The organism is Kitasatospora sp. NPDC001159 (assembly GCF_053598235.1).
In genome coordinates this window covers 1-57671 of sequence record NZ_JBSFJV010000012.1, presented here as the reverse complement: position 1 = coordinate 57671, position 57671 = coordinate 1, and the positions used below count along the sequence as shown (strand labels likewise).

Here is a 57671-nt window from a genome sequence, read left to right as displayed (position 1 = left end):
CCGCGAGTTCGCCCTGCCGCTGCCGTCCCTGGTCATCTGCCTGCTGCTCGGCGTCCCCTACCAGGACCACGACTTCTTCCAGGAGTGCAGCCGCGTCCTGCTGCGCCGCGACTCCTCGGCCGAGGACGTCACCGCCGCCCAGGCCCGCCTGTCCGACTACCTGGTCAAGCTCACCGACGCCAAGCGCGCCCAGCCCGACGACGGCATCCTCAGCCGCCTGGTGGCCCGCGGCGAACTGAGCACCGAGGAGATCGGTGCGATGGGCCGGCTGCTGCTGGTCGCCGGCCACGAGACCACGGCGAACATGACCGCGCTCTCCGTCCTCGCCCTACTGCGCAACCCCGACCAGCTCACCCACCTGCGCCGGCACCCCGAGACCGCCCCCGCGGCGATCGAGGAGCTGCTGCGCTACCTGACCATCGTGCACTCCGGCCTGACCCGGGTCGCCGTCGAGGACGTCGACCTGGCCGGTGTGCGGATCCGGGCGGGCGAGGGCGTCGTCTGCATGATCAGCACCGCTAACCGGGACGAGCAGCAGTTCCCGGACGGCGACCAGCTCGACCTGTCCCGCGACGCGCGCCTCCACCTGGCCTTCGGCTTCGGCGTCCACCAGTGCCTGGGCCAGCCGCTCGCCCGACTGGAACTGCAGATCGCCCTCAACACCATCCTGCGGCGACTGCCCGAACTGCGCCTGGCCGTACCGTTCGAGGAGATCCGCTTCCGCGGCGAGATGCTCGTCTACGGCGTCCACGAGCTGCCGGTCGCCTGGTGACCCGGCCCTACCGGGCCGCGACCGAGCGCCGAGTGGCAAGCACCCCAACACGCCTAACATCCACCGGAGTCAGCCCCCACCAGGGCCCCGACCGGCCATGTCCCGAAGGGAAGACCATGCTCATCCACATCGACCAGGAGAAGTGCTGCGGCGCCGGGCACTGCGTACTCGCCGCCCCCGACGTCTTCGACCAGCGCGACGAGGACGGCATAGTCGTCGTGCTCGACGCCGAGCCGCCCGCCGAACTCCACCAGGCCGTCCAGGACGCCGCCGCGGCCTGCCCGGCCGCGGCGATCCGCCTGGAGCAGGTGTGACCGCTCTGCGGGACGTGGCCGTCGTCGGCGCCGGCGCGGCCGGTCTGCACGCCGCCGAAGCGCTGCGCCGGTCCGGCTACGACGGCCGACTCACCCTGATCGGGGCCGAGGACGAACTCCCGTACGACCGCCCGCCGCTGTCCAAGGACCTGCTCGGCGGCGAGTGGCAGCCCGACCGCCTCACCCTGCGTGGCCCCCAGGCACTGGAGGAGCTCCGGCTCGACCTGCGCCTGGGGGTGCGGGCCGAAGGACTGGACCGCCGGGAGCGCACCGTGCAGTTGTCCGACGGCCGACGGGTGCGCTGCGGAGCCGTCGTCGTGGCCACCGGGGTCCGCCCGCGCCGCCTCCCCGGCGCCGACGCGCCGCTGCCCGGGGCGCACGTGCTACGCACCCTCGCCGACGCCATCGCCCTGCGCGATGAACTGCGGTCGGGCGTACGGCTGTTGGTGGTCGGCGGCGGGCTGCTCGGCGCCGAGGCGGCGGCCACCGCCGTCGGACTCGGCGCCGAGGTGACCTGGCTGACCTCCACCACCACACCGCTGGCCGCCGTCCTGGGCACCGAGACGGCCGCGCTGCTGGCGGACCTGCACCGCGAGCACGGGGTACGGATCCACCGGGGCGTGGCCACGGCACTGCTCGAACGACACGGCCGGGCGGCCGGCGTGCGGCTGGCCGACGGCTCCGAACTGGCCGCCGACGCCGTGCTGATGGCCATCGGATCCGAGCCGGCCACCGAGTGGCTCGCCGACAGCGGCGTCCCGCTGGACGACGGCGTGGTCTGCGACGCCTACTGCGCCGCGGGCCCCGGCGTCTGGGCGGCCGGCGACGCCGCCTCCTGGCCCGACCCGCGCACCGGCCGCCGCCGACGCCTCGAACAGCGCACCAACGCCACCGAGCAGGCGATGCACGCCGCCCGGAACCTGCTGGCCGGCCCGGACGGCGCCCGGCAGGCCTACGAACCGGTCCCCTACCTGTGGACCGACCAGTACGGGCTGCGGGTCCAGGTGTTCGGCCGACCCGGCGGCGCCGAGCGCTTCGAGGTGGTCGACGGCAGCCCCGCCGAACACCGCTTCGCCGCCGTGTGCGTACGGGACGGCCGGGTCAGCGGCGCGGTCGGCATCGCCTCCGCCCGGGCGCTGCGCGGGCTGCGCGCCCAGGTCGCGGCGCACAGTCCGTGGCCGCCCGAGGCGGAGTGAACCGGGGCTGCTGAGGTGCCCGCCGCCCCACCGCCGGCCGGGCGGGGCGGCGGGCTCCTCCGCGTCCGCGGTCTGGCGCCGTGCGCCGCCGGGTGCTGGCAGCCGCGGCGGAGCACAACCGGCGCGGGGCCGAGCTGGCTGTCGCGCACCCGTGGGGGCTGGGAGACCACGTAAGACCTCACTCCCCGGAGTTGGCTGCGGTCGATGAAGCAGGAAGAGACTCAGCGAGAGAACCGCTGAGAATCACGCAACGGTCATGTGCTCAGCCGAGCGGGCGGCAGAGCAGGACGTCCGGGACGCCGTAGTGGAGCCAGCGCCAGGTGTAGCCGACGCCCGCCACGTACTCGTCGGAGGCGCACTGGCCCTTGTGGTAGCCCGGCGCCCAGTCGCTCGCCGCGGAGTCGGAGCCGGTGGGGGCCGACGGGCGGTTGTCGGCGTGGTCGAACCAGACGTTGCGGCCGGCCAGCGGCAGCTTCGCGGCGGCCGGGGCGCACAGCAGAGCGGACATGGCGTTGCCGTGCACCGAGTATCCGACGGCGAAGGTGTTGTCCGGGCACTGCAGCTTGTTGTAGCCGGACGCCCAGTCGCCCTCGGTGACGTACCGCTCGTCGGTGACGGTCACCCAGTCCCCGGCGCCCGTGGCCGGTTCGCCGGCGTCGGTGCACAGGCCCCGGCTGTCGCTGCGGCCGAGGCCGATCAGGCGCTCACCGTCGGGGCAGTTGCCCTTGCGGTTGCCGCCGCTCCAGTCGGGCAGCGCCATCATGCGCGTCGACACGTTGTAGTCGCCGTGGTCCAGGTTGAGCTGGTTCCAGTGCGCGGACCGCGCCACCTGGCCGGTGTACGAGGGCGCGTTCACCAGCTTGTTCCAGTCGGCGGCCCGCCAGTCGCCCTGGTCCTCCAACGACAGCTGCCCGCCGTTCGCGTCGTACGAGAGTAGAGCCCAACTATCCTGCGGAACACCGCCGTTCTGCCAGCCGACCAACGGCCAGACGGCGAAGTCGGTGTCGTTGGCGACCAGGATGTCGGTGAAGTTGCGGAACCAGGCCTGCTCCTTGGCGTCGGTCGAGCCGCGCCCGCCCGCGCCGAACTCGCTCACCCACACCGGTGCCGTGAAGTGCTGGCCGGCCTGCGTGACGAACAGCGCCTCCTGGTTGACCACCGAGGCCAGCTGGTCCGGCGTGAAGTCCTCGTAACGCGGGTCGCTGGTCGAGCCCGGGCCGCTGCCGGCGCCGGTGTTGGCCGGGCCGGTGTAGGCGTAGAAGTGGGCGGCGTAGACCAACTTGCCGGAGTTGATCAGGGTGTTGGAGAGCGTGGCGACCGGGGTGAGCATCGGGCGGCCGTGGGAGAAGAGAGCCGATGGGATGCCGTACCAGTTGATGCCCTCCATGATGATCAGCATGTCGGGGTCGGCCTGGAGGATCCTGTTGCCGGCCTCCTCGAAGGCGGCGTTCTCGTCATGGCTGTCGCCCATGCCCCAGTTGGGGTCGTCCCAGGTGTCGCGGCGGACCTCGTTGCGCAGGTCGGCGCCGACGACGCGCTTGTTGGCCTTGTAGCGGTTGGCCATGAACACCCAGTCGTCCTCCCACTGCTGGGTGCTCTGACCGCTGTTCCAGCGTTCGTTGCCGTCCAGGCCGCAGCAGAAGCGGTAGCTGGTGGTGTGGTTGTTGAGGATCACCGCGAAGCCGTCGGCGGTGAGCGCCGCCACGACGGCGTCGTAGACCTGCAGCGGGGTCTTGCCCTTGAGCTGCGGGTTGGCCGCCACCGCCACGTCCGGCACCGTCGAGGTGTCGTGGATCAGCGCGTTCGCGAACGGCAGCCGGATGCTGTTGATCCCCAACTGGTGGAACCCGTTCAGGATTTCACCCATCGGCGCGCGGTCCAGCCCGAGCGGGAGGTTGTACGAGACCTGGCCGGCCTGGTTGTTCGCCGGGTCGGTGGTCGAGCCGCTGCCCTCCCACGTGCCCTGCGCGCCGGCCCAGTTGCCCGCCTTCAGCTTGAAGCGGTTTCCGGAGGCGTCGACGATGTACCGGCCCCGGGTGCTGAGTGGGCCGTCCCAGGAGGCCGCCAGCTGGGCGCCGGTCAGGACAGTGGGCGCGGCGGCGGCGGCCGTGGTGTCGGCCGATGCCGTCGTGGCACCCCCGGCGGTTGTCATGGCGAACGCGAACAGGGCTGTTCCCGCCGCCAGGGCGCGGATCACAGGTCGTCTCATGGTCATTCCCGGACGTGGTGGTGAGGGTGGGGTGCGCGCATGCGCGGGCCTGTCGTCGGACCACCGAGGGCGCGGTCCGACAACAGGCCTGAGGTGTGCATGGTAAGGGCGGGGCCTACGCCCTGTCAGGAGGGCAGGTGCCAGAGCTGGTTGGCGCTGGCCTTGCAGTCCCAGGTGCTGGTCGGTGGTCCCACACGGCCCCGCCGGGGAAGCCCACAGCCCGCCTGCGCCGCGCCGGCGCCCCCGCTCAGCCGAAGCCGAGCCGGCGGGGCGCCAGCACGTCGAGGGTGTCCCGCAGCATCGCGAGCGCCGCGCCGAGCGGGCTGGAACGGCCACCGCTCACGGTGATGTCCCCGGCGTCGGGGCAGCCGTAGACGACCGCCTTCTCCGGACCGGTCAGCGCGTGCAGCGGGTCGCCGGGGACGGTCCGTTCCAGCCGGACCTCGACCACCAGCGGGTGGTCCGCGCTCGCAGTCGCCACGGCGCGCAGTCGCTTCCCGCGGGCGGCCGCGGCCACCGCCTCCCGGGCGGCCCGCGCGTCCACCGCCTCCGCGCTGACGCGCACGGCCGCCGGGTCCCAGCCCCAGAGCAGGGCCGCGAGCAGCCGGGCCTTCGTCGCCGCGTCGCCGCCGGAGAGGTCGGCCGTGGGGTCGGCTTCGGCGATGCCGCGGCGCTGCGCCTCAAGGACCGCCTCGTCCAGGGAGTCGCCGGCCGCCAGGCGGTCGAGGACGAAGGTGGCGGTCCCGTTGGGGCAGGCCCGGATCGACCGGCAGCCGAGACCGCGCACGCCGGTTCGCGCCAGGTCCGCCGCCGGGAGGGCGGCACCGGTGGCGCCGGAGATCCTGATCAGGCTGCCGCCCGCCCGCGCGGCGTCGCCGAGCTCCCGCCAGTGGCTGAGCAGATGGCTCTTGGTCGCCGTGACCACGTGGACGCCCCGGCGCAGTGCCAGGGCGGCCTCCTCGGCGGCCTGCCGCTGCGCCTGCGGCGACGAGGGCAGCGCCTGGACCAGCGCGTGCGCGCCGGTCCGTTCGAGGGTGTGCTCCAACGCGGTCAGCGGGGCCCACGCCGCTCGCGGCGGTACCGGCTCACCCTCGCGCACCAGGACCTGCGCGGATCCCACGCGCACGGCCGCGAGCCTCGGCCGGACGCCGTGGTCGCGCGCGATCTCGTCGCCCCTCGTCAGCAGCCGCTCGGCGTAGGCCCGGCCGACGGGACCGAAGCCCGACAGCACGACCGCCGGATCATCCACCGGTTCGGGCGGCGCGCTGGTCCTACCGTGCGATGAAGGCATCCCGGCAGACTACCGAGCGACCCCGGGATTTCGCGCGCGGGGGCGCACGCCGGCGCATTGAACGTGTACACCGCACTGTTGCCAAGAGATGTCCGAATCGTGTCCAAAATCGGCCCAAGCCTGCTGCAAACCCTCCCCTGACCTGTGACTTCATCGTTCAGTCAGACGCCCGACGGGCAATTGTGAAGACGCCCCACAGGTCTCGTGTGCCCCTCCAGCACCACATCACTTTCGTTGTGAGAAATCTGGCCAAAATCCGCTTCCAGCGGGTCTACGATCTCCCAACGTCAGACCGGATCAGGGCCGTTGGTGATCACCAGGGGGTGGCATGGGCCTGCTCGGCGGCAACCTGCCGTTCGCCCGAACACTCACGGCCCACGATCTCGAAGCCCTCACCTCGCTCGGGGCCGCGCGGACCTTCGCACCGGAGGAGCACCTGCTCTCCGAGGGGGACCGCTCGACGCACGTCCTGCTGGTCCTGACCGGCTGGTCCACGGTCTTCACGGCCATCGACCGGGGAGCCACCCGGCTCGTCCTCGGGCTCCGCGGGCCGGGTGAACTCATCGGTGAGCTGGCCGCGCTGGACCAGCGTCCGCGCAGCGCGACGGTCCAGGCGCTGGGCCCGGTCGAGGCCCTGGTGATCCCCGGAGACGGGTTCCGCCGGTTCCTGGCCGAAAGTCCCCGGGTCGGCAGTCAGGTGATGACCCAACTGGCCTCCCGGCTCCGGGACTCCGACCGGGAGCGGTCGGCGCTGGCCTCGCTCACCGTGGTGCAGCGGCTCGCCCGCCGCCTGGTCGAGCTCTCCGGCGCCGACGCCACCTCCCGGCCGGGCCGGGACGGCGCCGACGCGGTGGTGCACCTGGCCCAGGACGACCTCGCCGCCACCGTGGGCGCCACCCGGGAGGCCGTGGCCAAGGCGCTCCGGCTCCTGCGCGACCAGGGCCTGGTGCGCACCGGCACCCGGAAGGTGGAGATCCTCGCCCCCGCACCGCTGTTGTTGCTCGCGCGTGGGCCGTACGACCAACGGCCTTACGACCAACGGCCGGAGGCGCGACGGCGCGCGGGAGGCGCGCCCGGACCCACCACCCGGCGCGTGTAAACCGCCACAGACAACCCGGCGTGCGGAGCCGGATCCTGACGACGTGTCGAAGACAACCATGGGGGTGAACGTGGACGACCAGGCAGTCGACGCGGTGTACGAGCTGGTGGTGGGCGTGGACGTGCGGAGATCCGGCGCCTACGACGATCCGGGCAAGACCCGGATGCGCCGACAGCTCTACACCGTCCTGGACCGGGCGTTCGCCCGCGCCGGGGTGCCGACCCGGGTCGTCCACCGGGAGGACCGCGGCGACGGCGTCCTGGCGACCATCGCCTCGACCGTACCGCCGGCGCGGATCATCGGCGTCTGGGTGACCGAGGTGCACGAGCAACTGCGCCAGGAGAACCGCGACCTTCGGATGCCGCTCGGGCTCCGGATCGGCCTGCACGTCGGCCCGGTCACCCACGACGCCCAGGGGGTCAGCGGCCACGCCGTGGACCTCGCCTGCCGACTCACGGACGCGGACGCCGCACGCCGGTTGCTCGAACGCGACCGCGCCGACCTGGTGGTGGTGGTCTCCGACTCCCTGTACCGGGAGGTGGTCCGCCACGGCGGCCGCTTCGTCGATCCCGAGCACTACGCGCCCGCCCGGCTGCGGCTCAAGGACGGCGAGGTGCCCGCCTGGGTCCGGCTGCCGGGCCGACCGCGGCCCGCCTCGGTGCCCGAACACGAGGAACCGCACACCGACGGGCCGGCCGCGGCAGAGCCGACCACCGGTGGGACGTCCGACGGTCGCGGCGCCGACGGCGGGGCGCCCGGCGCGATCAGCGTCGGCGGCGACTTCTCGGTGCACCGCGACAACACCTACCAGGCGCCGGTGCACATCGGCCGTACCACCGGGGGAGTCCGCCGTGCCTGAACTGCGCAAAGCGCTCGACGCGCCCCCCGAGCGCCGGACGGAGGAGCCGCGCGAGCGGGCCAACCGGTGGTCGGAGGGCCGCCCGGAGCTCCCGGCCGGCGCCCCAGAGCAGCGCGGACGCGATGAGCGGTCCCGCGACGACCGCGGGCGGGACCCCGGCGAGCGGGACCGCCGCGGCGAACGCGGCGACGACCGGGCCCGCGACGACCGCGACCACGCCGACCGCGACCACGCGCCGCGTCGGCCGGCCGACGAGGAGCCGGGGCGCGCCGGGGACGAGCCGAAGCGCCCCGAGCACGACCAGGACGAACCGGGGCGCCCCGAGCACGACCGCGAGGAGCAGGAGCGCTCCGAGCGCGAGCGCGCCGCCGGCCGCTTCCGCGAGCGCAGCCGCGACCGTCTGCTGGACGAGCAGGAGGAGGAGGGCGGCGGCGCCACCGGAATGGCCGCCACCTCCCGCGCCCACCGTTCGGCCCGCTCCTCCTACCAGGTCGGCGGCGACCACAACCTCTTCGACCGCTCGGTGTTCCACCGCGCCCACATCGGCGACGTGCACCTGCGCCTGGACAGCCGGCAGGCGGTCGGCGCGGTCAGCGGCCCGGTGCCGGAGGCGGAGCTGCGCCGGGTCCGCCGGATCTACCGCGAACCGGAGGGGTACGTCGGTCTCCAGCGGGCGCTGCGCCGCCAGCACGTGCTGGTGCTCGCCGCCGCCCCGGGCACCGGCCGGACCTGCACCGCGCTGGCACTGCTCGACGAGCTGACCGAGGTCGAGCCGGTCGACGACGGGGCGGCGGACGGGCCCGCCGCGGAGGGTGAGAAGGAGCCGTCCGCCCGGGTCTCCCGGCTCGCGCCGGACACCCCGGTGAGCCGGCTGGTCTCCATGGTGCGCGACGGCGAGGACCGGCGGCGCGGCTACCTGCTCGAACTCCCGTCCGGCGGCGGCCGTCCGGTGTTGCCGCCCGAGGAGCTCGAACTCGACGCGCTCGCCGCGTCCCTGGCCGCCCGGGACTCCTACGCCATGCTGGTGGTCGCCGCCGGCCCCACCGCGGCGCCGCTGCTCTCCGGGCGGTACGGACTGATCTGCCCGCCCGCGCCCACCGAGGAGCTACTGCGCGCCCGGCTGGCCGAACGGCTGGCGGAGGAGACCGGCCGGGCGTCCGGGGACGACCCGGATCCGGAGCCCTGGGAGGCGTTCGGGCGGGGCCCGAGCGCCCGGACGTCCGGACGCGCCGAGGAGTTGGTCGACGACCCGGAGGTGCGCGCCGCCGTCGGCCTGGAGGACCTCCGACCCGCCGAGGCCGAACTGCTCGCCGACCTGATCGCGGCCCACGTGCTGGGCCGGCTCACCCGCGCGGACCTGCTGGACGGCTGCGCCAGCTTCGCCCCGCAGCAGGCCCAGGAGTGGTTCGCCGGCGCCGACCGGGAAATCGCCGACACCGCCGAGACCAACGAACGCTCGGCCGCCACGGTGCTGCACCCGACCGCGTCGCGGATCGCCCTCGCCGTCCTCAACGGTTCGGCGCACAGCACCGTCGCGGAGGCCGCGCACCTGCTCACCTGGGAGCTCGCGGTCACCCGCGACCCGGCCAACGCGCCCGCCCGGCCACTGTTCTGCGACGACCCGACCTCCGACCTCGCCTTCCTGCGGGCCGAGTTGACCACCGGCGAGGTGGAGACGGCAGGCATCGGCGCCCCCGCCCGGATCGTCCGCTATCGGGGCGCGGCGCTGCCCGCCGCCGTCCTCGCCGAGGTCTGGGACCGCCACCACCCGGCCCGCGAGCCGGTGGTCCGCTGGATGCGGCAGCTCGCCGACGACCCGCGGCCCGAGGTCTGGGTGCGGGCGGCGCTGGCCTCCGGCGAGCTGTGCGCCCGGGACTTCGCCACCGGCTACGAGAAGCTGGTCCGCCCGATGGCCACCGCGCCCGCCACCCAGCGCCGCGCGTTCGCCGCCACCGTCCTCGATCAGACCGCCCGGCACGAGAGCCACCGGCCCACCGTCCGGGCCCTCGTCCGGGGCTGGGCGGGCTCCGACTCGATCCGGCTGCGCTGGACCGCCGCCATGGCGCTCGGGTTCGGCCACATCTCCCCGGTGGAGGAGGCGCTCGACCGGCTGGCCCGGATCGGCGCCGACGAGGACGACGACCAGGCGCCGCTCGCCTCGCACAGCGTCGTACGGCTGCTGTCCGGCCCGGACGACCGGGCGGTGCTGCGCCGGATCACCGTGTGGACGGCCGACCGCCGAGTGCCGTACCAGGACCTCGGCCTGCTCACCACCGTCCGGCTGGCGCTGACCACGGTCGGCGAGGTGTGGGACGGCGAGGCCTCGCCGGACCTCGCGGACCTCCTGGACTGGCCGCTGCCGTTGGCCCTCGCGGCGACCCGCCCGGACCGGGTCAAAGCCCTGGCCGACCTGATGTGGACGGCGCTGCGCACCCCGCGCTCGCACGAGGCCGCCGTCGACTGCCTGGAGTACTGGCTGCGCGGGGCCGTCCCCGAGGAGGACGGCGGGCTGGAGGACGGCCCGGACACCCGGCGCGGTCTGGCCGCGCTGCTGCCCTCCCTGCTCGCCGAGGACCGCGAACGGCAGCTCCTGGACTGGCTGTTGCGCCGGATGATGAACGACCCCGACGACCCGCTGGAGAAGGCGGCGGCCCGCCGGCTCTGGCACCTCGCCACCAGCGGCCGGCCCGATTCCGGCCGCAGCCAGCGGGACCGGAGCCAGCGGGACCGGAGCCGCCAGGCCACGGAGGAGGACGAACGATGACGGACGACCCGAAGCCCGCCCGGAAGTCCCCCGGCAAGGCCGGGCCGGCGACGGCGCACCCCGCGGGCCCGCTGCTGCGAGAGTACCCGCGCCCGGAGAGCGGCATCCGGCGGCCCGGCGCCGGCGTCGCGCTGGTGGTCTTCTACCGCAACGGCGGTCACAGCGTCGTCACCGCGATGGGCGACGAGCACGTCGGCCGCCCCTTCATGGCCCGCCCGGTGACGGTGTGCGAGGTGGCGCGGGGCACCCACGTCACCCGGCTGTCGCTCCAGGTGCCGGCGGCCGGCGGCACCACGTTCTTCGAGGTCGAGGTGGACGTCCAGTGGACGGTCACCGACTACCTCAAGGTGGTGGACGAGCAGGTCACCAACGTCGCCGTCCGGCTGCGGGCCCCGCTCACCGAGCGCCTGCGCGGCGTCTGCGCCGGCTACCCGGTGTCGGCCGCGGCCGAGGCCGACCGCGCCGTCAAGTCCGCCTGCCGCAACGGCCAGTGGGACGACCTGGGCTACGACCTCGGGCTGCGCGCGGAGCTGTACGTCCGCTTCACCGTGGACCGCAAGACCATCACGCAGGCCGAGGAGGTCCGGGACGACGACCACCGGGGGACGATGGCCGAGCGGGAGCACGTGCACACGCTGACGGGCGAGCACCGTACCGGCGAGCTGCTGCAGCTGAGGATGCAGAAGTTCCGGGTGATGCTCGACGGCGGCGAGTGGAGCCGGATCTGCTTCATGCTCGCCGACAACCCGGGCGAGGCCCGCGCCTTCATGGAGCTGCTGCGCCAGGAAGCCCGCGCGGACAGGCGCGAGCTGCTCGAACACACCCTGGACCTGGTCGAGAAGGGGGTGATCCAGTCCGCGGAGCTGGAGAGCCAGGTCCGGGAGCTGCTGGGCACCGGGGTGTACCGGGTCGAGGGCAGCTTCGGCCGGCCGCCGGTGCGGTCCGCGCCCCGGCGCGGCGAACTCCCGGCCGGCGGGCGCCCCGACGACCCGGACGACCGCTGGGACGACCGGAGTGGGCGGTACGACCGGGACGCGCGGTACGACGCGGACGACCGCGGTGACCAGCGCCGCGCGGACTGGAACGACCCCTGGGACGACGGCGGGAACGCCGGGCCCGACCACGCCGACGCGACCGTCCGCACCCGGCGCACCGAGCGGAACGGCGGCGAGCGGTGGGACGACCCCTGGTCCGAGCCCCGGACGGACCGCGGGGACGACGGACCGCGGGCCCGCCGCGACCAGCCGGGCCGAGACTCCGCCGGCGACCTCGACGACGGTCAACGCCCGTACACCCCCTCCTGGTTGGACGCCGAACCGGAGGCACCCCGACACGCCGCGGCCGACGCCGGGCCGCGCCGCCGGCCCAGCGAGGCGTTCGACGACTGGGAGCCCCGCACCGCCCGGGAAGACGACCGGTCCTGGTCACCGGACGGCGGCCGGTGACGCCATGACCGAGACCCGTGCCACGCCCGCCGCCCCCACGGCCCCCGCCGTCACCGAAGCCCCGACGACCCCGGACGCCTCCGACGAGACCCGCTTCGTCGCGGACCGCCTGCTGGCCGCGGTCCGTGAGGACATCGGCCGGGCCGACACCAAGGCCTCGATCCTGCTCACCGCCGCCCTCGGCCTGCCGGCCCTGCTGCTAGGCCGCAGCTGGCCGGACGGCCGCCCGGCCGGGCTCGCCGCCGCCCTGCTCGCGCTCGGCGGAGCGCTCTGGGCGGTCGGCGCCGTGGCACTGGTGCGGGCGATCCTGCCCCGCACCGGCACCCAGCGCGACCACGAGGGCGTCACCTACTTCGGTGACCTGTTGCCCACCGGGGGCCGGACGGCACTGGCCGACCGGGTCACGGCGGCCGGTCGCGACCCGGTCGGCTGGCTGCTCGTCCAGGCCGTCGACGTCAGCGCCATCCTGGCCGCCAAGTACCGCTGGATCCGCTGGGGCGTCGGCTGCCTGGCGCCCGGCGCCGTCCTCACCACCGCCGGAATGCTGCTCGCCTGAGCGCACCCGGCCTGCCCCCACCCGCCGACTTCCCTGCCGGCCACGCCGGTCGGCCGGGAGCACGCACCCTGATCCGGAGGAGATGACGGTGCTCCACCTGTCCCTCGCGCCCACCCGCAAGCGCGCCGCGACGGCCGCGACCCGGCCCCGGCGACCGCGGCGCGGCCTCGGGCGAGCCGCGGCCGTCATCGCGGCCGCCCTACTCACCACCGGCCTGCCCGCCGGTCCGGCCGCCGCCGACGACCCGTCGCCCGCGCCCGGCACACCAACGGCCACCATAGGCCCGGTCAACTACGCCGTCGCCGTCGACGAGTCCGGCAGCCTCACACCCGCCGACCTCGAACGCGAGCGCGCCGCCGCCGTCCGGATCGCCCTCGGCGAGGTCCACCACGCCTCGACGGTCGGCATCTTGGGCTTCGCCAGCGCGGACCAGCCGGGTCAGCACCCGGTGGACGAGGTCTGCCCGCCGACCGTCCTGGACGCCGCCGGCCGCGACCAGATCGGCGTCTGCGTCGCCAAGCTGCACAACCGCACCGCCGCCGAGGGCCAGGGCACCGACTTCCCGAACGCGATCCTCCAGGGCGTCAGCCGGCTCACCACCACCACCGACCCCGCCGTCCCCCGGGTGCTGTTCATCCTCACCGACGGCAAACTGGACGTCACGGACAGCCCCGCGTACGGCGGCGACCCGGCCCACCGGATGGCCGCCGGCGAGGAGGCACTGGCCGGGGCACTGGCCGCCGCCAAGGCCGCCCACATCCAGGTCTGGCCGCTCGGCTTCGGCGCGGAACCCGACCAGGCCGCCCTGGACCGGATGGCCTCCGGCGGGTTCCAGGAGGGCTGCGTCAGCCTCCCCGGCGCCAAGCCCCGGGCCTCGGTGGTGAAGGACGCGGGCGAAGTCGGCGCCGCACTGGAGGCGGCCTTCGCCGCCGCCCACTGCCTGCGGACCGAGGGCGTGCAGACCGGTCGCCCGCCGGCCGACCTGTCGGTGCGGATCTCCCCGCTGGCCACCGTCGGCAGCATCGTGGTCGACAAGGGCGACCCGCTGGTGACCGCGACCTACTTCGACCCCAGCGGGCGCCAGATCACCGGTCCCGGGTCCGACCCGGACTCGACCTTCGAGTTCTCCGGGCGGGACAAGGCCGTCGAGTCGCTGCGCATCACCGACCCGATGCCGGGCTCGTGGCGAGTCCACCTGGACGCCCCCGAGGGCCACCGGTCCCAGCTGGCCAGCGTCAGCGTGCTCTGGCGCGGCGCCCTGAACAGCTCGATCACGCTGACCCCGCCGTCGCCGCGGGTCGGCGAGAAGGCCGTGGTGACGGTCAAGTTGCAGACCCGCAAGGGCCTGGAGATCACCGATCAGCAGGACCTCAAGGACCTCGGCGTCACCTCCGTCCTGGAGGGCGAGGGCTTCCCGTCCGTCCCGATCAAGCTGGCCGACGACGGCGTGGCCCCGGACGCCAAGGCCGGCGACGCCACGTTCACCGGTACCGTCACCATTCCCGCCGGCGCCACCGGTCGGATCACGGCCTCCAGCACGCTGACCGCCTCCGGCCTCGCCGCCGACCAGAACCGCCCGTTCAACTCGGTGGTCTCCCCCGCGGTGCCACTGGTCACCGCGGCCTTCTCACTGGACGGCGACCACCGCGTCCACCCCGGGGACGCGCTCAAGGGCACCCTGACCCTGCGCAACGACGACACGGCGCCGCACACCCTGCGCCCGACGGTCACCGACGTCGCCCCCGGCCTGCTGACGCTGTCCCCGGACTCGATCACGCTGGCGTCCAAGGAGTCCCGCACCGTCGACGTCACGCTGACCGCCGGCAACGGCAAGGCGTTCAGCCGGCTACTCGGCCGCGACGGCGTCACCGTGGGCGGCAAGGTCTCCGTCGTCGACACCTCCGACCGCGACCGGGTCGTCGTCGACAGCCCGCTGTCCGTCACCGTCACCCGTCCGCCGACCTTCCTGCAGAAGTGGTGGTGGGCGCTCCTGCTGCTCGGCGCCCTCGTGGTGGTCGCCGTGATGGCGCTGCTGGTCCGGTTCCGGATCAAGAGCACCGGCCGGTCCCCGGCCGGACTGGAGCTGGTGCTGCTGGACGACCGCGGCCGCGAACTCGGGAAGCTCACCGCCGACGCTGGGTCCCGCGGCTGGTACGAGTTCGAGGTCAGCGGCGTCGGCGGCCCGCACCCGCGGCTCGTCCGCCGGCCCGGCGGGGCGTACCGGGTGCAGCGCAGCCAGGACGGCGGCGCCGTGCTGGAGGTCCGCCGCCAGACCCGGTCCCGACTGGTCGCGGGCACGCCGGTGCCGCTCGCCGAGGGCCTGAGCCTGACGCTCGGCGCGAGCCGCCGCCCCGGTCCGCCCTCGCCGCCACCAGGGCCCGGCAGCCGGCCGTTCCAGAGGGAACAGACCACGCCGCCGTCCGACTTCCTGTGACCCGGGCCGCTGCCCACCCCTTCGACCCACGTCCACCTCGTCCCACCCGACACCCGAGCCGGCCGCGCCGCGCGGCCGGATGGAGGCGGAACCCATGAAGATCTTCCAGCCGATGCTGTTCGTCGGCCTGGGCGGCACCGGCGGCCTCGTCGGCGCGGAACTCGACCGGCGGCTGCGCGCCGAGCTCTGCGGACCGGACGGCACGGCGCTGACCGGCCTCGGCGCCATGGCCCCCTACCAGCTGCCGGACTGCCTGCAGTTCGTCTACGCCGACTTCAGCGAGACCGACCTGGCGAGGCTGCCGCACGCCACCGCCGCCCCGGCGCTGCGCCCCGCGTTCAGCCGCACCTCGCGCTCCACCCACGACCTGCTGCCGAACTTCGACAGCTCGCCGGACGTCACCAAGATGCTCCGGGCCAGCCTGCCCGAGGAGACCGCCGCGTGGCTGCCGCCGCGGCAGAACGAGCCCAGGGTCGTTCCGCTGAAGAACGGCGCCGGCCAGCTGCCGACCGTCGGCCGGGCAGGCCTGTTCGGCACCCTGCGCGGCGGCCTGGACCCGGTCGTGGAACCGCTGATGCAGGCCATCGACGCGCTCGCCCGCTCCGGTGGGACGCTCAGCCAGCTCGGCGGCGGCCCGGTCTCCGGCTGCGACGTCTTCGTGGCGTTCTCCGTCGCCGGCGGCACCGGCGCCGGCATCTTCCTGGACTACCTCTACCTGATCAACCACGCCTTCCGGGAGAAGGGCTTCGACGGCGTCAAGATCTACCCGCTGGTCGTGATGCCCTCGGCTTTCCCGGCGGCGAGCGGCGGCGGCCGGGAGGCGGAACTGAACTCGGCACGCGCCCTGGTCGACCTCTTCCGCCTGGTGGACGAGCAGAACGCGCCGGTCGAGGGAGCCGAACTCGGCGACCTCGACGAGGACCTGACGCTGCGCATCCGCTACCCCCACACCGCCCCGATCCGGCTGCGCACCGGAATCCTGCCGACCGCCTTCCTGTTCAACCGCACCGCCGGCATCCGCCCGGACGACCTGCGCCGCTCCATGGTGTCGCTGGTGATGTCGCTCATCGGCACCGAGCTCGGCGACGGCCGCGCCACCCGCACCCGAGCCGACGACGACTACCAGACCTTCGCCGCGAGCTTCATCAACCGCGGCGTGCAGCGGGCCGCCAACGCGCCCTCCGGCATCGGCCGGCGCGGGGTCTCCACCAGCCTGGTCGCCTCGATGACCGCGCCGGTCGACGAGTTGGCCTCGCTAGTCTCCGGCCGCATCCTGCGCGCCTCCGTCGACCAGCTCGACGACCGCGCGCACCGCCCGGTCCGCGCCGCCGAGGAGCTGGTGAAGCAGATGTTCACCGACTCCGGGCTGGAGGAACTGCTACTGCGGCCCGTCCTGGAGATCCAGCCTCCCGCCCCCGAGCCGCGCGGCAGCTCGGCCATCGAGGCGGGGCTGGCCGCCCGGCTCGTCGACATGCAGTCCGAACTCGCCAACCTGGCCCGGCAGGTGGCGGCCAAGACGGCCGAGATGGCCAAGGACTTCGCGCCGCGCCGCGCGGTCGACCGACTGCTGGCGAGCGTCGACCCGTTCACCGTGCAGCGGATCGTGCGGGGCGAGCCGCAGGACGCCAACGACCTCGCCCGCCTGGGCTTCCTCGGCATGCTCGACCAGCGCACCCACACGCCCCCGCTGCCGCCCGGTACCCACGAGCAGCCGCCGCCGGTCCCCCGGATCCGGCGCCGGATGGGCGGCCTCGCCCAGCCGCGCTGGGGCGACGAGGACGTCCAGGCCGTGCTGCACGCCCAGGACGCCTGGTACCGCTGGCGCAGCCGGCAGCTGTGGCACGAGGGCTGGAAGAGCCAGCAGCAACGCTGGGAGCCGACCGCCCGGGCGCTGGACACCGAGGTCGCCCGGCTCGCCGCGGCCTTCCGCAACCACGCCAAGGACGAGCCGCGGGCGTTCGCCGAGCAGTCCCAGACGCTCTACGAGGACCGCACCGGCGTCTCGTACCTGCTCCCGCCGCAGCGCGACCTGAAGCACTTCTACGACGACCTGGTCGCCCGGCTCACCGCCCGCGAGGGCCTGCCCGACACCGAGGACGAGGCGGCCCTGCTGATGCGGCTGGTCGGCGGCGACGAGTGGCGCTCCGCCAACACGCTCAGCCGGCGCAACCCCGGCAGCGCGGTCGGCGAGGTCAAGGCGGCCGTGGAGGCGGGCGTCAAGCGGCTGTTCGCGGAGAGCGGGGAGCAGTTGGAGGAGCGTCCGCTGCTGCCCGCGATGGGAGTGCTGCTGGCCGCGGCGGCCGGCAGCGCGGAGGACGCCGAGCAGGTCAGCAAGGAGGCGCTGGAGCAGTTCGGCCGCAAGCTGGCCGGGCTGCTGCCAGCCGGGTTCGTGCCGGAGGGCACCGGGCCGCTGAAGGCCCTGGTGACGTACCCGCGGGTGAAGTCCGGGGACGAGGTGGAGGACTTCCTGCGGAAGGCGCTGCGGCTGCCGAAGGACGCCCGGGCGGAGTTCCGGGGAGTCGAGACGCAGTCGATCACGGTCGTGCTGTTCCGCAGCGAGATGAGCCTCACCCAGGTGCCCGAGGCCCGCAAGATGCTGCGCCAGTGGGCGAAGGCGAAGGAACACGAGCAGAGCGAGGACGTGCTGCGCTGGCGCCAGCGCCTCGGTCACCGCGACGACTGGCTGGTCTCCACCGAGGCGGACCGCCGGCTCATCCTGCACCGGCTGCTCAGCCTGGTCTGGAACGGGCAGGTGGACGTGCTGGAAGGGCCCGAGGACTCCCCGGACCTGATCCGGCTGCGGCTGTTCCGGGACCGCGGGGTGGACGTGCCGGGCGTGCGGCTGCGGCTGGGCGAGCAGCAGAACGGGGTCTCCAGCTGGGCCGAACTGCTGCGCGCCTACGAGCGGTGGACGGTGCTGGACGACGAGCGGACGGTGGAGGACTACTGCAGCCGGCTGATGGCGGCCCGTCCGGCCGGACTGACCCGCTCCGCGAGCCGGCCGGACCCGCTGTTCGTCCGGCTGGTCGAGCAGATCGCGCCGCAGCAGCGGCGGATGCTCAAGTCCCGCCGGGAGATCGGCGGGGAGCGGGTCGACGGGTGGTTCCGCCCGCTGTGGCAGTTCTGGGCGGAGACCCTGCCGGCCGCGCTGAAGCTGGAGTTCAACGACCAGCGGGCCGTCCAGCCGAACCTGGAGACGCTGCTGGACGTCATCCAGCGCGGCGAGCTGTCGCCGCGCGCCGCCGAGGACGTCGACGACGACGCGTACGGAGGGTACGGCACCCGCGTCCCCCCGGTGCGGGAGGAGGACGACTTTGGCACCAGCCGCCCGGCCGACCGGCCCGACGGGCGGGGGCCCGGCGGCGCCGGCGGGTACGGCGACGACGCGTACGGCACGGACCGCGGTCACCGGGACGCCACCGACCGCGACGGCGGCCGCCGGTACCGCGACGGCGCGGACCGGGAGTCGTACGGCGGCGGCCGCTCCGGGTACGACGGCGGCTACGGCACCACCGGCCGGAACCGCTCCGGGTACGACGACGGGTACGGCACCACCGGCCGGAACCGCTCCGGGTACGACGACGGGTACGGCACCACCACCGCCGGCCGCCTCGACGACCGGGCCCACCGCGACGACCGCGACGACCGGGCCGGGGCGCCGCGCAACGACGACTGGACGACGGGCTCCGGCCGGTCCACGGACCGGGCCACCGACCGGGCTTCGGACTGGGACTGGGACCGCCCCGCGGGGCCGGTTCCGGAGCCGGCCCCGGAGCCGGCCCCCACCCGGGACTCCGGACGCGGCTCGCACCGGGACGCCGGCCCGGGCTCGACGTGGCACGCCGACCACGGCTCGACGTGGGACGCCGACCGCGACACCGAGCGGGACACGCCCCGGGGCGAACCGCCGCGTCGGGATCCGTTGGACGAGCCGCGCGGCCGGTCCTTCTGGGAGAAGCCGGACCAGCCGGGCTCGGAGCGCCGGGACGGTGAGCCCGCGTGAGCACGCCCCTCCCGCTGTCCGCGCCGGTCGTCCACCTCGACCTGCGCACCGACGAACTCGCCGGCGACGACCCGGCCGTGCTGCGGAGCGCCGTCGCGACCCGGCTCGCGGCCCAGGGCCTGGCCCAACCGCACGACCAGCGCTTCCTGGTGGTGGACACCCCCGCCGGGCTCGACGAGCACCGCACCCGGTTCGAGCAGATCATGGGCTACCGCACGCCCGGCCGGGTGCGGGTGCTCTGCCTCCTGGTGGGCGGGCTGCCCGCGTACCCCGCCGAGGGCTATCCGGCCGAGCGCCGGCTGGTGCGGCCCGCCACCCTGCGCGCGCCCGAGGCCGGCCTGATCTGGGCCGGTGACCTCCAGGCCGGGCACGGCGCCGACGACCCGGCCGGGCCCACCGACCCACGCGCCCTGGGGGTGCTGGTCGACGTCCTCTCTGTTCCCGAACTGTTCGACGAGACACTGCAGTTGCTCGGCTCGCTGCCCGACGGGGTGGCGGCCCCGGCGCTGCGCGTGCTGGAGCACGGCCTCTCCCCGGAGGTCCGCGGCCAGGCTTGGAGCGAGGCGCTGCTGCGCTTCGCCGGCTCGCACACCGCAGCCCCGGCCGGCCCGACCGCCCTCACCGGCGGCGACCTGCCCACCACCCTCGCCGGGCTGGTCACCGGCTCCACCACCGGCACCCCCGGGCGGCGGGTAGACGGCGGCGAGGCGGCCCGGGCGTACCACGAGGTGGTCGGCGCGCTGGCCGACGCCGAGACCGAGCTGGTCACGCTCGGCGGTCCGGCCGGACTGCTCACCGGCGCCGGCCAGCGCGACCTGGAGTCCGCGCTCGTCCGGGGCCGGCAGGCGCTCGACCGGTACGGCGATCTGGTCGGCGGGGTGCTGCGCAGTGACGGCGGCACCGCCGGGACGCAGCCGGCGGCCGAGTCCGCCACCCGGCTGGCCCGCCTGGGCGTCGCCGTGGACCCCCCCACCACCACCGGCGAACGGATCGGCGAGAGTCTTCGCGGCCTCGCCATCGGGCTGCTCCGCGCGGGGCTGCCGCTGCGCTCGGTGGCCCAGCGGTTCGCGCTGCTCGCCGAACAGGTGCAGCCGCTGTCCAACGCCCCACTACTCGCCGAGCTGGACCGGCTGCGGGCGTCCCGCCCGCACGACCGTCCGCTGCCGCCCGACCCGCCGGGCCCCGGTGTGCTGGCCGCGACCGGGCTCGCCGGCGCGCTCGGCGGGCTCTGGACCTGGCCGGCGCTGCCGACCGCGCTCGCCGTCCCGGTGCTGCTCGCCCTGGGCGTCCTGGTCGCCGTGGTCCGGCTGCCCGGCGGCCCGGGCCAGGTCTCCGACGCCGGTCGGTTCGGCCTGGCCGCCCTCCTCGGGGCCGCGGCGGGGGCCGCCGCGGCCGCCGCGACGGGGCTGCCTGTCTGGGCGGGCGCGGTCGGCCTGCTGACCGGGCTCGGCCTCGGCGGCTGGCTGCTGCTGCGCACCTGGCACGACCACGCGCAGCGGTGGGGCCTGGAGCACGGCATCACGCCCTTGCAGGACGAGCTGAACGGCCTCAACGAACTGCTCTCCCGCGCCCTGCGCGAGTTCTGGGCGATCGAGGAGCGCCGGTACTGCGCCGACGCGGCGCTGTCCGTGGTCGGCGTGCTGCGGGCCACCGCGGCCGCCGCCGAGGAGGAGGCCACCCGCGGCCTCACCGCCGAGCAGCCCGAGGCCCCCTCGGAGAGCGAGGACGACTGGCTCGGCCGCACCGCCGACGACGAGTCCGAGGACCCGTCCTGGGGGTACGAGCGGGACGACCGCGATGACCGGGACGACCGCGACGAGGACGACGCCCCGGACGACTACGACTGGACGAGCGTCCCGTCCGAGGCCAGCAGCGACTGGACGGACGTCGCCCCGACGGCCGCCCCCTACGGCTTCGGGGCGACCGCGACTGCGACGGGCAGCACCGGTCGCGGCCCGCGGCCCGCCGCCGGCACCGCCGGCCCGCGCTGGCTGGAGCGCGGGGAGGCGAAGGGCGGCCCCGATCTGGTGCCGACCCTGGCCGGCGACCTGACGGACGCCGCCCTGACCGCCCTGGAGCCGTACTGGGGGGCGGTCGAACGCGGCCACGCCGGTGACGCCGCCCAGGAGCGGATCACCGAGCGGGTGCGCGAGCTGCTCGCGGTGGCCCGCGACCACCTGCGCCGCAACGACGTCCTGCCCGCGCCGCCGTTCGCGGCCCCGCACCGGGTGCGCAGCGGTCCGTCCGGGCTGCTCGGCATCGACATCCGCCGGGCCGCCGACCCGATCGGCCCCGACCAGGACGGCCAGGGCCTGCTGCAACTGAACTCGGCCGAGCAGCTGGACCTGCTCAGCCGCAACCCCGACGCGGTCGCCCTGATCCGCTTCGCCCCCGAGGCCGCCCGCGAGGGCAGCGCCGGGAGCGCGGCGGCCGGCCATCCGGCCGAGGAGGGCCGGGAGGTGCGGACGGCGGCCGGTCGCTACGCCGGGCGGCTGCGGCTGACCGCGCTGCGCGCCGGGGTGGTCGAGACGGTCCGGCAACGGCACGTCTCGCCGTACGACGAGGAGGAACAGTGGTGAGCACCACCGGGTCCGGCCCGCACCCGCGGAGCCCCGACGACCCCGGTCGGCGCAAGGGCGTCGACCTGCCGTACCTGACCCACGCCGGGCGGCGCCGGCTCGCCACCGCGAGGTTCGGCCCCGACCCGTCCGGCCCCGCCCGGGGCGCCCCCCGGATGCGCAACGCGCTGCTCGACGGCACTGTCCGGTGCGTCCAGGTCCGGGCCGCCGCCTCCGACGAGGCCGGCGTCACCGAGGCCGCCCGGGACGCGCTCGACACCGAGGCGGCGACCGCCCTGCGGCTCCACCGCACCTTCGGGGGCACCGAGTTCGCCCGGCTCTTCCCCGTGGTGATCGGCTACGACCTGGACGTGGCCGAGCCGTTCGTCCTCTACCGGCCGCCGCGCGGCAACCCGGCCGAGCGGCTGCACGGCCTCGCCAGCACCCAACTGCGCACCATCGAGCGGGACCTCGTCGACGCCGCCGCCCTGCTCGCCGAACTCGGCCTCGTCCACCAGGGCGTCACCCCTTCGACCGTCCGCTGGGACGGCCGGTCCGTCCAACTGTGGGGCCTGGACGCGGTGGCCCACACCGGCCGGCCTCGCACCCCGCGCGGCCCCGCACCGTACGCCTCGCCCGAACTGCGCGACGGCACCGGACACAGCGACCCGCGCGACGCCCTGTGGAGCACCGCCCAGGTGATGTACCGCCTGGTCACCGGGCGGCCCGGCGACCCCGACCGGGAACCGGCCGACCTGGCCGACCACCGCTCGCTCGCCCACACCATGCGGTCCTCGTTCGCCGCCCGCGCCGTCGACCGGCCCACCCCGGCCGCACTCCTCGGCCTGCTCTCGCCCGACCGCGGGTCGGCCACCGGCCGCGCCGCCGGCGGCGACGGCCTCACGCCGCACCGCGCCGCGTTCGACCACACCGTCTCCCTCAAGCGCGCCGCCGGCGGCGACCCGCCCGGCGGGCCCGGCGCGGACGGCAGGCCGCGCGGGTACGGCGTCCCGGGCGGCGGCGCGGACGCGACGGTCGGCCCGTACGGCGCGCCGGTCGAAACGCCGAACGGGGCGGGGGCCAGCGGCGACCCCGGCGGCGTGCTCTGCCCCTACTGCCTGGAGTACATCCGCTTCGACCCGAACGCGCTCCACGTCCCCGACGCCGTCCAGGAGCTCCAGCCGTACGCGTTCTCCGACCGCCAGAACTCCCGGCTGCTCGCCGACGAGTTGCGCGGCGCCTTCCAACTCTGCGAGGGCAACCAGGCGACGCCGCCGCACCACATCCCGGTGCCCTACCTGACCAACGGGCGCCCGCTGACCGTCGCCATGATCGGCCAGTCGAACACCGGGAAGAGCCACCTGCTGACCCAGATGATCGCCGAGATCGCCGACGACCGGTTGAAGCCGTACGGCGTCAGCTGGCAGTCCGTCAACCCGGAGCAGCACGCCAGCTTCCTCAACGACCGCGTGGTGCCGCTGCGCGACGGCAACGTGATCGCCCACACCGCCGGACTCGGCGACAGCGAGTCCGCCCGCTTCGTCGAGTCCGTGCTGATCACCGACGCCCGCGGCCGGGTCCGTCCGCTGGCCTTCTTCGACCTCGCCGGCGAGGACCTGCTGCGCACCGACGCGCTGCTGCGGTTCCTGCTCGGCATCGACGCCCTGGTCTTCGTCGTCGACCCCACCCTCGCCATGCCCCTGCCCCAGCTCGACGAGATCCGCACCGCCCTCGACCTGCACGTCAACCGGGACGGCGACCCCGCGTTCGCCACCGCCCTGGACCGCATCCCCCGGACCGGCCCGTACCTGACCGTCCCGTCGGCGGTCGTGGTCGCCAAGGCCGACCTGCTGCGCTCCGAGCCCCCCGTGGACCGCTGGCTGACCGAGCCCGGCACCGTCCCCCTGAGCCGCCGACGGCTCTACGAGGAGAGCCGCGACGTGTACGCGCTGCTGCACCGCCACGCCGGGAAGGCCTGGCTGCGCCCCTTCGACACCGCCCTGCACTGCACCATGCACATCGCCTCCGCCACCGGCGGCCGGCAGGAGGACAGCCGCTACCCGCGCGGCGTCCGGGCGCAGCGGGTGCTGGAGCCGCTGATCTCGCTGCTCGCGATGCACGGCATCATCGAGCTGGCCGACGGCCACACCGGCGTGGAGGTGGACCGATGAGCGCCACCGAACCGGACGACACCATCCACCAGATCGTGTTCCGCTGGCAGGGCAACCAGGGGCGGCGCGGCGCGGGCATGGCGGCCGCCGCCTGGTCCTGCTCGCCGGAGCGCGCCGAGGAACTCTCGCGCGAGCTCGCCCCGCTGCTGCGGGTGGACGGCGCGGTGCGCCCCAGCCTGGTCCGCACCCTCACCAAGCGCAAGGAGGTCGCCGTCATCCGGCGCTGGCCGACCGCCGACCCGGGCGGGCGGCCCAACACCGCCTGCCACCTGCTGCTCAGTCAGCAACCGGACCTGCTCGGCCCCCGGCTGTCCCTGGCCCTGAACGGCTGGACGTTCGGCACCCAACGGTTCGCCGAGCAGGCCACCGACCGCTGCGACCCCGTCCCACGCTCCCTGCTCCGGAGCAGCGCCAAGCAGGTCTGGGACGACACGCCGACCCGGATCGCCGAGGTGCGCGAGGCCCTCACCGTCGCCACCGCGGCCCTGCTGCGCCGTCCCGGACACCGGCTGTCCCTGCGTGCCGACGCCCTGCCCGGCTGGCCCGAGTGGAACCGGTCCGCCGCGGTGATCAGCGGTCTGTACGAGATCTTCGGGCACACCTGGCTCCCGCAGCAGTGGACCTTCGCGACCTACGACGTGACGGACCGCCATGACCTGATGGTCACCTGGGTCACCGACTGGGCCACCGACTCCGGGCAGCAGCATCCGCGCTCCCGGGTCGACCCGCGCCGACCGGAGCCCGGCCTCGCCCACGACCTGGCGGGCCACCTGGTCGGGCTCTACCTGGATCGCCCCCAGCAGCAGGAAGCCGGCCTGCCCGAGCTGCACGGGAAGGGCCTCCGTGACGCCGCGGCCTGGACGGCCGACGAGCGCCTGCGCCGACTCGCCCACGTCCTCGGCGTGAACTCGGGCAGCCGCCGGCAGTCCGGACGGGCGGAGCCGCCGCGCCCGGGGCGCTCCTCGGGCAAGCCGACGGAGCACGGGGTGCGGCCCGACGAGTCCCGGGACGACTTCCGGGACGACTTCGGCGTCCTCGGTCCGGACCACCCCGCCGAGCGCCCGGCCGGTCCGGCCTCCTGGCCCGACGACCCGTCCCCCCGGCACCACCAGGACACCGGCGGCGACAGCGGTCCCCGGCACGGACGCGAGCCCGCGGAGCGCCACACCCCGCAGCCCGACCCGGCTCCCACCGTGGACCCCGAGGGCGGCGTCTACACCCGCCCGTCCCGTGCAGAGCTGCGCCGGGAGCTCGAACACCCCGGCGACGTCGCCCTGGCGGATCTCCATCGTTTGACTGCGGGGGCCGACGACCGGTTCCTCCTCGAGATCCTGCGCGAGGAGGACCTTCTCGACGTGGCCACCAAGCGTCTGCTGCGCCTGCTCGAAGGCCGCCGCGCCCAGCGCACCCTTGACGAGGAGCACCTGCTCTGCACCGAGGTTCTGGGGCAGTGCCTCTACCTCTACCGGACCGACCAGGCCCGCCCGGGTCACCACGCCGCCTTCGACGACCACCTCGTCAACCGCGCCGTCTGGTTGTTCGACTGGGCGGTCGCCCCGTACACCCGTGACCCGCGGCACCGAGAGGAACTCCACGCCCTGCTCACCGCACTTCTCCGCAACGGCACTGAGGTCGAACGGGAGCTGCTGCGGCGGCTCATTCCGCCACCCGGGGCGGGGGGCCCGGTACCCGACCTGCCGCCCGAGCTGTGGCGGCACCTGCTCTACGAGCTTCCGGCCGGCGCGCTCACCCCACAACCGCTCCCCCAGCCCTCCGGGGAACCGCACACCGAACCCCCCGCCGACCCACCCGCGCCACCGCGCGAGCAGTCCCGGCGGCAGCTGGAGGAGGCCGCGCCGCCCGACCCCACCCAACGGGCGCGCACACCCCATCCGCCCACGACTCCCCCTGCCCACGACCCGCGCCGCACCGCGCCCAGGCGGCCCGACATCCGGCCCGGGCCACCGCCGTCGGCCGCCCCCGCCTCCAAGCCGCCGCCCGACCCCGCCGAGCCCGACCCGCCGGGGGCCGGCCCGGCGCCCGGCCCCCGACACGCCGCCCCACCGACGGGACCGTCCGCCTCCCCGCGGGTGGTCGGTCCGCCGACCCCGAAGGACCAGCAAGCGCAGAACATCCTCCTCGTCTTCGGCCTCGGGGCCGCGCTGATCGCGGTCCTCATCCTCGCGATCGTCCTGGCCTGACCCACCCGGGCCGGTCCGGCGCCGACGGCCACCGCATCGGCCTTCGGCACGTACTCGGCACCGGAGAAGTAGCGACGTCGTGAGGTCGGCCACCGATGCCCTCGGTGGCCGACCTCACGACGCGCCCGGGTGGGATTACGAGACGACGCTCCAACTCTGGCCCGCGGCAGCGCCGTTCACCGCGTCGGTCGTCACCGTCGAACCCGCCGTGCCGCCGCCGGCGTTGAGGGCGAGCCCGGTGGCGACGTTGGTGATGGTGAGCGCGCCGGTCGCGGTGTTCTGGCCGACCCGCCACTCCTGCCACGAGTTGCCCGGCGAGTAGTTCAGCAGGTAGGCGCTGTCCCCCGCGGACGTGCCTGCCGACAGGACGGTGTGGACCTGGGTGGCCGTGTCGCAGTTGTCGCTGATCCGCACGGTGCCGTCGGGATTGCTCGTGAACGTCCACTGCTCGGAGGTGTGCGTGGGCCACCAGGTGTTGGCGTCGGCAGCCGAGGTGAGCGGCGAGCTGCACGTGCCGGCCACCTCCAGGACCAGGCCTCCCGTACCGCCCGCGCTCAGCGCGTGGTACTTCCCGTCGCCCACGACCGCCGCCGGTGCGGTCGTGGCCTGCGGCGTGAGCCGGAACATCGCGACGCCGTGCGGGGCCACCCAGGTGCCGCCGACCGTGCCGCCGGCCGCAACCGTGCCGGTGGCACCGGTCCACAGCTCCTTGTACGTGAATCCGCCGGTCAGCCCCAGCGAGGCGAGGTCGCTGCCGACCGTCTGCCAGTTGTTCGGATCCTGGTTCACCAACAGCACGGCGGTGTCCCCGTTCGCCAGCTGCCGCTTCAGCACCACCGGTGCGGTGGTGGTTGCCGGCCTGGCCCCGACCAGGGTCGCGGGCTTGGCGAGCGTGTCCTGGTCGACGGCGATGACGTCGGCGTTCTTGAGGACCGCGAGGCTCGACGCGCCGATGCCCGTGGACCACGTGTAGCCGTTCGCGCTGTGCTGCGACTGCCCGGCGGTACGGAGGTCGGCGCCGGAGATCAACGGGGCGGCGAGCATGGACAGGACGGAGGTCTCGGTGCGCGACTCGTCGTCGGTGAACGGCTTGTGGCAGGTACAGGTGTCGCTGGTGCCGTAGAGGCCGTACACGTCGTTCCAGCCGGTGAACATCATGTCGAGGTCGTTCCAGCTGCCCGGGCGCACGTTGCCGGGGTACTGAAGGGCGGTCTGCAGCTGCCCGTTCCACAGCACGCCGTCGAGCTCGCTGTCGCGGTCCCCGCCGATCCGGCACAGGTTGGCCACCTGCCCGCACCACACGCCCGTCGGGGCGTAGCCGGGCGCGGTGAACGGCGCGGTCCCGGCGGCCTGGACGACCGGGTCGGTGCGGGCCGGGTCCGCCGGGTCGAGGAGGTAGGGCACGCCGGTGTGGGCGGGCTGGGCGGAGACACTGAGGGTGACCTTCGGGCGGCCCTGGCTGGCGGAGGCGGCGTCGAGGGCCCGCTGGAAGGCCTGCACGCGGGCGTAGATCGAGCGGGTGAGCTCCCTGCCCTCGCCCTGGGTGTAGTAGTTGTGGCCGTCAGGGCCGGTGATCTGCGGGCCGTAGGGGCAGTCGTCGTACTTGACGAAGTCGACGCCCCAGGAGACGAAGTCGCTGGCGTCGGTGCTCTCGTGGCCGAGGCTTCCGGGGTGCATCTGGCAGGTCTCGTAGGTGTCGGTGGCGTAGAGGCCGAACTTCAGGCCCTTGCTGTGGGCGTACCAGGCCAGGAACTGGATGCCGTTGACCGTCCGACCGTTGACGGTCTGCGACGGGAAGTGGTCGGGGCGCGGGATCAGGTGGCCGGAGGTGGGGTCGTTGCCGGTGCCGTCCGTCCCGGTGACCGGACTCCCGGCGGCGTCGTACAGCTGCATCGAGCCGTCCGGCGTCCGGACGAAGTCGGTGCCCTGGCCGTCCCGGTGCCGGAGCGACCAGCCGTCGTCGATCGTGACGGTGTTGTAGCCCGCCGCCACCAGGCCGTTGACGGCCATGAAGTCGATCGTCTGGACGACCTGGTCCTCGGTGACCTCGGTGCCGAGGGAGTTCCACGAGTTCCACCCCATGGGCGGGGTGAGGGCGTTGCCGTTGCCCAGGGCGGCGGCCGGGGCGGCCGCGCCGAGGCTGAGGGCTCCGAGGCCGGTGGTGGCGAGTGCCAGCGCGAGCAGGGGTGCCGCGAGGCGGTGGGGAAATAGGCGCACGTGCGCTCCTGTGGGGGGGTGGGGGCATGACGTTGTGTCACGTGGTTTGAGGGGGCAGCTGGCCGGCCATGTGGCTGAACCCGGGATTTGAACGTTCAAAGTCGCGGTCGGAAGCTTCGGTTCGAACCTCGATCCATGAGTCCTGTCCATGTGATCGGTGACATGTGTCATTTCACATGCCGCTCCGGGGCGTCGTCAACGGAAAGCGCACGGGCGGTTGCCGCTCCCCGCCTCCGACAGGGAGCCAGGCACCCACCCTGCGCCCACGGGACCGGAACGGCCTCGGGCAGTTCTTGTACGCGCCAGGAAAATGCCCCAACGGGTCGGCGCCGGCGAGACCCGAGGAGTAAATACCGGCTGGGGTATATTGGGGTGTATCAGTCCATTCACCGGGGGCCCAAGGAAGGGAGCACGGCATGTGCCGTCGAGTCGCCTGCCGCACCTGCGGAAAGCCGACCTACGCCGGGTGCGGGATGCACGTCGAACAGGTGCTGGCCGGGGTGCCCAAGTCCCAGCGGTGCGCCTGCTCACCGAAGGAGCGGGCGTCCGGCGGCTGGCTCGGGCGACTGTTCGGGCGGCGCTGACCTTCGAGGGCGGACTCCCGGCGGGGATCGACGCCGTGTACAGCGCGCCGACCAGGACGCGGGCACGACCGTCGTGCCGTCGCAGGCGACGGGTGGGTTCTCCTCGCTGTCGGAATCGGCGTCACCAGAGGCCGCCCACGGGGAAGTTCGGCCCCCCGCAGCCACCTGCCGGAGCACCGCTGCGCGCCCCCGGCCGTGCGCCCCGGCGGCTCCCCCGCAGGTCAGGACCGGGTCAAGCTCGGGTCAAGGATTATGCCGCGAGCACCGCGAGGTCCTATCCTGGGGCCGATTTGAACAGACACCTCGTTCGGTGAGGCGTCTTCACGGACACAGGCCACTGATCCCACCCGTCGAGAGACGCTCCGGATCAGGACAGGTCTCCCCGGCTCAAGGGGTGACCCCAAGTGGCTTCCCGTCGGGATCGACCAGGGACACGCCGTGGAGTGCCAAAGCTCTGACGAGTGGGGGTGCACGGGCGGTGACGTCGGTCTCCCCTTGCGCTGTGCCGCCGCTACCACGATGCGCGGCCGAGACCGGGAGGAGGCGTGATGGACGAAAGTCCTGGCCATAGTCAGCCTTTCCCAATGTCGTCCTCGCCGTCCTTCCGCCGCCCGAGGCGCTCCCTCCTTCCCTGACCGATCCGGCCCGGCCGCTCCGCCCTCCCGTCCGTCCTGACGCGGGAGGCCTCGGCGCATGCCTGGAACCGGCGCCACGGTCGGGGTCGGCGGCGACGTGCCGCCGGGCGGCCCGCTGCCCCGTCCTGTCGGGGCGAGGGGGTCCCCACCATGGCTGCCACCACCCTGCTCACGTCCGCCACGGCCCGGCTGCGGGACCGCACCGTCGCCGCCGAGCGCCGTACCGCCGTCTCCCGGACCGTCCGCTCGTCGCTGGTCTCCGTCGCCGGGCTGGTCGGCGGACCGGCCACCAACCAGGCTGGCGAGGAGGTGGGCCGCGTCGTCGACGTGGTCGCGCGCCTCTACGGGGCGGAGCCGTACCCGCCGGTCACCGGACTGATCATCCGAATAGGCCGCCGCCACACCTTCATCGCCGCCGACGCCGTCGAGCGGATCCAGACCGGGCAGGTCCGGCTGCGCACCGCCCGCGTGGACCTGCGCGAGTTCAACCGCCGGCCCGGGGAGGTCCTGCTGGCCCGCGACGTGCTGGACCACCAGCTCGTCGACGTCGACGGCGTCCAGGTCACCCGCGCCGCCGACCTCTACCTGGCCCCGCTCGCCGCCCGGACCGTCCTGGTCGGAGTCGACGTCTCGCTGCCCACCCTGCTGCGCCGGCTCGGCCCGCGCCGCTGGCAGATCCGCCCCACCCCGGAACGCGTCCTCGACTGGCAGTCCGTCGCCCCGTTCGGCGAGCAGGCCACCCACGGGCCCGCCGAGGTGCGGCTGCGCGCCTCCCGCTCCGCGCTGCACCGGCTGCGCCCGGCCGACCTCGCCGACATCCTGGAGGACCTCGGCCGGCACGAGCGCCAGCAGCTGCTGGGCTGGCTGGAGCCGGAGCACGCCGCGGACGCGCTGGAGGAGATGGAACCCGCCGAGCTGGAGAACCTGCTGCGCGAGGCACCCCCGGAGCACGCCGCCCGGCTCGTCGACGAGATGGAACCGGACGAGGCCGCCGACGCCCTGCGCGACCTCGCCCCGGGCGAGCGCGAGACCCTGCTGGCCCGGATGCCCGAGCCCGAGGCGGCCGAGCTGCGCTCCCTGCTCACCCACCGCGAGGGCACCGCCGGCGGCGCGATGACCACCCTGCTGGTCACCGCCGGCCCCGCGCACACCGTCGCCCAGGTGCGGGCGGAACTCGCCGCGCAGGCCGAGCACCGCACCGACATCGACGCGGTCACCGTGCTGGACGACGACGGCCGGCTGCTCGCCGACATCCCGCTGTTCGACCTGGCCGTGGCCGAGGACACCTCGGTGGTCGGCGATCTCGTCTCCTGGCTGGACCAGTTCGGCCCGCCGGTGACCGTCCGGCCCGACACCCGGCTCGCCGAGGCCGCCGACCAGCTGGTCGCGGCCCGGGCCACCTCCCTGCTCGTGGTCGACGACTCCGGGCGCCCGCTCGGCCGGGTCCTGGCCGACGACATCCTCGACTCGCTGCTGCCCGAGCGTGGGCGACTGCACTTCCGGAGGCTCCTCAAGTGACCCGCGACCTCGACACCCTCGACACCGGGCCGGACGCCGCCGCGGCGCCCGCGTCGTCCGACCCGGGGCGCTCCGGCCGCCGAAGAGGCCTCCGCCGACTGGCCGCCGTCGCGATGGTGGCTGGCCCCGGCCTGGTCGCCGCCAACGCCGGCAACGACGCCGCGGGCATCGCCACCTACGCCAGCGCCGGCTCCCAGTTCACCTACGGCACGCTGTTCTTCATGGTGCTGGTCACCATCGCCCTGGTCATGGTGCAGGAGATGGCCGTCCGGCTCGGCGCCCACACCGGCAAGGGCCTGGGCGCGCTGATCCGCGAGCAGTTCAGCCTGCGGCTGACCGCCCTCGCGGTCTTCTGCCTGCTGCTGGCCAACACCGGGCTGGTGGTCAGCGAGTTCGCCGGCATCGGCGCCGCGTTCGAGCTGCTCGGCGTGCCCAAGTGGGCGGTCATCCCGCCGTCCGCCGTCCTGCTCTGGTCGCTGGTGCTGTTCGGCTCGTACAAGTGGGCCGAACGCATCTTCCTGGTGATGTCGCTGGCGTTCTTCGCCTACCCGGTCGCCATGGTGCTCGGCCACCCCGACTGGGGGCAGGTCGGCGAGCACCTGGTCGTACCGCACGTGGAGCCCAGCAAGGACTTCATCCTGCTGGCCGTCGCCCTGATCGGTACCACCGTCAGCCCCTACATGCAGTTCTACGCTGCCGCCGGTGTGGTCGACCGCGGTGCCAAGCCCGCCGACTACAAGCTGATCCGGGCCGACGCCGTCCTCGGCGCCGTGTTCGCCTGCGTGATCAGCCTGACCATCATCATCGCCACCGCCGCCGCGATCGGCGGCACCGGCCCGCTGGAGTCCGCCGCGCAGGCCGCCATGGCCCTCAAGCCGGTCGCCGGGCACGGCGCCGAGCTGCTGTTCGCCTTCGGGCTGCTGGGCGCCTCCGCCCTGGCCGGCGCGGTGGTGCCGCTCTCGGCGAGCTACGCGATCGGCGAGGCCGCCGGCGTCGAGCGGTCCGTGTCCCGCAGCTTCCGCGACGCCCCGCTGTTCCTCGGGCTGTTCACCGCCCAGATCGTCCTGGGCGCCGTGGTCGCGCTGACCCCGGTGGACGTCATCCAGCTGCTGATCGGCACCCAGGTGCTGCAGGGCCTGATCAGCCCGATCGTCCTGGTCTACCTGCTGGTCCTGACCAACCGCCGCTCCGTCCTCGGCGACGCGGCCAACAGCCCCCGCTACCGCATCGCGGCCACCGTCGTGGTGGTCGGGGTGGCCGCGATGTCGACGATCCTGCTCGTCCAGACCGTCCTCGGCTGGTTCGGCATCGGCTGACCCCGGCCCCGTCACCGGCCTCCACCGCAGGGAAGTGCCTTCACGGATACCCGAAACCTCGCCGAGCAAGGCGCGGGGCGCTCCCCTCGGACTGTCCCGTAGGCGCGGCGGGGGTGGTCGCGACCGGGCATGACGGGCGACGGTCGGCGTGCCCGCCCCGGGTGGGGCGGGCACGCGGTCGGTCACCGACCCGCGCCCCGCAGGTGGGCGACGGAGGCGAGGGCCAGCTCGCGGGCGCGGGCGGTGTCGGCCAGCAGCCGGCCGCCGCGCTTGACGACCCGGCCGGCCACCAGGACGGTGTCCACGCTGCCGGTGTGGGCGGCCAGGACGAGCGACTCGGCGGGGGTGGTGACCGGCGCCAGGTCGATGCCGTCGGTGCGGACGAGCACCAGGTCGGCGGCCTTGCCCGGCTCGACGGAGCCCGTCCGGTCGCCGAGGTGGACGGCGCGGGCACCCTCGACGGTCGCCATCCGGAGCACGCCCTGGGCCGGCAGCACCGGCTCGCCGTCCGGCGTCTCGGCGCGGTCGGCCGCCAGCGCGAAGCGCATCTGGGTGAACAGGTCGCCGCTGGACTCCAGCTCGGTGTCGACGCCGAGGCCGGAGGTAACGCCCGCGGTGCGCAGCCGACGGACCGCCACGTTGCCGCCCAGCCCGGGCATCGTCAGCTCGATCTGCGGGCAGATCGACACGGTGGTGCCGGAGTCCGCGAGCAGCTTGAGCGCGTCGGCCTCGGCGCCGTTGACGTGCACCAGGTTCAGGTCCGGGCCGAGCAGGCCGGCCTGGTGGAGCTGCTGGATGCCCTGGTGGTCGGGGCCGGGGCGGCCGGTGGACAGGTGGGTGGTGATCGGGATGGCCAGCTCGCGGGCGAGGGCGAAGTCCTTGACCGCGTTGTCGATGCCGGAGTAGTCCGGGCCCTTGGCGGCCATCGCGAGGGTGACCAGGCCGTCGTCCGAGGGCAGCAGCTGCTCGCGGACGCGGCGGATGTCGACCGGGTGGGCGGCGGCGAAGTCGAGCTTCGAGCCGATCGGCCAGGCGTGGCCGAACACCGCGCGCACGCCCGCGTCCCGGAGTGCCCGGACGGCGGCGTCGGCGTGCTCGGGCGAGTTCATCGCGTGCGCCCAGTCGAGCACCGTGGTGATGCCGGCGTTGAGCGCGGCGAGCGCGCCGAGGTAGGTGCCGGCGTAGACGTCCTCCGGGCGGACCTTGTCGCCGAGGCCGATCAGGGTCCGGCCGACGTACTCCATGATCGAGGCCTCGGAGTCGGACTGCCGGAGGCTGGTCTGCCAGGTGTGCCGGTGGGCGTCCACCAGGCCGGGCAGGACGAAGGTGCCGGAGGCGTCGATCACCGAGGCGTCGGCGGCCGGTGAGAGGACGGCGGCGACGGCCGCGATCCGGCCGTCCTCGATGAGCACGTCACCCGTCGGGAATTCGCGGTTCTGGGCGTCCATGGTGACGATCCAGCCGCCGCGGACCAGGATCCGCTGAGTGGTCACGGTAGTTCTCCCATCCTCCAGGCGCATCATCAGCTCTTCCTCCCACCAGTTGGATCAACGACTGCACCTCACCATGCGGCCGTCGGGCTTCCGGTGTCCAAGACCCGTTCCCGAACCTGTCATACCCTGCGGGCATCACAACCGAGGAGGAGGCCCGGTGGACCTGGACCTGAGGAAGCTGCGCTACTTCACCGCTGTCGCGCAGCAGCAGCATTTCGGTCGGGCGGCCGAGGAGCTGCACATCGCCCAGTCGGTGCTGTCCCGTCAGATTATGTCGCTGGAAAGGGAGTTACGGGTTCAGCTGTTCGTCCGGACCCGCCGCACCACCAGGCTGACCCCGGCGGGCGAGCAACTGCTCGCCGACGCCGGGCCACTGTTGGCGAACGCCGAGGCGGTGCGCCGCCGGGTCGCGCGGGCCGGCGGCTCGGGACCGCTCGGCTTCACCGTCGGCTTCATGCCCGGTCTGATCGTCACCCCGGCGGTCCGGGTGATGTCGGAGCACCATCCGGAACTGACCGTCGAGGTGCTCCGCACCAGCTGGGACGACCAGGTCCAGGTGATCAACGACGGCCGGGTGGACGTCGGCTACCTCCGCCTGCCGGTCGACCAGCGCGGGCTGACCGTCCTCCCCCTGCTCACCGAACCGCGCGTGGTGGTGCTCCCCGTCGACCACCGGCTGGCCGGCCTGCGCGCGGTCACCCTCACCGACCTGGCCGGCGAGCCGCTGCTGCAGAACCCCGAGGCCGTCCTGCCGCCGCAGGACGCGGCCGCGCTGCGGGACGGCCGGGCGAGGCCCTCCGTCCAGACCATCCGCACCGTCGAGGAGAAGTTGGAGTACGTTGCGGCGGGCCACGGCATCGTCGTCCTCCCGCTCTCGGTCGCCACCTTCTACACCCGCCCCGACGTCACCCACCTCCCCGTCCGCGAACTGCCGCCCAGCCAGGTCGCGCTGGCCTGGGACCGCAACCGCCGCAGCCGGCTGATCGAGGAGTTCGCGGGCATCGCCGTCGCCCTCCAGACGGCCCCGCCCGACCCCGCCGGCGCCCGCCCGGCCACCGCCGACGGCTGAGCCGAGTGGAACGGCCGTACGATGGCGCGTCTGTGAGTCGCCGGACGCGGCTCGCGGATGCGGCTTGGACCTGCGGTTGTGCGATGCGGTTGTGAGAGAGGGGCGGGCGGTTGCGTACGGGCGAGTGGGCGGGCGGTCTGGGGCGTCTGGTGGGGGCGGCGGCCGAGTTGGGCGAGGCCGGGCGCCAGGCGGTGCTGCGGGGCGGCCGGTCGGCGGCGGGCGGGCGCTGGGCGCTGACCGCCCTCGGCTCCGTCGCTCCGCCGCCGGTACCCGCCACCGAGCCGTGGAAGCTCTCGGTGGGCACGCTGATCGGCCGTCACCCCCGGACCCCCGCCGTGGCGCACAAGCTGCTCGGGCTGCTCGACGGCTTCGGCGCCGTGCACCTGGGGTCGGCCAAGGTCGGCTTCGACGGCGAGGAGATCGAGTGGGACAAGGTCGTCGAGATCCGCACCCGCAACGCCTTCGAGGTGCTGACCACCACCGCCCTGGAACAGGACGTCGACCGGATCCGCGAGTTCCTGCCACCCGTGCCCGGCCGCAAGTGGGCCGTCACCAAGGCCGGCGAGGCACTGGGCACCGTCGTCCTCGCGGCGCTGGAACGCGGCTCGGTCGACCAGCGCCTGGACGAGCTGACCGTCCCGGCCCGGATCGTCCACCGCGGGCTGCTGGGCCGCCAGCGCACCGCGGACGCGGGCTCCTTCGCCGCCGCCACCCTGGTCGTGGTCGGCCAGGTCGCCGAGAGCCTGATCGCGACCGCCCGGCAGCGCGGCATCCCGGTGGTGCCCGCCGAGCAGCCCGTCGAGTCCGGCCAGGCCGCCCACGTCGCGGTGCTGCGCGAGCGCACCGACTCCGTCGCCCGGCTGCTCAGCCGGATCGAGCAGAGCGGCCAGGATCCGGCGGAGGTGGCGGAGGCGGGCCCGGCGATGTCGCTCGACAAGAGCCCGAGCGAGGACGGGAGCCCGACCGCCGGCTGGAACCCGTTCGACGCCAAGAACCCCTCCGACGACAGGAACCCGTCCGACAGCGGCCAGGGACCGACGACCCATTGAGTCGCGCACGGCCGGTCCGCCCCGGAGGCGGGCCGGCCGTACGTGCCGGGCGGCCGGGTGCGGGTACTTCCGCCCGGGCCATGGGGTCGCCCGGCCCGCGATTGGGGCCCTCCGCCCCTGCTGCGCCATCACCTGCCGCTCCGATCCTGGACGGGTGGAAGCAACCGTCCAACCGACGCCGTCGCACGTCCTGCCGCGGCCCCGCTCACCCCTGAGCGGTCCGCGGCCGTCCCGGTCGGCCCGCGTCTCCTCCCGGCACCCGGTCCGGGCCCGGGGAACCGACGGTCTGCCCTTCCCGGCCCCCAGACCGAACACCCCCACGAGTCCCCGGAGGACCCGCATGTTCTGCTTCCAGTGCGAACAGACCGACCGCACCGGCACCACCCCCGGCTGCGCCGCCCTGATCGGCAACTGCGGCAAGGATTCCACCACTTCGGACCTCCAGGACCTCCTGATCCACGCCGTCAAGGGCGTCGCCCAGTACGCCGCGAAGGCTCGGGCCCTCGGTGACCCCGACGACGACGCGGCCTCCTTCGTCCTGTACGCGGTCTTCACCACGCTCACCAACGTCAACTTCAACCCGACCCGCTTCGTCTCCCTCATCCAGGAGGCCGCCGCCGTCCGCGACCGTGCCAAGGACCGGTACGAGCGGGCCGCCCGCGCCGCCGGGCGGGAGCCGGAGACGCTCACCGGCCCGGCCGCCTGGACCCCCGGCGCGGACGCCGCCGACCTCGCCCGCCAGGCGCCGGACGTCCGGGTGGACGCCGGACTCGCCCTCGTGGGGCCGGACGTCGTCGGGCTGCGCTCGCTCCACCTCTACGCCCTCAAGGGCATCTGCGCCTACGCCCACCACGCCGAGGTGCTCGGCCGGCACAGCGCCGAGGTGTACGGCGGCGTGGAGGACGCCCTGGCCTACCTGGCCGGCGAGCCGACCGACCCCGCCGAGCTGTTGGAACGCGCCGTCGGGCTCGGCCGGTTGAACCTCGCGGCGATCGAGCTGCTGGACGCCGCCAACACCGGCACCTACGGCGCCCAGCAGCCCACCGCCGTCCGCACCACCCCGGTCGCGGGCAAGGCGATCCTGGTCAGCGGCCACGACCTGCGCGACCTGGAAGCCCTGCTGGAGCAGACCAAGGACCAGGGCATCAACGTCTACACCCACGGTGAGATGCTCCCCGCCCACGCCTACCCGCTGCTCAAGGCCCACCCCCACCTGGTCGGCAACTACGGCGGCGCCTGGCAGGACCAGCAGCAGGAGTTCGCCGCCTTCCCCGGCCCCATCCTGATGACCTCCAACTGCATCATCGAGCCCCACCTCAGCTACCGCCGCCGGATCTTCACCGCCGGACCGGTCGGCTGGCCCGGCGTCCGGCACCTCACCGACCACGAGTTCGGACCGCTGATCCAGGCCGCCAAGGCCCTGCCCGGCTTCCCGGAGACCCCGGCCGAGGAGGAGTTCATCACCGTCGGCTTCGGCCGCGACGCCGTCCTCGCGGTCGCCGACCAGGTGGTCGACGCCGTCCGCTAGGGCGCCATCCGGCACTTCTTCCTGGTCGGCGGCTGCGACGGTCCCACCCCCGGGCGGGACTACTACACCGACTTCGCGCTCGGCGCGCCCCGGGACAGCGTGGTGCTCACCCTGGGCTGCGCCAAGTACCGCTTCAACCGGCACGACTTCGGCGAGATCGCCGGCCTGCCGCGACTGCTGGACCTCGGGCAGTGCAACGACACCTACTCCGCCATCAGGATCGCCACCGCACTGGCCGACGCCTTCGAGTGCGAGGTCAACGACCTGCCGCTCACCCTGGCACTGTCCTGGACCGAGCAGAAGGCGGTTGCGGTGCTGCTCACCCTGCTCGCGCTGGGCATCCGGAGCATCCACCTCGGCCCCTCGCTGCCCGGCTTCCTGACCCCCGCGCTGGTCGACGAGCTGGTCAAGCGCTTCGACCTGCGGGTGATCGGCGACCCCGCCGCCGACCTGGCCGCCGCCCTCGGACGGACGGCCTCGTGAACCCCGTCGTCCTGACCACCACCGACGGCGGCCGCCTGGAGTTCGACTGCGCCCCGGGGCAGAGCGTGCTGGAGGCCGCGGCGGAGGCCGGCGCCACCCTGCCGGCCTCCTGCCGCCAGGGCACCTGCGGCTCGTGCCACGCCTCGGTCACCGACGGCCCGTACGACCTCGGGCCGCACAGCGACCAGGCCCTCCCGCCGGACGAGCGCGAGCACGGTGGCACCCTGCTCTGCCGCACCTACCCCTGCGGGCCGCTGTCGGCCGCCCTGCCGTACGAGCAGTCCCGGATCCTGTACGGCGCCATCCCGGTCCGCGAGGCCACTGTCGCCGCACTGGAGCCGGTCGCCCGGGACACCGTACGGCTGGAGCTGCGCCTGGACGACCTGGACTGCCAGTTCGACCCCGGCCAGTTCATGGAGCTCCAGCTTCCCGGCACCGAGGTGAAACGCGCCTACTCCCTGGCCAACACCGGCAATTGGGACGGCCGCCTGGAGTTCCTGATCCGGCTGCGGGAGGGCGGACAGTTCTCCTCGTACCTCGCCGACCGGGCCCGCCCGGGCGACCGGCTGACCGTGCACGGCCCGCAGGGCGCCTTCGGCCTGCACGAAACCGGCCTGCGCCCACGCTGGTTCGTGGCCGGCGGCACCGGCCTGGCTCCGCTGCTGGCGATGGTCCGGCGGATGGCCGAGTGGCAGGAGCCGCAGCCGGCCCGGCTGTTCCTCGGCGTCAACGACCCGCAGGACGTCTTCGCGGTGCCGGAACTCAACGCGGTGGCAGCGGAGTTGCCGGGCTTCCGGTACGACGTCTGCGTGTGGAAGCCGACTCCGGGCTGGTCCGGACCGACCGGCCTGCCGACGGACCACTTCGCCGCCGCCCTTCCCGAACTCGCCGGCGCCGCACCGGATGTGTACGTCTGCGGGCCGCCGCCGCTGGTCGACTCCGTCCTCCGGGTCGCCCTACTGGGCGGGGTGCCGCCCGAGCAGGTCCACCGGGAGCGCTTCCTCGCGACCTGAACCATCCGAAGGTCCGCTCGGCAGTGGGAAGTTCATGCGCCATCGGGCTGCCCACTGCCGAGACCTTCGCCATCGTCACGCCCCGGGCCGACATCAACCGCTGGAATCGACCTCGGCCGGTGGGCTATGTTGGGTGGCGATGACTACCGGGACGGCATTGCGCCACACACGGATTGGTGACCCGGTGCTCCGCTGAGCGCCGTACGGGCCGGTGCGGGCCCGCAGTTCGACCGAGGGTCCGGCGCTGCCGCGCGGGATCCGCCTCCGTCGTGTTGACCACAGGCTCTACGCGTCAACCACGACAGGAGAACCCGTTTGTCCAGCAAGACTCTGCTGATTCCCACCACGGACGGCCAGGCCGACGCCTTCGCCGCCGTCCCCGAGCACGGCGGGCGGCACCCGGGGGTGCTGCTGTACCCGGACGCCTTCGGCATCCGGCCCGTGCTGCGGGAGCTGGCCCGCGAACTGGCCGGGCACGGGTACTACGTACTCGTCCCCAACTTCTTCTACCGACACGGCCCGGCACCGGTGGTCGAGCTTCCCGAGCACATCGGAGAAGAGGTCCGGCCCGAGCTCGTCGCCCGGCTGATGCCCTTGATCAAGACGCACACCGCCGAACGTGTCCTGAGCGATGCCGACGCCTACCTCAGGTTCCTCACCACCCAGCCCGAGGTCAGCGCCGGACCGGTCGCCGTGACCGGCTACTGCATAGGCGGCCTCCTGGCGATGCGCACCGCCGCGGCCCACCCCGGCCAGGTGGCCGCCGTCGCCAATTTCCACGGCCCCGTGGGCGGCGACGGGCCCGACAGGCGCCGCATCCTCTCCGGGCTCACCGCCCACGTCCACCTCGGCCACGCCGAAACCGACATGACGCCCGAGACCCTCGACGAGCTGAACCGGGCGCTGGACGCCGCAGGCGTCGACTACACCTCCGAGATCTACCCCGGCACCGTCCACGGCTTCACCATGTCCGACACCGACGCGTTCAACCCCTCCGCACTGCGGCTGCACTGGGAGCGTCTCCTGCTCCTCCTCGGCCGCACCCTGGGCAACGGCTGAGACACCACCCGCGTTCAGGACGCGGTGCCCCGCCCCGGTCCGCCGGGCGGGGCCCCCGGAAAGGCAACCGACACCGTCAACGAACACCATCAAGGCAAAGATCATCGCCTTGTTCACCAAGACGAGCTATTTCCCCCACCGATGCATCCATCCCCCGGCTAAGATCCACTTCTCATGACTGACCGTCAGAGCCCCACCACAGCCCACGGTTCCGCCGACGTCGTCATCCTCGGCGCCGGACCGGCCGGACTGACCCTCGGAAACCTCCTCCTCGCCGCCGGGATCGACTGCGTCGTCCTCGAACGCGCCGACCGCAACCACGTCCAGACCCGGGCCCGGGCCGGCTTCCTCGCCGCCAACACCGTCCGCGTCCTCGACCGCCACGGCCTGGCCGACGGCCTGCACCGACGCGGCCTCCCCCACGGAACCTGCGAGTTCCGCACCGAGGTCGGCAGCTTCCGCCTCGACTACAGCACCCTCGGCCGCGGCGAGCAGCACACCGTCTACCCCCAACAGGATCTGGTCACCGACCTGCTGACGCACTACCTCGCGGCAGGCGGGCGGATCCACTTCGAGACCGAGGCCCAGCGCGTGGACGACGCCGCCGGCACCCGCCCCGCGGTGACCGTCCGCGACGCCGACGGCCGCCCCGGCCGCTGGCAGTCCCGGTACGTGGCCGGCTGCGACGGCCGCCACGGCGCGGCCCGGCGCTCCCTGCCCGCCACCGCCCGCCGCCACCACCACGACCACGGCGTCAGCTGGCTCGGCCTGCTCGCCGAGGCACCGCCGAGCCTGGACGCCGTCGGCTACGCCCTGCACCGGCACGGCTTCGCCGGACACATGGCCCGCACCCCGGAGGTCACCCGCTACTACCTGCAGTGGGAGCGCGGCACCGCCGCCGACGCCTGGTCCCGGGAACGGATCTGGGACGAACTCGGCCTGCGCATGCGCACCGCCGACCACGGCCCACTGCACCAGGGCCGGATCCTCCAACGATCCGTCATCGACCTGCAGTCCGACGTCATGGAACCACTGCGCCACGGCTCGCTCCTGCTCGCCGGCGACGCCGCCAGCCTGCCCGCCCCGGCCGCCGCGAAGGGCGCCAACCTCGCCGTACTGGAAGGGGAACTCCTCGCCGAGGCCCTGATCGACGACCTCGCCCACGGCGACCCCACGGCGCTCGACCAGTACTCCCGGCGCTGCCTCGCCCACATCTGGCGCGCCCAGGAGTTCTCGCACTGGATGATCCGACTGCTGCACGCCCCGCTCGGATCGGACGAGGAATCGTTCTTCCACGAATCCCTGCGGCGCTCGCGCATCGAATCGCTGCGCACCTCGCGCACCCACCAGGACTGGTTCGCCGAGAACTACGTCGGCATCTGACCGTCCGGGCCCCACGCCTCACCCTCACAGCCACGAAGGACGCCCCCACCATGACGGCGACACCTCCGGACGACGCGACCTACCTGCGCGCCACCGCCGAACTCGTCCGCGCTCCGGTACGGAACGGGCTGCGGTGTCAAGCGTGCCCGGATGGCCACGCCCGGTGGGCCCGTGATCACTCACCGGGAGTACGGACGGGACCCTGGCGGAAGCGGCAGCGCCCGAGCTGTGAGCCGTGCACCGGCCCGCGTCGAGGCAGGAACCGGCGCGGGCCGGGGGGCGGTCAGCGGGGTGGTCACCTGCTCAGCAGACCCTGCGCCGCCCAGGCGCGGCGGGCGGTCGCGGGGCGGACCCGGCCGAACACGTTCCCGGTGAAGTGGCCGCCCGCCAGGACGGTGTGCGGGCTCTCCAGTTCCCCGAGCAGGCGTTCCCGGGTCGCGGTGGCCGCGACGGGGTCGTGGTCGAAGGCACAGCTCCAGTGGCTTTCGACCACCTGCACCTGGCTGTGCATGACGTCTCCGAGGACGAGCACGCGCCGTGGGTCCCGGCCGGAGGGGTCGGTAACCAGCAGGCTGAGGTGGCCGGGGGTGTGGCCCGGGGTGGCGAGGACGTGGACGCCCGGTGCGAGCTCCTCCCCGTCAGCGACGAAGGCGATCCGGTCCGCAAGCGGCCGCCGGACCGCCAGCGGGTCGGGGCCGGCCGGGTCGGCGCTGCCCGACCAGTGCTTCCATTCCGCCTCGGCGGCGAGGTGCCGGGCTCGGGCGAAGGTGAGGCCGGTGAGGGTCCGGTCCGCAGGGGCGTTCGGTGCGGGTGCGAGGTTGCTGGTCCAGCCGACGTGGTCGTGGTGCAGATGGGTGAACACCACGGTGTCGATGTCGGCACGGGCCAGTCCTTCCCCGCCGAGGGCGTCGAGCAGGGAGCCACCACGGAACTCGGCGACGCCCGGAATGGTGAAGTCGACGCTGCCGAGGCCGAGGTCGACGAGGATGTTCCGCCCACGGCCCGTCCGGCTCCCGGGATCCGTACGGATCAGGAACGACCCGATGCTGACGGTGAACCAGCCGTCCCGGTCGAGGTGAGCGCCGTGGGTGGCCCAGCCGTCGGGGGCGCTGGTCGGGAAGAAGACGGACGGGTCGAGCCGGCCGCGGCCGTCGGGGAGGAAGGTGACCGTGGTGGTGCCGACGGTCAGCTGGGTGCGGGGGGACGGGTGGGACACGGCGGCCTCCGGTGAGCGGCGGTGTTGGACGTCGGCGGTGTCGAATCCCGGCGGTGCCGGGCTTCGGCGGGTTGTCGCGCCGCAACTCACTGTCGGAAAGTCACATTCCTTTGAGAAGTACGCACTTGCAAGTGCGGGACCGACCGGGAAGTCCGCTCTGGACTCCCCGCTCTCCGTCGGTTAGCTTGCCGGAGTGCCGACTCCCCGTACCAGCCGTCCGCGCCCGGGCACTCCCGGACGGGCGGCCGCCCTGCTGCCGGACGGCCACACCGCCGACGTGTACAGCGCGCCCTGCCCGTCCCGGGCCGCTCTCGACCGGATCGCGGACAAGTGGACGGTGCTGATCGTCGGCGCGCTCGCGGGCGGGACGAAGCGCTTCAGCGAGCTGCGGACGGACATCGACGGCATCAGCGAGAAGATGCTCACCCAGACCCTGCGCAGCCTGGAGCGGGACGGCCTGGTCAGCCGGCAGGTGCACCCGGTGGTCCCACCCCGGGTGGAGTACCGGCTGACCGAGCTGGGGCGCACGCTGGACGCGCCGCTGGCGGCGGTGCGGGCCTGGGCGGAGCAGTACATCAACGACGTCGAGGCCGCCCGGCTGCGCTACGACACGGGCGGGTGACGCCTACCCCCGGGCCCGAAGCCATCCGACGGGCCCACCGGACCGGGGGCCGGGACCTGCCGTCGCCATCACCCGGGTGCCGGGCCGTACTGGCGGTGGTGTCGCGCGGCCCGCACCGTGGTGGGAGGGGCGACGACCGACAGGATGGTAGAGATGAACGCGAACGACTCCAGCCCCCGCGTCGTGGTCGGCGTCGACGGCTCGCCGTCGTCGCACGCCGCGCTGCGCTGGGCGGTCCGGCATGCCGCGCTGATCGGCGGGGTCGTGGACGCGGTGGGCGCGTGGGAGCCGCCGAGCCACTTCGGCTGGTCGGCGCCGGTGGTCGACACCGCCTTCGACCGGGAGCTGGCCGAGCGGCGGTTCGCCGATGAGCTCCGCACCGTGCTCGGCGAGGACCAGCCGGTCCAGGTCCGACGGTCGCTGGTCATGGGCGACCCCTCCGACGTCCTCCTGGACGCGGCACAGGGCGCCGAGGTCCTGGTGGTGGGCACCCACGGCCACGGCGGTTTCACCCGGGCGCTGCTCGGCTCGGTGAGCACGCGCTGCGCGCAGCACGCCGACTGCCCGGTGGTCATCGTCCGCGCGCAGTGACGCGACGAAGGGTCCGGCCGCCCGTGCCCGTCCCGCCCGGGGAGCCGAGAGCGGGCGGCGCCGGCCCGGCGCGCGGCGCCGCCCTGGCAGCTTCACTTCACGGACCCCGCCATCGCGCCCTGGACGAAGAACCTCTGGAAACAGAGGAACACCACCACGGGGACCAGCAGTGACAGGAACGCGCCCGGGGCGAGGATGTCCATGTTGCTGCCGAACTGCCGCATCTGGGACTGCAGGTAGACGGTCAGCGGCTGCGAGTCGTTACCGGCGAAGATCAGCGCGACCAACATGTCGTTCCAGACCCAGAGGAACTGGAAGATGCACAGCGAGGCGACGGCCGGCGCGGCCAGCGGCAGGGCGAGGGTGCGGAAGATCCGCCACTCCCCGCAGCCGTCCATTCGTGCCGCCTCCAGGAGTTCCGCCGGGATCTCCAGGAACTGGTTGCGCATCAGGAAGACGGCGAACGGCAGCCCGTAGCCGACGTGGAACAGCACCACGCCGGGGATGGTGCCGAACAGCCCGACGGCGCCTTCGAGTCTGGCGACCGGAATGAGGCCGACCTGCACCGGCACGACCAGCAGCCCGACCACGCCGAGGAAGACGGCGTCGCGGCCCGGGAAGCGCATCCACGCGAACGCGTACCCCGCGCCTGCGGCGAGGGCGACGGTCAGCAGGGTCGCCGGGACGCTGATGAGCACGGTGTTCCACAGCGCCTTGGGAACGTCCCCGCCGCCGAGCAGCGCGGTGTAGTTCTGCAGGGTGAGCTGGGCCGGGTCGGTCAGCGCCGTCCACCAGCCGCCGGTCGCGGCGGCCTGCTTGGGCCGCAGGGAGGAGACCAGCAGGCCGACGGTGGGCATCAGCCAGGCCACGGCGGCGACGATCAGCACGGCCTGGACGACGCCGCTGCGGGTGAGGGCGGCGAGCCGGGTCGTGAGCGGCACGGCGGGCGGGCCGGCCGGCCCGGGGGCGGTGGTGGTCGGCGCGGCCGGAGCCGCGTGGGTGGTGGTCATGCGCGGCTCCCTCGGAAGCGTCGGACGTTGAGGAGCATCACCGGGACGACCAGGAGGAGCAGCAGGACGCTGAGCGCGCTGCCGAGGCCCTGGTCGTTGCCACCCCCGAAGGAGACCAGGTAGAGCCGGAGCGCGAGGACGCCGGCGTCCTGCTGTACCGGTCCGGGCGCGATGATGTACACGAGGTCGAAGATCTTCATCACGTTGATGACCATCGTGATGAACACGACGCCGAGGACCGGGGCGAGTTGGGGCACGGTGATGCGGCGGAAGATCTGCCATTCGGTCGCACCGTCGATCCGGGCGGCTTCGATGGTCTCGCGGGGCAGGTTGGCGAGGCCGCCGGCGATGATGACCATGGCGAAGCCGGCCCAGATCCAGATGTAGGCACCGATGACGGCGGGGGTGACGAAGGTCGGCCCGAGCCAGTCGACGCCGCGGTAGGGGGCGGCGAAGTCGGCGGCCGGCAGGACCACCGAGGTGGTGGCGGACGGGGCCGTCGAGAACCGGAAGGTTCCGTCGTCGGCCGTGGTCGTGGTGGCGACCGTCCGGTCGCCGTCCCGGAGTTGGACCTTGATCCCGGGCAGGCCGTTCTTCCCGGTGTCCAACTGGCCGGGGTGGCCACCGCCGCCCGGGACGAAGTCCAGGAACACCGTGCCGCTGACCCCGTCGCCGTCGGCCGGTTGCTGGGCCGGACGGGCGGTGGCCGGGAGCGAGCCGGGCTGCACGCCGACCAGTGGCAGCAGCACGACGCGGGTGGTGGCAGCCGCCTTGACGTCGCCGCCCTCGGCTTGGTCGAGGCCCGTTCCGGGGCGCGGCCGGGCGCCCGGGTAGGAGGGCTCGTCGGTGAAGGTGTCATGGACCGCCACCGCGGCGGCGTTGAGCACGCCGCGGTGCGGGTCCGCGTCGTAGACCGTGCGGAAGATGATTCCGGCAGCGAGGAAGGAGATCGCCATCGGCATGAAGACGAGCAGCTTGAACGCGGTGGCCCAGCGGACCTTCTCGGTGAGCACCGCGAACACCAGGCCGATCGCGGTCACCAGTGCCGGGGCGACGGCGACCCAGATCGCGTTGTTGCGCACGGCGGTGAGCGTTGCGTGGTCGGTGAAGGCGGCGCCGTAGTTGTCGAGCCCGACGAAGTGGTGCCCGGAGGCGTCGAAGAGGCTGCGGGCGACCGAGTAGCCGATGGGGTAGACGACGAGGGCGCCGAGCAGCAGCAGGGCGGGCAGGACGAGGAGCAGGGCGAGGCCCCGGTGGCGCCGGAGCGCGCCACCGGATGCCCGGTCCCTGCGAGGTGAGCGCAGAGACATGGTGGATCAGCCCTTGTACGCCTTGGCCGCGTCAGCTTCAAGCTTGGCCGCGGCGCCCTGGACGTCGGAGGGGTTGGCGAGGAAGTCCTGGAGGTCCTTCCACTCGCCCTGGCCCGCGGTGCCACCGAACGCGGCGGGGGCCTGGTCCGACATGTCGAAGCGGAACGCGTCCCCGGCGTCGATCACCGACTTGGCGAACTGCCGGGTGGTGTCGTCGGGGTAGACGGACGGGTCGACGGCCTTGTTGGGCGAGATGAAGCCGCCGGCCTTGGCCCAGACGGCCGCGGCCTCGGGGCCGGCCAGGAACTCGACGAACTTCTGCGCGGCCTCGGGGTGCTTGGCGCCCTTGAGGACGACCGCCGCGTCGCCCGCGCCCATCACGGGGGCCTTGCCGCCGTCCACGGCGGGGAAGGGGAACACCTTGGCGTCGGTGCCGACCTGCTTCTTCAGCTCGGAGGCGATGACACCGCCGACGAAGTCTCCCTCGTAGGTCATGGCGGCCTTGGGCTGGGCGCCGAAGACCTGCTGGACGGAGGTGGGGAAGTCGGTCTGCAGCGCGCCCTGTCCGCCGCCCGCGACGAGCTGCTGGTCACCGAAGACCTTGCCGAGGGTGGCAAGGGCCTTGATCACGGACGGGTCGGTCCACGGGATCTCGTGTCGGGTGAGCTTGTCGTAGAGCTCGGGCCCGGCCTGGGAGAGGTAGACGTTCTCGAACCAGTCGGTGAGGGTCCAACCGGCCTGGCCGCCGATCGTGAATGCCGGGGTGCCCGAGTCGGAGAGCGTCCGGCCGGCCTTGAACAGGTCGTCGAAGGTGGCCGGGGGCTGGACGCCGGCGTTCTGGAAGGCCGTGGGGTTGTACCAGACGGTCGACTTGTCGGCGGCCTTGAAGTAGAGGCCGTACTGGGTGCCGTTGACGGTGCCGAGGCTGGACCAGACGCCGGCGTAGTTCTTCTTCGCGGCGTCGGTGACGGCGGGTGAGAGCGGTGCCAGCCAGCCCTTGTCGGCGAACTGCTTGATCACGCCGGGCTGGGCGACCATGACCACGTCCATCGGGTCGCCGCCCTCGATCTTGCTACCGACCACGGTGGAGAGGTTGTCACCGGTGGAGGTGTAGCTGACGGTGGCGCCGGTCTTGGCGGTGAAGGCGTCCAGCACCTTCTTGAAGTTCTCCTGCTCGGTGCCGCTCCAGACGGCGGCGACGGTCAGGCTCTGGCCCTTGAGCTCCTGGGTGGCGGAGCCGGCGGCGGTGCCACCGCCGCCGCTGCCGCAGGCGGTCGCGGTGGCGGCGAGGACGACGGAGGCGGCCAGGGTGGGGAGGGTGTTGCGGAGTCTCATCGTCGAGGCTTCCTTCGTGGGGTGGGTGGGATTCACCGAGGCGGGTTTCACGGAGGCGGGATTCACATGCGTTCCGTCAGATCCGACTGGCGGAGGTGGAGTTGATCCACCAGGCGGCGGTGGCCGGCGGCAGGACGCCGTCACCGCACGGGCCGCTGGCCAGCAGCGGCGGGCTGGGGACCGGGGCCGGCGCGGGGGTGTCGCCGAAGTTGACGGCGCACACCAGGCCCTCGCCGCGGACGAACGCGAGCACCCCGGGCGGGGCCTCCAGCCACCGCAGCGTGCCCTCGCCGAGCTGGGGAAGTTCCCGGCGCAACTGCAGGGCGGTGCGGTACAGGTGGAACACGGATCCGGCGTCGGCCCACTGCCGCTCGGCGGTGTGGGCGGCGAACGCGGCCGGCTGCGGGAGCCAGGGCGCGGCCGGGGTGTCCGGCGGGCTGAAGCCGAACGGCGCCTCGGCGCCCGACCAGGGCAGCGGTATCCGGCAGCCGTCGCGGATTCCGGCCCGGCTGCCGGTCCGGCGGAAGATCGGGTCGGTGATCAACTCGTCTGGCAGGTCCAGGACTTCGGGCAGCCCGAGCTCCTCGCCCTGGTAGATGTAGGCGGCTCCGGGCAGGGCCAGCATCAGCAGGGCTGCCGCCGCGGCCCGGGCGGGGCCGCAGGCTCGGTCCTCCCCTGCGAAGCGGCTCACCGTGCGGATCTGGTCGTGGTTGTTGAGCACCCAGGTGACCGTCGATCCGGTGGCGGTGATGTCCCGCACCGCGTCGTCGATGACCCGGTGGAAGTGCGCGAGGTCCCACGGTGCGTGCAGCAGGTGGAAGAAGAAGGCCTGGTGCAGTTCGTCGGGGCGCACGTACAGCGCCTGCTCCGCCGGGGTGGGTACGGAGGCCTCGCCGACCAGCAGCCGTTCGCGGCCGTCGCGGGCGGTGTACTCCTCGCAGATCGCGCGCCACCGGCGCCAGACCCCGTGCACCTCCGGCTGGTTCCAGGCCAGCGGGTTGACCGAGTCGCGGGTGCGCTCGTCCGCGTCCGGATCGGGCGAGTCCGGCAGCTCGGGGTGCTTGTACAGGCCGGCCGCCACGTCGATCCGGAACCCGTCCACGCCGCGGTCCAGCCAGAACCGCAGGACCTCCTCGAAGTGGGCGGCGACGTCGGGATCGCGCCAGTTGAAGTCGGGCTGCTCCGGGGTGAACAGGTGGAGGTACCACTGGCCGGGCCGGCCGTCGGCCTCGACGACCCTGGTCCAGGCCGGGCCGCCGAACATGGCCCGCCAGTTGTTGGGCGGCAGCTCGCCGTCCGCGCCGCGGCCGTCGGCGAAGTGGAACCGTGCCCGTTCGGGGCTGTCCGGGCCGTTGGCCAGCGCCTTCTGGAACCACGGGTGCTCACTGGAGCAGTGGTTGGGCACGATGTCGAGGACGAGCTTGAGGCCGAGCAGTCGGCAGTCCGTCACCAGACCGTCGAACTCGGCGAGGCCTCCGTAGACCGGGTCGACGGCGCAGTGGTCGGCGATGTCGTAGCCGTGGTCGTGCTGGGGCGAGACGTAGAACGGGTTGAGCCAGACGCCGTCGGCGCCCAGCTGACGCACGTGGTGCAGCTGTTCGCGGACGCCGGCGAGGTCGCCGACGCCGTCGCCGTCGGTGTCGCGGAAGCTGCGCACGTAGATCTGGTAGATCACCGCGTCGCGCCACCAGGCACGGGCGGCGGGGGCGGCGGGGGCGTGGGACCGAGCGCGCGGAAGGGTGACCGCGTCGCCGTCGGGGAGGGTGGGGGTGGGCATCTCGCTACTCCAACGGTTATGCATTCGCGTTAGGTATAGCAGGCCGAGATGGCCGTTGTTAAGCCCTTGTTTGGCAAGGTTTCTCAGGGGTTGCTAACAGGGACGCCAGTTCCGCCTTAGATACGTGTTAGGTAACTTCCCGGTAGCCACGTCACAAGCAGCGGGACCACCCGCGCCGACGCCGGCTCAGCCGACGATGGCGCGCAGGTCGGTGGCCAGCCTGGGCAGCGCCGCGTCGGTGGTCCGACGGCCCGACACCACCTCGAACGCCGTCTCGCTGAACGCGAGGCTCAACTGCTGGTACTGCGGCACGCCCGGGCGCGCCCCGGCCGCCAGGATCGCCGTGCGCAGCACGGGCAGGTAGGGAAACCGGGCGGTCAGCTCCGGATCCGTGTAGAGATCCGCCCACACCGGCGGCAGTCCCCCGTCGGTCAGCACCCGGGACTGTGCCCGGCGGCTCGTCAGGTAGCCGATCAGCGCCCGCGCGGTGCGCTGGTGCCGGGAGAACCGGCTGACCGCCAGCCCCGATCCGCCGAGCACGCCGCTGCCCGGCCCGTGCGGGCCGGGCAGCGGCACCACACCGAACCGCCCCGCCACCGGTGAACCGGCCGCACCGACCGCGTGGTAGACGTACGGCCAGTTCCGCAGGAAGAGCAGGCCGCCCCGGCCGAACGCCTCGCGGGACTCCTCCTCGCGGTAACCGAGCACCTCGGCGGGGATCCAGCCGTCGCGCACCCCGTCGGCCAGGAACTCCAGCCCGGCACGGGCCTGCGGGCTGTCGACCACCACCGAGCCGTCGCCGGCCAGCAGATCCCCGCCGGCTGAGCGGATGGCCTCCAGCGCGTTGACGGCGAGACCCTCGTACGGGCTCAGCTGGCCCGCGTACCCGGACAGCCCGTGCGCGGGGGCCAGCGTCCTCGCCTGCCGCGCCAGTTCGGCCCACGTCGTGGGCGGTTGCTCACCGGCGGCGGCCAACACGTCGCTGCGGTAGTACAGCAGGGCGGCGTTGGCGACGAACGGCACCGCGTACAGCCTCCCGCCGTAGCGGCCGGTGCGCACGACCGGCGGCAGGAAGCCGTCCAACGCGAAGTCCGACTCGTCCAGCGGCACGGTCCAGCGCCGGGCCGCGAACTCGGCCGTCCACACCACGTCGAGGTTGAGCACGTCGAACCGGCTGCCGCCGGCCGACAGCTCCCCGGCAAGCTGGGCGTGCACCTCGTCCGCCGCCTCCGGCAGCTCGACCAGCTCGGCCGGCTGGTCCGGGTGCTCGGCGTTCCAGTCGGCCAGCAACCCTCGCAGGTAGCGAGTGGTGTCCCGGCCGGTGGCCAGGGTGACCGGCCCGACGCCCCCAGGGTCACCCGCCGCGCGGGTGCGACCCGCCAGGCCGTACCACGCGGACGCGCCGCCGACAGCGAGCGCCGCCGCCCCGCCCACCAGCGCGCGCGTCACGCGCCGGCGGCCCGGGTCGGGCCCGGTGGGCGGCCGGTCTTCCATGGAGCTCCTTCGCTTCGCCGACGCGGGTGGGCGCCGACGCACGTCCCTTTATACGGCCTCCCTGCTCAGCGGTGCCCACCTGCCCGTACTGTGTGACCGAGGTGTAACCAGCGACTTCGATCGGACAGGAAGAGGTGACGCCCGGTGCGCCATCAGCTGCTGGCGCTGCTGGCCCGGCAGCCCGCCTACGGGTACGAGCTCAAGCAGGGGCTTGAGCAGACCTTCGGCGCGGCGTACCCTCAGCCGAACATCGGCCAGATCTACGTGACCCTGAGCCGACTGGAGAAGTCCGGCCTGATCCGCGGCACCGAGGTGGCGCAGGAGGGCAGACCGGACAAGAAGGTCTACGAGATCACGGAGAAGGGCACCGAGGAACTCGCCGGCTGGTTCGAGGCACCCACCGAGGGGCCCAGGGTCAGGGACGAGTTCTTCATGAAGCTCATCCTGGCCGAAGGCACCGACCTCGCCGACCAGCTGACGCTGATCAACAACCAGCGCCGGCACTGCATCAACATGATGCGCGGACTCAACAAGCTGGCCGCCACCGAGCGCGGAAACCGGACCTCGCTGCTGCTGATCGAGGGCGCGGTCCTGCACCTGCAGGCCGACCTCGACTGGCTGGAGCGTTGCCAGGAGGAGCTGACATGACCGGCGCGGAGCCGATACCGCCGCTGCTGGCCGCCGACGCCCTGGTGCGCTCGCACCTGAGCGGCTCGACCCTGATACCCGCGGTCCGCGGTATCAGCCTGCGGATCGACCGGGGCGAGTTCGTCGCCGTCACCGGCCCCTCGGGTGCCGGCAAGTCCACCCTGCTCCACCTCCTCGGCGGTCTGCTACGGCCCGACGCGGGCGAGCTGAGGCTCGACGGCCGCCGGGTCGACCGGCTCGGGGAGGCCGCCTGGGCCCGGCTGCGCCGCCGTCACTACGGCATCGTCTTCCAGAGCGGCAATCTGCTCTCGGACTTCTCCGTGGCCGACAACATCGAACTGACCGCGGTGCTCGCGGGCGTGTCCGGCCGCACCGCCCGCGAACGCCGCCAGGAACTCCTGGCGGACCTCGGCCTCTCCGACAAGGCCACCGCCGGTCCCGGGGAGCTCTCCGGCGGCGAGCGCCAGCGGGTCGCCCTGGCCCGCGCGCTGGTGAACCGGCCGCAACTGCTCCTCGCCGACGAACCGACCGGGAACCTCGACAGCCGCAGCACCCGTGACGTCCTCGCCCTGCTCAGCCGCTACCACGAGCAGGGCACCACCATCGTGCTGGTCACCCACGACGCCCGGGCGGCGAGCACCGCCGACCGGGTCGTCAGCCTCTTCGACGGCCGGATCGCCGACGACGCCCGGGTGGAGGAGCCTCCCGCCGCGTGGCGCAGCGCGAACGGGGTCCGCGACGTCATCGACTTCGGCGGGTGACGGGGTGCGCGCCCTCCTCCGCTGGATCCGGGCCGATCTGCGCTCGCACCGCGTCCACGCCCTGCTGATCGTCCTCGCCACCGGCGGCACAGCGGCTGCCCTCCTGCTCGCCGGCGCCCTGCTCGGCGCCGCCGCCGACCCGTGGCAGCGTCAGTTCCGGGACGCTGGATCGCCCGACATCAGGATCGACCTGCGCGCTCCCACGGCCGCCGCGAGCGGGACCGACGAGCCCTCCACCGCCGTGCTCGCCCGCGAACCCGGCGTACTCGCGGTCTCACCGCCCCAGCACACGGCCGAGACCACGCTGGTCGGCCGCCACGCCGACGGGGCCGCCGGGCCCACGGGCGCGGCGGACCGCACCGCGCTCGTCCTGCGTGGCGACACCCCGGGCGCGGCCCGGCCGCTGCTGCGCTCCGGCGCCTGGCTCGATCCCGCCGACGTCCACGGCATCGTGCTCGAACAGTCCGCCGCCGACGCCGCCTGGGCCCGCCCCGGGGACCGCCTGACCGCCCTCGACAGCCACGGCGCCCCCGTCGAACTGCGGGTCCTCGGCATCGCGGACAGCCCCGACCAGCTGCCCAGCCAGGCCGCGGGCTACGACCTCGGCTGGACCCTCCCCGCCACCCTCGACCTGGTACAGCCGGACCGGGCCGCGCAGGGCCTCACCCTCGGGCTTCGCCTGACCCGCCCCTCCGACGCGGGGTACACGGCCCAGCGGGTGGTCAGCGTCCTGGGCGCCGACCGGGTGTCCCGGATCACCACCTGGCTGGACGCGCGGGCCGCGCGGCAGCAGGACAACCGGCTGGCCGGCCTGCTGCTCGGACTCAGCGGACTGGCCGCGCTGCTGTCCGCCGCCCTCGCGGTGGCCGGCGCGGCCGGCGGGCGGATCCGGGCCAGGACCGGCGACATCGCGCTGCTCAAGGCGCTCGGCTTCACCGCGGGCCAGGTCGCCTGGATGTTCATCGTCGAACAGCTCCTGCTGGCCGGCGCCGGTGTCCTGCTCGGTGTCGGCGGCGCGGCGATCGCCGTGCACGCCGTCCCGGCGCTCGGCGGCGGGACCGACGCGCTGCACCGGCTCGCCCCCGGAGGTACCGCGGCCACCGGCGCCGTCACGGCCGCGGCGCTCGTGGCCGTCGGGGCCGCCGCCGCCCTGCCCGCCCTGCGCGCCGCCCGGGTCGCCCCGGTCCCCCCGACGGACGGCACCCGGCCGACGGCCATGACGGCCCGGCCGGTCCGTCTCGGCCTGCTCCGACGGCTGCCGCCGAGCCTCGTGTTCGGACTCGGCAGCATCCTGCGCCGCCGCTCGGGCCTGGTCGTGAGCGCCGTCCGGCTGACCGTCCCGGTCGTCGCCGCCACCCTGGCCCTGAGCACCTGGGCGACGCTCGACGCCGTCACCCGGCCCGACGGCGGGGTCACGGCCCCGTCCGTCACGGCCCGCCGGACCACCCCCGAACAGACCCCCGACGACGGGCAGCTCGCCGACGCCCTGGCCGCCGACCCCGCCGTGCGGGGCGTCTACCCGGGCACCGAAATGCAGGCCCTCGCGCCCGGCCAGTCCGCGACGCTCACCTTGCGGGCCGTCGGCACCACCGACGCGCCGTACCCGTACACCGTCGTCGAGGGCCGGGAGATCCGCGCGACCGACGAGGCGGTCGCCGGACAGGGCGCCCTCGACCTGCTCGGCGCCCGGGTCGGCCAGTGGATCCGGCTCACCACCGGTGGTACCCCGCGCATCCTGCACATCGTCGGGCGCGACCTCGAACCGGAGCACGGCGGCCGCGTCCTGTCCACCGGCCTCGACACCCTCGACCGGCCCGGCGACCCCACCCACCCCGGCTTCTGGCAACTGACCCTACGCCCCGGCCACGACCCCGCCGAGGTCCAGCGCGACCTTCCCGCCCGCGTCGGCCTAGCCGGGCAGGTGGAGCTCCGACTCCCCGCCGGCCCGGTCACCAGGCCGGACGCCCTGCGGGCCAGCGTGGTCGGACTCCTGGTCGTGCTCGCCCTCATCTGCCTGGTCGAGCTGCTCACCACGGCCGCGGCCGGCTTCCACGAGCGCCGCCGAGACCTTGGACTGCTTCGGGCGATCGGCCTGACCCCGGGCCAGTCCGCCGTCGTGATGGCCGTGCGAGGGACGGCCATCGCCCTGCCCACGGTCGCCGTCGGCTCGGCCGCCGGCATTCCGCTCGTCCGGTGGCTCATCGACCGGCAGGGCGAACAGGGCGGCATCGGTGCGGGCATCGCCCGCGCCCCCTCCGTCTGGACGCTCCTCGCGGTGGCCGCCGTGGGCTCCGTGGCAGCGGCCGCGCTCTCCGCGCTGCCGGTGCTGCGTGTGCCCCCTCCCACCCGGACCCCGGACGGGGCCGGCCGGTAGCCGTGGGTGGCTCCGCGCTCGGTGCTCGACATCTCCTCGGTCCACACCTACGACATGCTGCCTGAGGAAGCGCCGGAAAACCGCAGGGGCGGAAGTCGAAAACGACTTCCGCCCCTGCGAGTTGGAGCGCCGGGCCCGAATCGAACGAACCCCTCCCACTGAAAGTGGGCGTGCTACCGCTGCACCACCGACGCCTGGTCCTGCAGGCCTTCGATCACTTCCGCGATCTTGTCCTGCTGACGAGGAAGAAGTTACCAGCAGATGATCGGAAGAGGAAAATCGGCCGCCGAGGAGGCGCCCGGCCGTCACCCCCGCCCCAGCCGTACCGTCACCGCCCCCTTACGATCTGGCGGATCGTCACCGGGTTTGATGGTGTCCGGGGGAGGCCTCGGCGACCGGCCGGAGGAGGAGCGTGATGGAGGGAGCGGAGGAAGTGACCGCGAGGACGGGGAGTGTGTTCACGGGCGAGGACGTGCCCGCGAAGGAGCGGTTCGACTGCTGGCGGGAGCTGGTCGGGCGGACCCGGGACAGCGAGATGACCAGTGCTCACGCCGACCACTTCGAGGCGGAGATGCGGCGCCTGGAGCTGGGTTCGGTGACCCTCCTCAGGTCGTCCTTCCCGCCCGCGCGTTTCCAGCGGACCGCCAGAATGGTGCGGCGGTCCGACCCGGGGGCGTACCACCTGACGCTGGTGCTCGACGGGAGCCTGTCGCTGGCGCGCGACGACCGGGACCGGACGGCCGTGTTCGGTCCGGGCGAGCTGTACATGCTCGACAGCACCCAGCCGTACGACGTGCGGGCCTTCACCGGCCGTACCGCCGACCGCGTCGAAAGCCGGGTCGAAGCCCTGGGCATCGACTTCCCCGTGTCCCTGCTGCCGCTGCCGCCGTACCGCCTGCGCGACCTGATGGGCCGGGGGTTCCCGGGGCGGGAGGGCACGTGCGCGCTGCTCGCGGACTTCCTCTTCGGCCTGGACCGGCAGGCCGCCGCCCTGGGGCCGGCCGAGGCCCCCCGGCTGGGGACGGTGGTGGTCGACCTGGTGGCCGCCTGGTTGGCCCGGGAACTGGACGCGGAGGCCGCGGTGCCGGACGACGCCCGACAACGGGCGCTGGTGGAGAGCGTCCGGACGTTCATCCGCCGGAACCTGCACGACCCCGAGCTGTCCCCGTCCGTGATCGCCGCCGCGCACCACATCTCCGTCAGCTATCTGCACCGCGTGTTCACCCGGCAGTCACAGGGCGAGACGGTCGCCGCCTGGATCCGCGACCAGCGGCTGGAGCAGGCCCGCCGCGACCTGGCGGATCCCGCGCTGCGCGCCGTGCCGGTCCACGCCCTCGCCGCCCGCTGGGGCATCCCCCGCGCCTCCGACTTCACCCGCGCCTTCCGGGCCGCGTACGGTATCCCGCCCAGCGAGCACCGGCGCCAGGCGCTGTCGGCGTGCGCGAGCGGGTAGCGCAGCGCCGACGCACCGGCCCGGAGCACGGAACGAGTAGACGCAGCGACAAGGAACTGTCGACGCAGCGACAACACGGCCGGGCCGCGGCCTGACATCCTTCCGGAGGAACACAACGGCGCCCACGCCGCCGTCCGCCTCCGCGCCGGGCCGGTCCGGCGCGGAGGACCACAGCGGGCCGGCGGCCCGGCACGCCACGGGGGTGCGTGCCGGGCCGCCGCGCTTCCCCCACCGGGCCCTACCGTCCGGGCTCATGGCCGAGCGGCCGCTTCGTGCGAACTCTCCGCCGCGGCACGTGTGATGACCGGCCGTAATTCGTTTGACCCGGACACGGGTCGACGCTGGACTGTGACGGGGCACCACGCGTCGTGGTGCCGGTACCCCGGGGAGGCAGCGCCAGCAATGGAGATCCGTTCCACGAGCGACAAGGACCTCGACGTCTTCGTCGACACCCTCCATGCCGCGTTCGCGCGCTTCCCGGAAAACCCGTCCGAGGGCGGCGGCGGGGTCTGGTGGGCGGCGACCGAGATGGACCGCAACCTGCTCGCCATAGCGGCGGACGGGCGGCCGGTCGGCACCGCCGGCGCGTACTCCTTCGAGCTCACCCTGCCCGGCGGGACCCTCGTCCCGGCCCCCGGGGTGACCGCGGTCGGCGTCCTGCCCTCGCACCGACGCCAGGGCGTGCTCACCGCGATGATGCGGCACCAGCTCACCGAGCTGCGGGCCCGCGGGGAGTTCCTCTCCGTCCTGCTGGCCTCCGAAGCCCTGATCTACGGCAGGTTCGGCTACGGCCCGGCGACCTACACCCAGCGGCTGACGGTGCCCCGCCACCGGGCCGCCCTCACCCCCTCCCGGGCACGCGCGGCAGCCGACGCCCCGGTGACCGGCACGGACACCGGCTCGGTCGAGGTGCTGCGGCGTGCCGAGTGCGGCGAGGTCCTCGAAGAGGTCTACGACCGGTACCGCCGCGCCCAGCCCGGCGCGCTGTCCCGGCCGCGCCGCTGGTGGGCCCTGGGCGCGGGGCAGCCCCCGATCGCCCCGGCGCCGCGCTACGTCGCCGTCCACCGGGACGCCGACGGTGTCCCGGACGGCTATGCCAGCTACTGGCGCGACGACGACACCCTGACGGTCGACGAGATCATCGCCACCGACGACGCCGTCCACACCGCCCTGGCCCGGTTCGCGCTCGAACACGACCTGATCACCCAGATCGTCTTCAAGCACTTCCCGCCCGAGCACCCCCTGCGCTGGCAGCTCGTCGACTTCAACGCCGGCCAGCTGAGCAACCACACCGACTGGCTCTGGGTGCGGCTGCTGGATGTCCCGCGTGCGCTGACCTCGCGCGGCTGGTTCAGCGACGGAGAGCTCGTCCTCGACGTCGACGACCCCTTCCTCGGCGAGCACGGCCGCTACCTGCTGACCGTCCGGGACGGCAAGGCCGAGTGCGTCCCGACGGACCGGGGGCCCGACCTGTCCCTGGACGTGCGGGACCTGGGCTCGGTCTACCTCGGCGGCACCGCCCCGAGCACGCTCGTCCGGGCCGGGCACATCAGGGCCCACCGCCCAGGCGCGGCCGCCCTCGCCGACGCCCTCTTCCGCGCCGAGCGCCCGCCGCACTGCCTGCACTGGTTCTGACGGGCGGACGTCACACGGTGCTGCCCGAACGGAAGGTCAGGCTCGCTACGAGATCGCTGGGTTCGGACCAGCCCGTGGCCCGCCGGAGGGATATGCGCACCGACGGAGGGCGCACCGACGCGCCGGTCGCGGCGGGACCACCACCCCGGGGTCGAGACGCGGTACGAGGACGAGGGCAGACCATGGCCGAACGCTTGACCACCCAGCAGGTCGCCGAGCAGCTCGG

General features: G+C 74.1%; 38 protein-coding genes, 1 tRNA gene, 1 pseudogene and 1 riboswitch (1 of these 41 running past the window's edge). Of the genes and pseudogenes, 29 read left to right on the top strand and 11 right to left on the bottom strand.

Features of this window, described 5'->3' with window-relative positions:
* The 3 genes from ACWC9T_RS09115 to ACWC9T_RS09105 all read left to right on the top strand — a co-directional run.
* Window positions 1-772, top strand: partial view of a cytochrome P450 gene (locus tag ACWC9T_RS09115; RefSeq protein WP_449820392.1) — the 3' portion only. 428 nt of this gene lie to the left of the window's left edge; only the last 772 of its 1200 coding nucleotides appear in the window; the start codon falls outside the window, past its left edge; it ends in the stop codon at window positions 770-772.
* A gap of 116 nt (window positions 773-888) precedes the next feature.
* Window positions 889-1086, top strand: coding sequence for a ferredoxin (locus ACWC9T_RS09110; RefSeq protein WP_449820391.1), 198 nt, complete (start codon window positions 889-891; stop codon window positions 1084-1086).
* Window positions 1083-2282, top strand: a complete 1200-nt coding sequence (locus ACWC9T_RS09105) for an NAD(P)/FAD-dependent oxidoreductase (protein ID WP_449820390.1) — start codon at window positions 1083-1085, stop codon at window positions 2280-2282. Before ACWC9T_RS09110 ends, ACWC9T_RS09105 begins: the two co-directional genes overlap by 4 nt.
* 262 nt (window positions 2283-2544) lie before the next feature.
* On the opposite strand, the gene ACWC9T_RS09100 is transcribed toward ACWC9T_RS09105, so the two are convergent.
* Both ACWC9T_RS09100 and ACWC9T_RS09095 read right to left on the bottom strand, forming a co-directional pair.
* A complete protein-coding gene (locus ACWC9T_RS09100; RefSeq protein WP_449820389.1) occupies window positions 2545-4491 on the bottom strand; it encodes a glycoside hydrolase family 5 protein in 1947 nt (648 codons plus the stop codon).
* Window positions 4492-4738: 247 nt separating this feature from the next.
* Entirely contained in the window at window positions 4739-5782 is a 1044-nt protein-coding gene (locus ACWC9T_RS09095; protein ID WP_449820388.1) for a homoserine dehydrogenase, read from the bottom strand.
* A gap of 328 nt (window positions 5783-6110) precedes the next feature.
* On the opposite strand from ACWC9T_RS09095, the gene ACWC9T_RS09090 reads away from it, so the two are divergent.
* From ACWC9T_RS09090 to ACWC9T_RS09045, 10 genes are all read left to right on the top strand, one after another.
* Entirely contained in the window at window positions 6111-6881 is a 771-nt protein-coding gene (locus tag ACWC9T_RS09090) for a Crp/Fnr family transcriptional regulator (RefSeq protein WP_449820387.1), read from the top strand.
* Window positions 6882-6924: 43 nt separating this feature from the next.
* Window positions 6925-7740: a hypothetical protein gene (locus tag ACWC9T_RS09085; RefSeq protein ID WP_449820386.1), complete on the top strand. Its 816-nt coding sequence runs from the start codon at window positions 6925-6927 to the stop codon at window positions 7738-7740.
* Window positions 7733-10504: a hypothetical protein gene (locus tag ACWC9T_RS09080; protein ID WP_449820385.1), complete on the top strand. Its 2772-nt coding sequence runs from the start codon at window positions 7733-7735 to the stop codon at window positions 10502-10504. The genes ACWC9T_RS09085 and ACWC9T_RS09080 overlap by 8 nt, the downstream gene beginning before the upstream one ends.
* Window positions 10501-11949 (top strand): hypothetical protein, encoded by a 1449-nt coding sequence (locus tag ACWC9T_RS09075; protein WP_449820384.1) that lies wholly within the window; start codon window positions 10501-10503, stop codon window positions 11947-11949. Before ACWC9T_RS09080 ends, ACWC9T_RS09075 begins: the two co-directional genes overlap by 4 nt.
* Window positions 11950-11953: 4 nt before the next feature.
* A complete protein-coding gene (locus ACWC9T_RS09070) occupies window positions 11954-12505 on the top strand; it encodes a Pycsar system effector family protein (protein WP_449820383.1) in 552 nt (183 codons plus the stop codon).
* Window positions 12506-12587: 82 nt separating this feature from the next.
* Window positions 12588-14939: a choice-of-anchor X domain-containing protein gene (locus ACWC9T_RS09065; RefSeq protein ID WP_449820382.1), complete on the top strand. Its 2352-nt coding sequence runs from the start codon at window positions 12588-12590 to the stop codon at window positions 14937-14939.
* 94 nt (window positions 14940-15033) lie between these two features.
* Window positions 15034-18942 carry a tubulin-like doman-containing protein gene (locus tag ACWC9T_RS09060; protein ID WP_449820381.1) on the top strand — a complete coding sequence of 1303 codons (3909 nt, stop codon included), beginning with the start codon at window positions 15034-15036 and terminating at the stop codon, window positions 18940-18942.
* Window positions 18939-21521, top strand: coding sequence for a hypothetical protein (locus ACWC9T_RS09055; protein WP_449820380.1), 2583 nt, complete (start codon window positions 18939-18941; stop codon window positions 21519-21521). The genes ACWC9T_RS09060 and ACWC9T_RS09055 overlap by 4 nt, the downstream gene beginning before the upstream one ends.
* Window positions 21518-23671, top strand: a complete 2154-nt coding sequence (locus ACWC9T_RS09050; protein WP_449820379.1) for a hypothetical protein — start codon at window positions 21518-21520, stop codon at window positions 23669-23671. The genes ACWC9T_RS09055 and ACWC9T_RS09050 overlap by 4 nt, the downstream gene beginning before the upstream one ends.
* Window positions 23668-25872 (top strand): hypothetical protein, encoded by a 2205-nt coding sequence (locus ACWC9T_RS09045; RefSeq protein ID WP_449820378.1) that lies wholly within the window; start codon window positions 23668-23670, stop codon window positions 25870-25872. The genes ACWC9T_RS09050 and ACWC9T_RS09045 overlap by 4 nt, the downstream gene beginning before the upstream one ends.
* 135 nt (window positions 25873-26007) lie before the next feature.
* Here the strand turns inward: ACWC9T_RS09045 and ACWC9T_RS09040 are convergent, their stop codons facing one another.
* Window positions 26008-28089 (bottom strand): alpha-galactosidase, encoded by a 2082-nt coding sequence (locus tag ACWC9T_RS09040; RefSeq protein ID WP_449820377.1) that lies wholly within the window; start codon window positions 28087-28089, stop codon window positions 26008-26010.
* A gap of 416 nt (window positions 28090-28505) precedes the next feature.
* Between ACWC9T_RS09040 and ACWC9T_RS09035 the strand changes: the two genes are divergently transcribed.
* The 3 genes from ACWC9T_RS09035 to ACWC9T_RS09025 all read left to right on the top strand — a co-directional run bounded on the left by ACWC9T_RS09035 (window position 28506) and on the right by ACWC9T_RS09025 (window position 32142).
* Window positions 28506-28673, top strand: a complete 168-nt coding sequence (locus ACWC9T_RS09035) for a hypothetical protein (protein ID WP_449820376.1) — start codon at window positions 28506-28508, stop codon at window positions 28671-28673.
* A 295-nt stretch (window positions 28674-28968) separates the two neighbouring features.
* A riboswitch (M-box (ykoK) riboswitch) is annotated at window positions 28969-29147 on the top strand.
* Window positions 29148-29458: 311 nt separating this feature from the next.
* Window positions 29459-30826 (top strand): magnesium transporter MgtE N-terminal domain-containing protein, encoded by a 1368-nt coding sequence (locus ACWC9T_RS09030; protein WP_449820375.1) that lies wholly within the window; start codon window positions 29459-29461, stop codon window positions 30824-30826.
* Window positions 30823-32142, top strand: coding sequence for an NRAMP family divalent metal transporter (locus ACWC9T_RS09025; protein WP_449820374.1), 1320 nt, complete (start codon window positions 30823-30825; stop codon window positions 32140-32142). The genes ACWC9T_RS09030 and ACWC9T_RS09025 overlap by 4 nt, the downstream gene beginning before the upstream one ends.
* Before the next feature lie 182 nt (window positions 32143-32324).
* Here ACWC9T_RS09025 and ACWC9T_RS09020 read toward each other — a convergent pair whose 3' ends face one another.
* A complete protein-coding gene (locus ACWC9T_RS09020; RefSeq protein ID WP_449820373.1) occupies window positions 32325-33635 on the bottom strand; it encodes an amidohydrolase family protein in 1311 nt (436 codons plus the stop codon).
* Window positions 33636-33792: 157 nt separating this feature from the next.
* Between ACWC9T_RS09020 and ACWC9T_RS09015 the strand changes: the two genes are divergently transcribed.
* The 6 genes and pseudogenes from ACWC9T_RS09015 (at window position 33793) to ACWC9T_RS08990 (ending at window position 41219) form a co-directional block, all read left to right on the top strand.
* Window positions 33793-34704: a LysR family transcriptional regulator gene (locus tag ACWC9T_RS09015; RefSeq protein WP_449820372.1), complete on the top strand. Its 912-nt coding sequence runs from the start codon at window positions 33793-33795 to the stop codon at window positions 34702-34704.
* A 110-nt stretch (window positions 34705-34814) separates the two neighbouring features.
* Window positions 34815-35753, top strand: a complete 939-nt coding sequence (locus ACWC9T_RS09010; RefSeq protein WP_449820371.1) for a hypothetical protein — start codon at window positions 34815-34817, stop codon at window positions 35751-35753.
* Window positions 35754-36093: 340 nt separating this feature from the next.
* Window positions 36094-37764, top strand: a pseudogene (gene hcp, locus ACWC9T_RS09005) (hydroxylamine reductase).
* Window positions 37761-38777 carry an FAD-binding oxidoreductase gene (locus tag ACWC9T_RS09000; RefSeq protein ID WP_449820370.1) on the top strand — a complete coding sequence of 339 codons (1017 nt, stop codon included), beginning with the start codon at window positions 37761-37763 and terminating at the stop codon, window positions 38775-38777. The pseudogene hcp and the gene ACWC9T_RS09000 overlap by 4 nt, the downstream one beginning before the upstream one ends.
* Window positions 38778-39092: 315 nt before the next feature.
* Window positions 39093-39836 carry a dienelactone hydrolase family protein gene (locus tag ACWC9T_RS08995; RefSeq protein WP_449820369.1) on the top strand — a complete coding sequence of 248 codons (744 nt, stop codon included), beginning with the start codon at window positions 39093-39095 and terminating at the stop codon, window positions 39834-39836.
* Window positions 39837-40010: 174 nt separating this feature from the next.
* Window positions 40011-41219 (top strand): 4-hydroxybenzoate 3-monooxygenase, encoded by a 1209-nt coding sequence (locus ACWC9T_RS08990; protein WP_449820368.1) that lies wholly within the window; start codon window positions 40011-40013, stop codon window positions 41217-41219.
* A gap of 295 nt (window positions 41220-41514) precedes the next feature.
* Here ACWC9T_RS08990 and ACWC9T_RS08985 read toward each other — a convergent pair whose 3' ends face one another.
* Window positions 41515-42435: an MBL fold metallo-hydrolase gene (locus tag ACWC9T_RS08985; RefSeq protein WP_449820367.1), complete on the bottom strand. Its 921-nt coding sequence runs from the start codon at window positions 42433-42435 to the stop codon at window positions 41515-41517.
* 253 nt (window positions 42436-42688) lie between these two features.
* On the opposite strand from ACWC9T_RS08985, the gene ACWC9T_RS08980 reads away from it, so the two are divergent.
* Together ACWC9T_RS08980 and ACWC9T_RS08975 are read left to right on the top strand one after the other, a co-directional pair.
* Window positions 42689-43057, top strand: coding sequence for a winged helix-turn-helix transcriptional regulator (locus ACWC9T_RS08980; RefSeq protein ID WP_449820450.1), 369 nt, complete (start codon window positions 42689-42691; stop codon window positions 43055-43057).
* A 153-nt stretch (window positions 43058-43210) separates the two neighbouring features.
* A complete protein-coding gene (locus ACWC9T_RS08975) occupies window positions 43211-43648 on the top strand; it encodes a universal stress protein (protein WP_449820366.1) in 438 nt (145 codons plus the stop codon).
* A gap of 92 nt (window positions 43649-43740) precedes the next feature.
* Here the strand turns inward: ACWC9T_RS08975 and ACWC9T_RS08970 are convergent, their stop codons facing one another.
* From ACWC9T_RS08970 to ACWC9T_RS08950, 5 genes are all read right to left on the bottom strand, one after another.
* A complete protein-coding gene (locus ACWC9T_RS08970) occupies window positions 43741-44658 on the bottom strand; it encodes a carbohydrate ABC transporter permease (RefSeq protein WP_449820365.1) in 918 nt (305 codons plus the stop codon).
* Window positions 44655-45968: a carbohydrate ABC transporter permease gene (locus ACWC9T_RS08965; RefSeq protein WP_449820364.1), complete on the bottom strand. Its 1314-nt coding sequence runs from the start codon at window positions 45966-45968 to the stop codon at window positions 44655-44657. The genes ACWC9T_RS08970 and ACWC9T_RS08965 overlap by 4 nt, the downstream gene beginning before the upstream one ends.
* 6 nt (window positions 45969-45974) lie before the next feature.
* A complete protein-coding gene (locus ACWC9T_RS08960; RefSeq protein ID WP_449820363.1) occupies window positions 45975-47303 on the bottom strand; it encodes an ABC transporter substrate-binding protein in 1329 nt (442 codons plus the stop codon).
* Between the two features lie 76 nt (window positions 47304-47379).
* Complete coding sequence (locus ACWC9T_RS08955) at window positions 47380-49080, bottom strand: glycoside hydrolase family 13 protein (RefSeq protein ID WP_449820362.1); 1701 nt, start codon at window positions 49078-49080, stop codon at window positions 47380-47382.
* Between the two features lie 186 nt (window positions 49081-49266).
* Window positions 49267-50574 carry an ABC transporter substrate-binding protein gene (locus ACWC9T_RS08950; RefSeq protein WP_449820361.1) on the bottom strand — a complete coding sequence of 436 codons (1308 nt, stop codon included), beginning with the start codon at window positions 50572-50574 and terminating at the stop codon, window positions 49267-49269.
* A 144-nt stretch (window positions 50575-50718) separates the two neighbouring features.
* On the opposite strand from ACWC9T_RS08950, the gene ACWC9T_RS08945 reads away from it, so the two are divergent.
* From ACWC9T_RS08945 to ACWC9T_RS08935, 3 genes are read left to right on the top strand one after another with little or no spacing between them, the layout of a single operon-like run.
* Window positions 50719-51222 (top strand): PadR family transcriptional regulator, encoded by a 504-nt coding sequence (locus tag ACWC9T_RS08945; RefSeq protein WP_449820360.1) that lies wholly within the window; start codon window positions 50719-50721, stop codon window positions 51220-51222.
* Entirely contained in the window at window positions 51219-51983 is a 765-nt protein-coding gene (locus tag ACWC9T_RS08940; protein ID WP_449820359.1) for an ABC transporter ATP-binding protein, read from the top strand. Before ACWC9T_RS08945 ends, ACWC9T_RS08940 begins: the two co-directional genes overlap by 4 nt.
* 4 nt (window positions 51984-51987) lie before the next feature.
* A complete protein-coding gene (locus ACWC9T_RS08935; protein WP_449820358.1) occupies window positions 51988-54357 on the top strand; it encodes an FtsX-like permease family protein in 2370 nt (789 codons plus the stop codon).
* A gap of 122 nt (window positions 54358-54479) precedes the next feature.
* On the opposite strand, the gene ACWC9T_RS08930 is transcribed toward ACWC9T_RS08935, so the two are convergent.
* A tRNA-Glu gene (locus ACWC9T_RS08930) sits at window positions 54480-54551 on the bottom strand.
* A gap of 239 nt (window positions 54552-54790) precedes the next feature.
* Between ACWC9T_RS08930 and ACWC9T_RS08925 the strand changes: the two genes are divergently transcribed.
* Both ACWC9T_RS08925 and ACWC9T_RS08920 read left to right on the top strand, forming a co-directional pair.
* A complete protein-coding gene (locus ACWC9T_RS08925; protein WP_449820357.1) occupies window positions 54791-55810 on the top strand; it encodes an AraC-like ligand-binding domain-containing protein in 1020 nt (339 codons plus the stop codon).
* 402 nt (window positions 55811-56212) lie between these two features.
* Entirely contained in the window at window positions 56213-57445 is a 1233-nt protein-coding gene (locus ACWC9T_RS08920; protein ID WP_449820356.1) for a GNAT family N-acetyltransferase, read from the top strand.
* Window positions 57446-57671 lie beyond the last annotated feature (226 nt).

What these genes read in the sequence shown, in the direction of transcription:
- ACWC9T_RS08965 (WP_449820364.1), bottom strand. Translation starts at nt 45,968, where the DNA reads ATGTCTCTGCGCTCACCTCGCAGGGACCGGGCATCCGGTGGCGCGCTC.
- ACWC9T_RS08990 (WP_449820368.1), top strand. Translation starts at nt 40,011, where the DNA reads ATGACTGACCGTCAGAGCCCCACCACAGCCCACGGTTCCGCCGACGTC.
- ACWC9T_RS09110 (WP_449820391.1), top strand. Translation starts at nt 889, where the DNA reads ATGCTCATCCACATCGACCAGGAGAAGTGCTGCGGCGCCGGGCACTGC.
- ACWC9T_RS09035 (WP_449820376.1), top strand. Translation starts at nt 28,506, where the DNA reads ATGTGCCGTCGAGTCGCCTGCCGCACCTGCGGAAAGCCGACCTACGCC.
- ACWC9T_RS09070 (WP_449820383.1), top strand. Translation starts at nt 11,954, where the DNA reads ATGACCGAGACCCGTGCCACGCCCGCCGCCCCCACGGCCCCCGCCGTC.
- ACWC9T_RS09065 (WP_449820382.1), top strand. Translation starts at nt 12,588, where the DNA reads ATGACGGTGCTCCACCTGTCCCTCGCGCCCACCCGCAAGCGCGCCGCG.
- ACWC9T_RS08960 (WP_449820363.1), bottom strand. Translation starts at nt 47,303, where the DNA reads ATGAGACTCCGCAACACCCTCCCCACCCTGGCCGCCTCCGTCGTCCTC.
- ACWC9T_RS08975 (WP_449820366.1), top strand. Translation starts at nt 43,211, where the DNA reads ATGAACGCGAACGACTCCAGCCCCCGCGTCGTGGTCGGCGTCGACGGC.
- ACWC9T_RS08920 (WP_449820356.1), top strand. Translation starts at nt 56,213, where the DNA reads ATGGAGATCCGTTCCACGAGCGACAAGGACCTCGACGTCTTCGTCGAC.
- ACWC9T_RS08955 (WP_449820362.1), bottom strand. Translation starts at nt 49,080, where the DNA reads ATGCCCACCCCCACCCTCCCCGACGGCGACGCGGTCACCCTTCCGCGC.
- ACWC9T_RS09075 (WP_449820384.1), top strand. Translation starts at nt 10,501, where the DNA reads ATGACGGACGACCCGAAGCCCGCCCGGAAGTCCCCCGGCAAGGCCGGG.
- ACWC9T_RS09030 (WP_449820375.1), top strand. Translation starts at nt 29,459, where the DNA reads ATGGCTGCCACCACCCTGCTCACGTCCGCCACGGCCCGGCTGCGGGAC.
- ACWC9T_RS08950 (WP_449820361.1), bottom strand. Translation starts at nt 50,574, where the DNA reads ATGGAAGACCGGCCGCCCACCGGGCCCGACCCGGGCCGCCGGCGCGTG.
- ACWC9T_RS09100 (WP_449820389.1), bottom strand. Translation starts at nt 4,491, where the DNA reads ATGAGACGACCTGTGATCCGCGCCCTGGCGGCGGGAACAGCCCTGTTC.
- ACWC9T_RS09095 (WP_449820388.1), bottom strand. Translation starts at nt 5,782, where the DNA reads ATGCCTTCATCGCACGGTAGGACCAGCGCGCCGCCCGAACCGGTGGAT.
- ACWC9T_RS09060 (WP_449820381.1), top strand. Translation starts at nt 15,034, where the DNA reads ATGAAGATCTTCCAGCCGATGCTGTTCGTCGGCCTGGGCGGCACCGGC.
- ACWC9T_RS09045 (WP_449820378.1), top strand. Translation starts at nt 23,668, where the DNA reads ATGAGCGCCACCGAACCGGACGACACCATCCACCAGATCGTGTTCCGC.
- ACWC9T_RS09090 (WP_449820387.1), top strand. Translation starts at nt 6,111, where the DNA reads ATGGGCCTGCTCGGCGGCAACCTGCCGTTCGCCCGAACACTCACGGCC.
- ACWC9T_RS08940 (WP_449820359.1), top strand. Translation starts at nt 51,219, where the DNA reads ATGACCGGCGCGGAGCCGATACCGCCGCTGCTGGCCGCCGACGCCCTG.
- ACWC9T_RS08970 (WP_449820365.1), bottom strand. Translation starts at nt 44,658, where the DNA reads ATGACCACCACCCACGCGGCTCCGGCCGCGCCGACCACCACCGCCCCC.